The 57,671-nt window shown below is 53.4% G+C and carries 56 protein-coding genes, 1 tRNA gene and 1 riboswitch (1 of these 58 running past the window's edge); of the genes, 51 read left to right on the plus strand and 6 right to left on the minus strand.

The window, feature by feature from the left end; all coding sequences use genetic code 11:
* Positions 1-244: 244 nt before the first annotated feature.
* Positions 245-766: a hypothetical protein gene (locus tag IDH45_RS28870; protein WP_190931631.1), complete on the minus strand. Its 522-nt coding sequence runs from the start codon at positions 764-766 to the stop codon at positions 245-247.
* Positions 767-1,031: 265 nt separating this feature from the next.
* Between IDH45_RS28870 and IDH45_RS28875 the strand changes: the two genes are divergently transcribed.
* From IDH45_RS28875 to rsmI, 10 genes are all read left to right on the plus strand, one after another.
* Positions 1,032-1,208 carry a sigma factor G inhibitor Gin gene (locus IDH45_RS28875; protein WP_190931693.1) on the plus strand — a complete coding sequence of 59 codons (177 nt, stop codon included), beginning with the start codon at positions 1,032-1,034 and terminating at the stop codon, positions 1,206-1,208.
* A gap of 211 nt (positions 1,209-1,419) precedes the next feature.
* On the plus strand, positions 1,420-2,895 hold the full coding sequence (locus IDH45_RS28880) for an aminotransferase class I/II-fold pyridoxal phosphate-dependent enzyme (RefSeq protein WP_190931632.1): 1,476 nt from the start codon (positions 1,420-1,422) through the stop codon (positions 2,893-2,895).
* Positions 2,896-2,966: 71 nt separating this feature from the next.
* Positions 2,967-3,629 (plus strand): dTMP kinase, encoded by a 663-nt coding sequence (gene tmk / locus IDH45_RS28885; protein ID WP_190931633.1) that lies wholly within the window; start codon positions 2,967-2,969, stop codon positions 3,627-3,629.
* A gap of 172 nt (positions 3,630-3,801) precedes the next feature.
* Positions 3,802-4,131 carry a cyclic-di-AMP receptor gene (locus IDH45_RS28890; RefSeq protein WP_190931634.1) on the plus strand — a complete coding sequence of 110 codons (330 nt, stop codon included), beginning with the start codon at positions 3,802-3,804 and terminating at the stop codon, positions 4,129-4,131.
* A 34-nt stretch (positions 4,132-4,165) separates the two neighbouring features.
* Entirely contained in the window at positions 4,166-4,612 is a 447-nt protein-coding gene (locus tag IDH45_RS28895; RefSeq protein WP_190931635.1) for a YaaR family protein, read from the plus strand.
* 20 nt (positions 4,613-4,632) lie between these two features.
* Complete coding sequence (holB, locus tag IDH45_RS28900; RefSeq protein ID WP_190931636.1) at positions 4,633-5,601, plus strand: DNA polymerase III subunit delta'; 969 nt, start codon at positions 4,633-4,635, stop codon at positions 5,599-5,601.
* A 23-nt stretch (positions 5,602-5,624) separates the two neighbouring features.
* Positions 5,625-6,428 carry a PSP1 domain-containing protein gene (locus IDH45_RS28905; RefSeq protein ID WP_190931637.1) on the plus strand — a complete coding sequence of 268 codons (804 nt, stop codon included), beginning with the start codon at positions 5,625-5,627 and terminating at the stop codon, positions 6,426-6,428.
* A 69-nt stretch (positions 6,429-6,497) separates the two neighbouring features.
* Positions 6,498-6,854 (plus strand): DNA replication initiation control protein YabA, encoded by a 357-nt coding sequence (gene yabA, locus IDH45_RS28910; protein WP_190931638.1) that lies wholly within the window; start codon positions 6,498-6,500, stop codon positions 6,852-6,854.
* A gap of 89 nt (positions 6,855-6,943) precedes the next feature.
* Positions 6,944-7,729: a tRNA1(Val) (adenine(37)-N6)-methyltransferase gene (locus IDH45_RS28915; protein ID WP_190931639.1), complete on the plus strand. Its 786-nt coding sequence runs from the start codon at positions 6,944-6,946 to the stop codon at positions 7,727-7,729.
* Between the two features lie 64 nt (positions 7,730-7,793).
* On the plus strand, positions 7,794-8,681 hold the full coding sequence (gene rsmI, locus IDH45_RS28920) for a 16S rRNA (cytidine(1402)-2'-O)-methyltransferase (protein ID WP_223837076.1): 888 nt from the start codon (positions 7,794-7,796) through the stop codon (positions 8,679-8,681).
* A gap of 123 nt (positions 8,682-8,804) precedes the next feature.
* On the opposite strand, the gene IDH45_RS28925 is transcribed toward rsmI, so the two are convergent.
* Positions 8,805-9,068 carry an AbrB/MazE/SpoVT family DNA-binding domain-containing protein gene (locus IDH45_RS28925; RefSeq protein ID WP_110843775.1) on the minus strand — a complete coding sequence of 88 codons (264 nt, stop codon included), beginning with the start codon at positions 9,066-9,068 and terminating at the stop codon, positions 8,805-8,807.
* Between the two features lie 431 nt (positions 9,069-9,499).
* Here IDH45_RS28925 and IDH45_RS28930 point away from each other — a divergent pair, with 431 nt between their 5' ends.
* Positions 9,500-10,792, plus strand: coding sequence for an HD domain-containing protein (locus tag IDH45_RS28930; protein WP_190931640.1), 1,293 nt, complete (start codon positions 9,500-9,502; stop codon positions 10,790-10,792).
* Positions 10,793-10,837: 45 nt separating this feature from the next.
* Positions 10,838-11,605 (plus strand): TatD family hydrolase, encoded by a 768-nt coding sequence (locus IDH45_RS28935; RefSeq protein ID WP_190931641.1) that lies wholly within the window; start codon positions 10,838-10,840, stop codon positions 11,603-11,605.
* Positions 11,606-11,717: 112 nt separating this feature from the next.
* Here the strand turns inward: IDH45_RS28935 and IDH45_RS28940 are convergent, their stop codons facing one another.
* Together IDH45_RS28940 and IDH45_RS28945 are read right to left on the minus strand one after the other, a co-directional pair.
* Positions 11,718-12,932 (minus strand): ABC transporter permease, encoded by a 1,215-nt coding sequence (locus IDH45_RS28940; RefSeq protein WP_190931642.1) that lies wholly within the window; start codon positions 12,930-12,932, stop codon positions 11,718-11,720.
* Complete coding sequence (locus IDH45_RS28945; RefSeq protein WP_190931643.1) at positions 12,929-13,675, minus strand: ABC transporter ATP-binding protein; 747 nt, start codon at positions 13,673-13,675, stop codon at positions 12,929-12,931. Before IDH45_RS28945 ends, IDH45_RS28940 begins: the two co-directional genes overlap by 4 nt.
* Positions 13,676-13,949: 274 nt before the next feature.
* A riboswitch (cyclic di-AMP (ydaO/yuaA leader) is annotated at positions 13,950-14,102 on the plus strand.
* 343 nt (positions 14,103-14,445) lie between these two features.
* On the opposite strand from IDH45_RS28945, the gene IDH45_RS28950 reads away from it, so the two are divergent.
* The 12 genes from IDH45_RS28950 (at position 14,446) to IDH45_RS29005 (ending at position 24,025) form a co-directional block, all read left to right on the plus strand.
* A complete protein-coding gene (locus tag IDH45_RS28950; RefSeq protein ID WP_317891309.1) occupies positions 14,446-15,504 on the plus strand; it encodes a ubiquitin-like domain-containing protein in 1,059 nt (352 codons plus the stop codon).
* 166 nt (positions 15,505-15,670) lie between these two features.
* On the plus strand, positions 15,671-16,240 hold the full coding sequence (gene rnmV, locus IDH45_RS28955; RefSeq protein WP_190931644.1) for a ribonuclease M5: 570 nt from the start codon (positions 15,671-15,673) through the stop codon (positions 16,238-16,240).
* Positions 16,237-17,148, plus strand: a complete 912-nt coding sequence (gene rsmA, locus IDH45_RS28960; RefSeq protein WP_190931645.1) for a 16S rRNA (adenine(1518)-N(6)/adenine(1519)-N(6))-dimethyltransferase RsmA — start codon at positions 16,237-16,239, stop codon at positions 17,146-17,148. Before rnmV ends, rsmA begins: the two co-directional genes overlap by 4 nt.
* 63 nt (positions 17,149-17,211) lie before the next feature.
* Positions 17,212-18,084, plus strand: a complete 873-nt coding sequence (gene yabG, locus IDH45_RS28965) for a sporulation peptidase YabG (protein ID WP_190931646.1) — start codon at positions 17,212-17,214, stop codon at positions 18,082-18,084.
* 251 nt (positions 18,085-18,335) lie between these two features.
* Positions 18,336-18,611 carry a biofilm formation stimulator Veg gene (veg, locus tag IDH45_RS28970; protein WP_190931647.1) on the plus strand — a complete coding sequence of 92 codons (276 nt, stop codon included), beginning with the start codon at positions 18,336-18,338 and terminating at the stop codon, positions 18,609-18,611.
* A gap of 86 nt (positions 18,612-18,697) precedes the next feature.
* Entirely contained in the window at positions 18,698-18,886 is a 189-nt protein-coding gene (locus tag IDH45_RS28975; RefSeq protein WP_190931648.1) for a small, acid-soluble spore protein, alpha/beta type, read from the plus strand.
* A 122-nt stretch (positions 18,887-19,008) separates the two neighbouring features.
* Positions 19,009-19,863, plus strand: a complete 855-nt coding sequence (ispE, locus tag IDH45_RS28980; protein ID WP_190931649.1) for a 4-(cytidine 5'-diphospho)-2-C-methyl-D-erythritol kinase — start codon at positions 19,009-19,011, stop codon at positions 19,861-19,863.
* A gap of 79 nt (positions 19,864-19,942) precedes the next feature.
* Complete coding sequence (gene purR / locus IDH45_RS28985) at positions 19,943-20,761, plus strand: pur operon repressor (protein ID WP_190931650.1); 819 nt, start codon at positions 19,943-19,945, stop codon at positions 20,759-20,761.
* 126 nt (positions 20,762-20,887) lie between these two features.
* Positions 20,888-21,280: a RidA family protein gene (locus tag IDH45_RS28990; protein ID WP_190931651.1), complete on the plus strand. Its 393-nt coding sequence runs from the start codon at positions 20,888-20,890 to the stop codon at positions 21,278-21,280.
* 114 nt (positions 21,281-21,394) lie between these two features.
* Positions 21,395-21,679 carry a septation regulator SpoVG gene (gene spoVG, locus IDH45_RS28995; protein ID WP_110843786.1) on the plus strand — a complete coding sequence of 95 codons (285 nt, stop codon included), beginning with the start codon at positions 21,395-21,397 and terminating at the stop codon, positions 21,677-21,679.
* A gap of 259 nt (positions 21,680-21,938) precedes the next feature.
* Positions 21,939-23,339, plus strand: coding sequence for a bifunctional UDP-N-acetylglucosamine diphosphorylase/glucosamine-1-phosphate N-acetyltransferase GlmU (gene glmU / locus IDH45_RS29000; RefSeq protein ID WP_190931652.1), 1,401 nt, complete (start codon positions 21,939-21,941; stop codon positions 23,337-23,339).
* A gap of 65 nt (positions 23,340-23,404) precedes the next feature.
* Complete coding sequence (locus tag IDH45_RS29005; RefSeq protein ID WP_190931653.1) at positions 23,405-24,025, plus strand: 50S ribosomal protein L25; 621 nt, start codon at positions 23,405-23,407, stop codon at positions 24,023-24,025.
* Positions 24,026-24,300: 275 nt separating this feature from the next.
* On the opposite strand, the gene IDH45_RS29010 is transcribed toward IDH45_RS29005, so the two are convergent.
* Positions 24,301-24,501: a hypothetical protein gene (locus IDH45_RS29010; protein WP_190931654.1), complete on the minus strand. Its 201-nt coding sequence runs from the start codon at positions 24,499-24,501 to the stop codon at positions 24,301-24,303.
* A 109-nt stretch (positions 24,502-24,610) separates the two neighbouring features.
* Here IDH45_RS29010 and pth point away from each other — a divergent pair, with 109 nt between their 5' ends.
* From pth to IDH45_RS29055, 9 genes are all read left to right on the plus strand, one after another.
* Complete coding sequence (gene pth / locus IDH45_RS29015) at positions 24,611-25,171, plus strand: aminoacyl-tRNA hydrolase (protein ID WP_190931655.1); 561 nt, start codon at positions 24,611-24,613, stop codon at positions 25,169-25,171.
* Positions 25,172-25,429: 258 nt separating this feature from the next.
* Positions 25,430-25,660, plus strand: coding sequence for an anti-sigma-F factor Fin family protein (locus tag IDH45_RS29020; protein WP_190931656.1), 231 nt, complete (start codon positions 25,430-25,432; stop codon positions 25,658-25,660).
* 118 nt (positions 25,661-25,778) lie between these two features.
* A complete protein-coding gene (gene mfd, locus IDH45_RS29025; RefSeq protein WP_190931657.1) occupies positions 25,779-29,300 on the plus strand; it encodes a transcription-repair coupling factor in 3,522 nt (1,173 codons plus the stop codon).
* Positions 29,287-30,330, plus strand: a complete 1,044-nt coding sequence (locus tag IDH45_RS29030) for a peptidylprolyl isomerase (RefSeq protein ID WP_190931658.1) — start codon at positions 29,287-29,289, stop codon at positions 30,328-30,330. The genes mfd and IDH45_RS29030 overlap by 14 nt, the downstream gene beginning before the upstream one ends.
* 208 nt (positions 30,331-30,538) lie before the next feature.
* Complete coding sequence (gene spoVT / locus IDH45_RS29035; protein ID WP_190931659.1) at positions 30,539-31,081, plus strand: stage V sporulation protein T; 543 nt, start codon at positions 30,539-30,541, stop codon at positions 31,079-31,081.
* Positions 31,082-31,262: 181 nt separating this feature from the next.
* The gene (locus IDH45_RS29040; protein WP_190931660.1) at positions 31,263-32,921 is read left to right on the plus strand and encodes a putative polysaccharide biosynthesis protein; all 1,659 of its coding nucleotides are present in this window, start codon (positions 31,263-31,265) and stop codon (positions 32,919-32,921) included.
* 12 nt (positions 32,922-32,933) lie between these two features.
* Positions 32,934-34,427: a bifunctional methyltransferase/pyrophosphohydrolase YabN gene (locus IDH45_RS29045; RefSeq protein WP_190931661.1), complete on the plus strand. Its 1,494-nt coding sequence runs from the start codon at positions 32,934-32,936 to the stop codon at positions 34,425-34,427.
* Between the two features lie 113 nt (positions 34,428-34,540).
* Positions 34,541-34,813, plus strand: coding sequence for an HU family DNA-binding protein (locus tag IDH45_RS29050; protein WP_110843797.1), 273 nt, complete (start codon positions 34,541-34,543; stop codon positions 34,811-34,813).
* Positions 34,813-35,073: an RNA-binding S4 domain-containing protein gene (locus IDH45_RS29055; protein ID WP_190931662.1), complete on the plus strand. Its 261-nt coding sequence runs from the start codon at positions 34,813-34,815 to the stop codon at positions 35,071-35,073. The genes IDH45_RS29050 and IDH45_RS29055 overlap by 1 nt, the downstream gene beginning before the upstream one ends.
* 181 nt (positions 35,074-35,254) lie before the next feature.
* On the opposite strand, the gene IDH45_RS29060 is transcribed toward IDH45_RS29055, so the two are convergent.
* Entirely contained in the window at positions 35,255-36,169 is a 915-nt protein-coding gene (locus tag IDH45_RS29060) for a hypothetical protein (protein ID WP_190931663.1), read from the minus strand.
* Between the two features lie 136 nt (positions 36,170-36,305).
* Here IDH45_RS29060 and yabP point away from each other — a divergent pair, with 136 nt between their 5' ends.
* The 18 genes from yabP to nadC form a co-directional block, all read left to right on the plus strand.
* A complete protein-coding gene (gene yabP, locus IDH45_RS29065; protein WP_190931664.1) occupies positions 36,306-36,587 on the plus strand; it encodes a sporulation protein YabP in 282 nt (93 codons plus the stop codon).
* Entirely contained in the window at positions 36,584-37,174 is a 591-nt protein-coding gene (gene yabQ, locus IDH45_RS29070; RefSeq protein ID WP_190931665.1) for a spore cortex biosynthesis protein YabQ, read from the plus strand. Before yabP ends, yabQ begins: the two co-directional genes overlap by 4 nt.
* A gap of 29 nt (positions 37,175-37,203) precedes the next feature.
* Positions 37,204-37,527, plus strand: a complete 324-nt coding sequence (locus tag IDH45_RS29075) for an FtsB family cell division protein (RefSeq protein ID WP_190931666.1) — start codon at positions 37,204-37,206, stop codon at positions 37,525-37,527.
* Between the two features lie 172 nt (positions 37,528-37,699).
* Positions 37,700-38,170, plus strand: coding sequence for a S1 domain-containing RNA-binding protein (locus IDH45_RS29080; protein WP_190931667.1), 471 nt, complete (start codon positions 37,700-37,702; stop codon positions 38,168-38,170).
* Between the two features lie 138 nt (positions 38,171-38,308).
* Positions 38,309-38,382, plus strand: a tRNA-Met gene (locus IDH45_RS29085).
* Between the two features lie 389 nt (positions 38,383-38,771).
* On the plus strand, positions 38,772-41,264 hold the full coding sequence (gene spoIIE, locus IDH45_RS29090; protein ID WP_190931668.1) for a stage II sporulation protein E: 2,493 nt from the start codon (positions 38,772-38,774) through the stop codon (positions 41,262-41,264).
* Positions 41,265-41,460: 196 nt separating this feature from the next.
* Entirely contained in the window at positions 41,461-42,222 is a 762-nt protein-coding gene (locus IDH45_RS29095; protein WP_190931669.1) for a VWA domain-containing protein, read from the plus strand.
* A complete protein-coding gene (locus IDH45_RS29100) occupies positions 42,206-43,126 on the plus strand; it encodes a serine/threonine-protein kinase (protein ID WP_317891310.1) in 921 nt (306 codons plus the stop codon). Before IDH45_RS29095 ends, IDH45_RS29100 begins: the two co-directional genes overlap by 17 nt.
* 68 nt (positions 43,127-43,194) lie before the next feature.
* Positions 43,195-44,634: a tRNA lysidine(34) synthetase TilS gene (gene tilS, locus IDH45_RS29105; protein WP_190931671.1), complete on the plus strand. Its 1,440-nt coding sequence runs from the start codon at positions 43,195-43,197 to the stop codon at positions 44,632-44,634.
* A gap of 67 nt (positions 44,635-44,701) precedes the next feature.
* On the plus strand, positions 44,702-45,244 hold the full coding sequence (gene hpt / locus IDH45_RS29110; protein WP_190931672.1) for a hypoxanthine phosphoribosyltransferase: 543 nt from the start codon (positions 44,702-44,704) through the stop codon (positions 45,242-45,244).
* Between the two features lie 89 nt (positions 45,245-45,333).
* Entirely contained in the window at positions 45,334-47,304 is a 1,971-nt protein-coding gene (gene ftsH, locus IDH45_RS29115; RefSeq protein WP_190931673.1) for an ATP-dependent zinc metalloprotease FtsH, read from the plus strand.
* A 260-nt stretch (positions 47,305-47,564) separates the two neighbouring features.
* Positions 47,565-48,095: a GbsR/MarR family transcriptional regulator gene (locus tag IDH45_RS29120; protein ID WP_190931674.1), complete on the plus strand. Its 531-nt coding sequence runs from the start codon at positions 47,565-47,567 to the stop codon at positions 48,093-48,095.
* A gap of 170 nt (positions 48,096-48,265) precedes the next feature.
* Positions 48,266-51,355, plus strand: a complete 3,090-nt coding sequence (locus tag IDH45_RS29125; protein ID WP_190931675.1) for an efflux RND transporter permease subunit — start codon at positions 48,266-48,268, stop codon at positions 51,353-51,355.
* Positions 51,356-51,384: 29 nt separating this feature from the next.
* Positions 51,385-52,650, plus strand: a complete 1,266-nt coding sequence (locus tag IDH45_RS29130; RefSeq protein WP_190931676.1) for an efflux RND transporter periplasmic adaptor subunit — start codon at positions 51,385-51,387, stop codon at positions 52,648-52,650.
* A 36-nt stretch (positions 52,651-52,686) separates the two neighbouring features.
* Positions 52,687-54,414 (plus strand): hypothetical protein, encoded by a 1,728-nt coding sequence (locus IDH45_RS29135; protein ID WP_190931677.1) that lies wholly within the window; start codon positions 52,687-52,689, stop codon positions 54,412-54,414.
* 250 nt (positions 54,415-54,664) lie between these two features.
* A complete protein-coding gene (nadA, locus tag IDH45_RS29140; protein WP_190931678.1) occupies positions 54,665-55,603 on the plus strand; it encodes a quinolinate synthase NadA in 939 nt (312 codons plus the stop codon).
* 34 nt (positions 55,604-55,637) lie between these two features.
* On the plus strand, positions 55,638-57,254 hold the full coding sequence (gene nadB / locus IDH45_RS29145) for an L-aspartate oxidase (protein WP_190931679.1): 1,617 nt from the start codon (positions 55,638-55,640) through the stop codon (positions 57,252-57,254).
* Positions 57,244-57,671 carry the 5' end (the start) of a carboxylating nicotinate-nucleotide diphosphorylase gene (gene nadC / locus IDH45_RS29150; RefSeq protein WP_190931680.1) on the plus strand. The gene runs 439 nt beyond the window's last position, so the window shows 428 of its 867 coding nt (coding positions 1-428); its start codon is at positions 57,244-57,246; the stop codon falls past the right edge of the window. The genes nadB and nadC overlap by 11 nt, the downstream gene beginning before the upstream one ends.

Raw genomic sequence — 57,671 nt, forward strand, 5'->3', positions numbered from 1 at the left:
GCTGACGAATACTAATCGGTCGAGGGCTTATCCTATTAATACTTCACGAACTTTCGTGGAGGCCTCAAGAGCCCTTGAGGTAACGTTTCACTCTCTCTCTTCTTCGGTTCGCATTCAGTTTTCAGGGAATAAATCCTTTATTCATTGCTAAAAACCACGCATTCATGACGTGGTTTTTTTATTTTCCTACGCAACCATTCCCCGTCTATCCGGTCCGCACGAAAAAACCCGGAGCATCTCCGGGCTATTCCATGTAGAACGAAGTATCGTTCCGGGTAATTTTGAGAAGTCCAGGCTTTCCAGCGCGCTTCAACAAAAAGATGATCCACATTTGCGGGAGCATGTACCAGATATGTGTGGCGAGAAGCGAGAGCCAGTAAGGTAAGGGAACCCACGGATACAAACAGCCGAGAACGGCAAGCCCGATCCAGAACAGCTGACGGTGAATACGAATAAAACCGCCAAGCGGGGCATACTCTCCCGGGATCAAACCAAACCAGGGCGGACGAACGTCGAACGACCAGGAGCCGCGCTGGCCGGAACCGAAATATTTCAAATACAAGGAGGTCAAGCCACAGAGCATAAGCGGTATCAGCACGATCCCGCCCGCCATCCACAGCAAGCTCCAAGCCGATACGGCTACAGCCAGATAAAGCGCCGCGGAAAGCGGTATTATCCCGTAGAGAAGCAGCGGCAAGGGGCGATGGCGTATGCGTTTGACCAATTTGTAGTTGTAAACCGTTGCTTCTTTATCCAAGCGATGCAAGTAGATATACCTCCCGGCTGACGGTTCGCTGCTTCAACAAGTAAGCGAAAACAAGATCTTCGAAAAGATTTCCTTTCTATTATATAAGGAACGCGATAACAATGGAACCATTCGCCCAGTTCCCACATACTTTATCTTACCATCCGCGATTTGTTTGAACAGGGACTGTTTTTTCTCGAAAATCCGGGTAACTCTAGTTTACGAGATTCGATTTTGTGGCATACTGGTAGAGAAAAGGCGGGTGAACCGAGTGGAACAAGAGGAAATGAAAACCTACACTTGTATCATATGCGACCAGCCGAAGCCAGACGGGATCATGATTTGTTCGGAATTTATATGTGACGCTTGCGAATCGGAGATGGTCCAGACGGATGTATTGGATGCCAAATATCCGTTCTTCATTCATCGGATGAACAAAATATGGTATAAAATGAATGCTTAGGCCTAACCGAAGCGGTCAAACGGCCATGGCCTTTGGCCGGAGAGACGCTTCGTCCAGGGGTACGTACAGGCCCAAGGTATCGGACTGAGAGGGTAGTTTGTTAAAAGCTGTATGTTTCAAAAGGTCTTCCGGCGAGGGGCAGGCCTTTTTTTGCTTTTTGGCTCCTTGATCCTGTATGGTTAACGTATAGCGGCAGGAGGAGGCAAAACCAATGAAGCGCGAGGATGCGCCGTTACTGGAGGCGCTTTTGACTCATAGCAGCAACTATGAAACCGGCTTTCACGTACCTGGACACCGCTCCGGAAGAGGGCTGCAGCCGGAAGCTCATATTTTTCAGGATATTATGAAAATTGATTTGACCGAACTAACCGGACTGGACGACCTCCACGATCCGGAAGGACCGATTCTGCAAGCGCAGCAGTTGGCTGCACAATGCTTCGGCGCCGAAGCGACGTTTTTTCTCGTAAACGGGAGCACGGTAGGCAACTTGGCGGCTGTGTTAACCCTATGCTCGTCTGACGATATCGTTATCGTTCAAAGAAATGTGCATAAGTCGATTCTGCACGGGTTGATGCTTGCCGGTGCCCGCGCGGTTTTTGTACAGCCGCTCTGCGACGAGGCTTCCGGATTGCCGGCAGGCGTACGGCTGCACGATGTGGAGACAGCTTTGCAGCAGTATCCGGAGGCGACAGGGGTCATTGTGACCAATCCGAATTATTACGGGATGGGGATCGACTTGACGAAGCTTGCGGACTTGGTGCATGCATACGGCAAACCTCTTGTCGTAGATGAAGCTCACGGTGCGCATTACGGCTTTCATCCGGATCTTCCCCAGTCGGCACTAGCCGGAGGAGCGGATGTAGTGATCCAGTCGACTCATAAAATGCTGACAGCTCTCACGATGGGCGCCATGCTCCATGTTCAAGGCCCGCGGGTCGACCGCGAGCTGCTGAAGCAGCGTCTCGCCATGCTGCAAAGCTCCAGCCCTTCCTATCCCATTATGGCTTCGCTGGATGCGAGCCGGCGTCTTCTTCATACAGAAGGAACAGGTTGGATCAGCCGTAGCCTGCAAGAACTAGAACGGCTGGAGCTGGCGATTCGGCGGTGGCCGTGGTACCGGACGATCCAAGGGTCGCCTTCAGCCGCATACGAATCGAAGGACCCGTTTAAGGTGACTGTATCCGACGTTACCGGAACGCTCGACGGCTTCATGCTCCGCCGGCAGTTGGAGGGCAGGGGGCTGATGTGCGAAATGGCCGACCCCAGGCATGTACTGCTCGTGTTCAGCCTGTCCGTACAGAAATCGGAGATCGACGCTCTGTTGGCGGGACTGGGGCAAATTGCTGCCGATTTCGACTTGGCAGATAAGCTGAATAGCAGCAAGGGAGCGCACCTCCCGGCCGACAGTGCGGAGACGTATGAGACAGGAACAGGGGTGTCCGAGCCGGTTCCGTTTCGTATGTCCAAGCCGGGACACTTGAGCGCGGTACTGGTATCCGAGGCGTCGGGATTCGTATCGGGGGAGATGGTTATTCCCTACCCGCCGGGGATTCCGATCTTATATCCTGGCGAGCGGATCACGGAACAGAGTGTTCGTGCTTTAGCCGAGCTGGCCTCCAAAGGCGCGAAATTCCAAGGGGCTGCCGACCCGAAGCTTCGAACAATTCAAATTGTTAACATAAGATAAGTGCAGGAAATGGAAGATGTAATAGCGAATGTATAAGAATGGCGAAAATGCTTACTATGGGAGAATAGATCGTGACTACTACTGGATTTTTCGTAACGGTTGAAGGCGGAGAAGGTGCAGGCAAGACGACGGCGATTCGCTCGATCGAACAAGTATTGATGCAGGCGGGGTATGAAGTCGTCGTTACCCGGGAGCCCGGCGGTATTGCGATTGCGGAGCAAATCCGTGAAGTTATATTGGACAAAAACAACGTCACGATGGATGGAAGAACGGAAGCGCTGCTGTATGCGGCTGCGAGGCGTCAGCACCTGGTAGAGAAAGTAAGGCCGGCTTTGCAGGCCGGGAAGGCGGTGCTGTGCGACCGGTTTATAGACAGCAGTCTTGCGTACCAAGGATATGCCCGCGGACTTGGTATAGACGAAATATTCGATATCAACCGGTTTGCCATCGATGGAACGATGCCCGACCTTACTTTATTTCTCGACGTATCGCCCGAAGTAGGTTTGGCCCGCATTCATGCCAATCGGGAGCGCGAAGTCAACCGGCTTGATCTGGAAGCTCTTTCGTTTCATGAACAGGTCAGAGCCGGATACCGACAGCTTCTCGAACGGTTCCCGGACCGGATCATCCGCGTCGACGCCGATCAATCGGAGTCGGATGTCGTCCGTGCCTTGTCGGATGTCGTAACGGATCGATTGCACAGCAGGAACACTACCAAACAAAATAGTGTATAATAAAGTGATGTGCCCCTTCGAAAGAAGGGCTCATCCTGTCGAATGGTTGGTTGGGTCCGCGGTATGATTTGCCAAACAGGCGCATCCGTACGCCTTGTAAACGTTTTCTGTAAAATGTGGTATAATACGCATACGGACGGTGCCTAACAATCGATCAGAGGAGGGATTGCACATGAAACTGGTAATCGCGGTAGTACAGGATAAAGACAGCAACCGGTTGTCGAATGCACTGGTTAAGGAAGGATTTCGTGCGACGAAGCTGGCCAGTACCGGCGGTTTTCTGAAGGCCGGCAATACGACGTTTATGATCGGGATTGAAGATGAACGAATTCATGAAGTGTTCCATGTTATTAAAGCGAACTGCAAAGTACGCGACCAACTGGTAACGCCGGTGTCGCCTATGGGAGGCACGACGGATTCTTACATCCCGTTCCCGGTCGAAGTGCAAGTTGGCGGAGCAGCCGTGTTCGTTCTTCCTGTAGAACGTTTTGAGCATTTCTAAGTTACTACGTATATAAAGGAAGGAACTAGACGTCGTGAAAATCAATCCCGGCTGGCGCCCGTTCGGGAAACCGATCCAAATGAGCGATGGTCCGGCATCGACCCCGATCGTACCCAAAAATTTCTCCGATATGCTGAATCAGCAAGACGGGAAAGCGGATGCAGAGCAATTGAACCGGATGCTTCAACAAATTCAACTGCAGGGCGAGCGTCTGAGCAAATCGATGACGGTTCGCGAGCTGCGTGCCTATAAGCTGCTGGTTAAGCAGTTTCTGGAGAAAACCGTACGCAAAGGGATCGGTATTAAGGATACGACCGGATGGGACCGCCGCGGGCGCGGCAAACGATATAAGCTGCTGGACGAAATCGATCAGCACCTGATCGGGATGGCGGACGAGATGCTCGATACGGAAGAAGGCAAGATCGAGCTTCTGAGCAAAGTCGGAGAAATCCGCGGGATGCTGATCAATCTGTTTTACTAGCTTTCATGGAGAGAGTGATTATGAACTTTCAATCGATACCGGGACAGGAGAGGGCCAAGCGTTTGCTGCAAAACGGCTTGCGTCTGGACAAACTGTCCCATGCTTATATATTCGCCGGACCGCTCGGCAGCGGACGCAAAGAGATGGCGAGAGCGTTCGTGGCCGCATTGTTCTGTACGCGCGGCTCCGACGAAGCTTGCGGCGAATGTCTGGAGTGCCGGAAGCTGGCGCACGGCAACCACCCCGATCTGACTTGGGTGGAGCCTGACGGAGCGAGTATCAAGATCGATCAGATTCGTACGCTTCAGCAGCAGTTCGCTTATCGTTCGTCTTCATCCGGGACTAAGGTTTATGTACTGAACGAAGCCGACAGGATGACGGTTCAGGCGGCGAACAGCCTGCTCAAGTTTCTGGAGGAGCCGCAGACTCCGTCGATCGCGATCCTGATTACCGAGAACGGACAAGCCTTGCTGCCGACCATCCAATCCCGTGCGCAATGGGTTCCGTTCCTGCCGCTGCCACCGGATCAGATGAAGGGTGCGCTCCTGGCCGAAGGGCTTCAGGCCGAGCTTGTGCACCCCGCAGTCCATCTCGCCTCCGGGCTGGAGGCGGCCCGATCGCTTATCCAAATAAATTGGTTTGCAGAAACGAGAAACGTGATGATACAATTGATGAAGGATGTGGCAAGCAAACAGCCGTTTGTCGTATCCGTTCAGCAGAAGGTTATAAAGTCCGAAGTAGCCGATCATTTGGACACCTTGTTCGATATGATTATATTATGGTACAAAGATCTCATTCATGTATCGTTCGGCAGAAAACGAAGCATTGTTTATATAGATCAGGCGGACTGGCTGGCCAAGCAAGCTTTTACCCGGGACGCCGACGGTTGGATCAGTTGCATGGAATGTGCCGTAGAGGCGCGCAAGCGGCTTCGATCCAACGCTAACGCTCAGCTTGTTTTGGAGCAGTTCCTGATCGGAGTGAAATAATGTTTTACTCAGGGGGGGAGCAGGTGTATAGTGTCGTAGGAGTCCGTTTCAAAAAAGCGGGCAAAGTGTATTATTTCGATCCCTCGGATCTTCCTATACAGCAAGACGATGCGGTAATCGTGGAAACGGCGCGCGGAGTCGAATACGGAAAAGTCGTGATCGGCAGACGCACCGTCGGCGAATCGGATGTCGTACTTCCATTGAAGCGCGTCATACGAGTTGCGGACATATCCGATGCCAAACTTGTCGATGAGAACAAAAATGCAGCCAGAAATGCAATGGTTACTTGCCAGGACAAAATTCGGGAGCATCAGCTGAAGATGAAGCTGGTGGACGTGGAATATACGTTTGACCGCAACAAAATTATTTTTTACTTCACAGCCGAAGGCCGAATCGACTTCCGGGAGCTGGTTAAAGACCTGGCCGGCATATTCCGGACACGGATCGAGCTTCGCCAGATCGGAGTTCGCGACGAAGCGAAGATGCTGGGCGGCATCGGTCCATGCGGGCGCATTCTGTGCTGCTCCTCCTTTCTCGGAGATTTCGAGCCGGTTTCGATCAAGATGGCGAAGGATCAAAATTTATCGCTGAATCCGACGAAAATTTCCGGTTTGTGCGGCCGGCTGATGTGCTGCCTGAAGTATGAGCACGACCAGTACGAAAGCGGCAAGCAGGAGATGCCTCGGGTCGGCAGCGTCGTCATCACGTCGATGGGCAACGGAAAAGTGGTTGGCCTGAATGTGGAGAATCGCACGATCAAAGTTCAATTGTTCGATACCGGTAAAGTAGAGTTCATGCCTTGCGACGATGTCGTAGAACAAGATTAGCCGATACATGACACGGCGGGCCAGACCTAATCGGCCCGCTTGAAGTATAGTTGGCACTGGGGTGCGGACGTGGAGAAAAAAGATCTGTTTACGCATATGCAGCAATTGGAAGATCAGGTGGGCGGGATTCATCAATACATCGGAGAATTGAAGCAGGAAATCGTCCAACTGCTGGAAGAGAACAAAAGACTTGCGATTGAAAACCAGCAGCTGCGCAAGCTGCTGCGGCGTGACCCGGAGCCGCCCGAGATTGTCCAGGAGCAGGAGCAGACAGATAAAGCGGTCAAAGAAGCTCCAATCGTCGGTGAAGGTTATGATAATTTGGCCCGGCTGTATCAAGAAGGGTTTCATATATGCAATGTGCATTACGGACATTTGCGAACGGAGAAAGATTGCTTGTTCTGCTTGTCGTTTCTAAACAAATAAACCGAGATGGACCGTGGAGTGCAAAAGACGGCGGGAATCAGCTGCCGGATGAGCCGCTCTGCGGTTTTTTCTGGAGAAGGGAGCGTATCATGGACCGACATGTGGACATCGGACCCGGGGAACGTTTGGACGACTTGCTGACACACGATATCCGAATCATTCAAAGCGATGACGTGTTCAGCTTCTCGCTGGATGCGGTTCTGCTGGGCCGGTTTTGCACCGTGCCGCCTCGCGGACGGGTCGCCGATCTTTGTACAGGTAACGGGGTTATCCCTCTGCTGCTCTCGACGCGAACAAAGGCGGATATAGTGGGTGTGGAAATTCAGGAGAGATTGGCCGACATGGCCGTCCGCAACATGCGGTTGAACGGCTTGGAGGAACGGATTCGCATCGTGCAGGACGATCTGAAGGCGGTACACTTGTCGCTGGGGTATGGGAAATTCGACGTGGTTACGGTGAATCCCCCGTACTTGCCGGTTGCCTCCGGAGATTTAAAGACGAACCCGCTTATAGCGGCGGCCCGTCATGAGATCTACTGTACACTGGACGACGTACTGGCCGCATGCAGCCGGCTCGTCCGGACCGGCGGCAAAGTAGCGATGGTGCACCGCCCCTCCCGGCTTGCCGAGATCCTGTGCGGAATGAGACAGCACCGGCTGGAGCCGAAACGGATGCGGCTCGTTCATCCGAGGGAGGGCGAGGAAGCGAATATCGTCCTCATCGAGGCGGTCCGGGACGGGAAGCCGGAGCTGAGGGTGCTTCCGCCGCTTATCGTTTATGAAGGGAACCAGTATTGCCGGGAGCTTCTCGATGTATATTATGGGAGAAGCGATAGGCTCGGTGCGGACGAACCGGATCTGGAAAACCGGCAGTAGTTGAATGGATGTGTAGAGGCGAGATAACTATGGAGGAGTCAGCCAACGTATCGGAGGGATTCATTTGACCGCAAATAACCGCAATAGCAGGGACGGGCATCCTGGAACCGGGAAGCTATATCTGGTGGCGACGCCGATCGGCAATCTGGAGGACATGACGTTCCGCGCCATCCGCATCTTGAAAGAGGTGGGCTGCATCGCCGCCGAGGATACCCGGCAAACGCGCAAGCTGCTTACTCACTTTGAGATCCCGACGCGCTTGGTCAGCTATCACGAGCATAACAAGCGGGCAAGCGGACCGGAGCTCGTCCGGATGATGGAAGAAGGGCAATCGATCGCTCTGGTGAGCGATGCCGGAATGCCGGCAATTTCCGATCCGGGCTATGACCTGGTATGTCTGGCCATAGAGGCCGGTATCGATGTCGTGCCGATACCTGGTGCGAATGCGGCGCTGTCTGCCTTGATTATATCGGGTCTTCCGACAGAACGGTTCTTGTTTGCGGGTTTTCTGCCTAGGGAGCGTAAGAAGCTGAAAGAAGAGCTGGAGCGGCTTCGTTCCGTGCCCGCGACCCTGATTTTCTATGAATCGCCGCATCGGATAACGAAAACGCTCGAGGTGATGCGCGAAGTATGGGGAGATCACCCGATCGCGGTAGTTCGGGAGCTGACTAAGAGATACGAAGAGGTGCTGAGGGGCTCGTTCGGCGAATGCCTGGACATCTTGCAGGAGAGAGAGCCTAAGGGAGAATATTGTCTGGTCGTGGACCGGAACGGGGTGGACCCGGCAAGCGGATCAGGCGAAGCGGGAGATTGGTGGATAGGGTTATCCGTCGCGGAGCATGTAGCGAAGTACGAGAGGGAAACCGGGGATAAGAAAGAAGCGATGAAACGGGCGGCCGCAGACCGAAATGTAAGCAAGCGGGACATCTACAATGCGCTGCTTCAAAAGTAAATGAAAAAAAGATCCCCATGCGTATGCCATCACAATACGCTTGGGGATGTAGAGGAGATATATAAAGGTTAGAATTAACAATGTTCGTATTCTTATTATAACCTATAATTTCGATTTTGTCTTTTAATTTGTCATAGATTTATAAATTTCTGCGAGTTCGGCCAAACATTCTTTGCTGATCATTTTACCTTTGAAGTAAACGAGGTTGTCAGCGTTCCCTGTAAAGATACAAGCCGGTTCATATTTCTTAAGCATGATCCGCTCGCCATCTACGTAAATCTCAAGCGCATCTTTCTCCCCGATTCCCAAAGTACGGCGAAGCTCTATTGGAATCACGACACGCCCGAGCTCATCAACCTTTCGGACAATACCAGTGGACTTCATCATGTGTATTTCTCCTCCCAAATTGATTCGTCATTATTCGACATTCTTTTCACTATTAATCATACCAACCATTCCCATAACAGTCAACCGAATTTGGGGCTCCTGAACGTGATTTGGCGCGCGCAAATTATTGTTGTTGACATAGAAGGTGCTGATAACACTGGGTATTATCGCAGTCTTTGTGGAAGTAAATACCTTACATTCCATGTAAATATAGAGCATGAGTTGTCAGTTTTTCGCGAGATTTGACTGTCAAAAATTTAATATTATTCGACAATTTTGCGGCATTATGTCGAACTTCGGCGACAATTTCCCTGCGTTTGTCAAGGCGGCTCGAAACCTCCGGTAGGTGATTTGCCCGATATTGGTATATACTTGAAGAGAACCAACAACAGCGATTATTTCTGCAAAATTCAAGTACGGGAGGGTTGGGTATGCCCCGCCAATTGCGCGAAGAAAAAGTGTTTAAAGACCCGGTGCACAAATACATCTACGTCCAGGATGAGACGATCTGGAATCTGATCAATACGAAAGAGTTCCAGCGGCTTCGCCGGATTCGCCAGTTGGGAACTTCGTTCATGACGTTTCACGGCGCGGAGCACAGCCGCTTCTCGCACTCTCTTGGCGTCTACGAAGTGGCCCGGCGCATCATCTCCCAATTCGAACGGAACGGATACGCCGATTGGCCGAGCGAGGAGCGGCTGTTGTGCTTGTGCTCCGCGCTACTTCATGATATCGGGCACGGTCCATTCTCGCATTCGGTCGAAAAAGTGTTCGGCACCTATCATGAAGAGTGGACCTGCAAGCTGGTGCTCGGAGATACCGAGGTAAACCGAGTGCTGTCGGAGGCTGATTCGGAACTTCCGCGCAAAGTGTCTGAAGTCATCTGCAAATCGTACGAAAAAGAAATCGTAGTCAGTCTCATCTCCAGCCAATTGGACGCCGATCGGATGGATTATTTGCTTCGCGATGCTTATTTTACCGGGGTCCACTATGGAACGTTCGACATGGAACGCATTCTTCGCGTCATTCGGCCGCACCGGGGCCATATCGTGGTGAAGGAAAGCGGCATGCACGCGATCGAGGATTACCTGATGTCGCGTTACCAGATGTACTGGCAGGTTTACTTTCATCCGGTTACGCGCAGCTCGGAAATTGGGCTCCGTAAAATATTCGAAAGAGCAAAGCGGCTTTATGGGGACAGCTACCCGTTTCGCTTTTTGATGGGGCCGCTTGTAGGACTGCTGGAGAACAACTTGTCGATCGGAGAATATTTGGAGCTCGACGAGTCTTATATCCAAATGACCATTATGCAATGGAGCAAGGAACAGGACCCGATCCTGTCGGATTTGTGCGAACGGTTCCTGCACAGACGGCTGTTTAAATATGCCGCAACCGACGCCCGGGACGAGCCCCTCGAGCGGGAACTGCGGTCCGGGCTTGCTGCGGCCGGCATCGATCCGGACTTTTATCTGGAGATTGACTCCATCACCGACATGCCCTACGACATATACCGGCCCGGAGACGAAGAAGAAAGCTTGCCGATCCTGTTGTTAAGCGATCAGGAAGGGCTTACGGAAATATCGCGAAAGTCGGATATCATCCGCTCGATCAGCGGAATTCATAGAGGGAAGCAGCATATTTATTATCCCGAGGAGCTTGTCCGGGACAGAGCGTCGGCGCTCCCTAGCAGCATCCGGAAAATGCTCGGTTTGGACGGGGTATAATAGTAGAAAAGGTCTCGAACATCATTGTTTTTGGAGGATGGATATATGCTTACCGATACGCACACGCATATGAATGCAAGCCAGTTTGATGAGGACCGGGATCAAGTCATCGAGCGTGCCCGCGAGCAGGGGGTCAGCCGGATGATCAACATCGGCTTTAACCGGGAGACGATACCGACCTCGCTTGAATTGACCGAGCGGTACGACTTTATATATACGGCGGTAGGGTGGCATCCGACAGATGCGATCGATATGAAGCCGGAAGATCTGGATTGGATTGAGCAGTTATGTTCCCGGGATAAAGTGGTGGCGATCGGTGAAATCGGGCTGGACTATTACTGGGACACGTCTCCCAAAGAGGTGCAGCACCGCGTATTCCGGGAACAGATCCGGCTCGCCAGGAAGCTTGGCATGCCGATCGTCATCCATAACCGGGACGCTCATCACGACGTCGTTCAATTGCTCCGGGAAGAAAAAGCGGAGGATGTCGGAGGCGTCATGCACTGCTTTTCCGGCAGTTGGGAGACGGCCAAGCTGTGCCTGGATATGAACTTTTATATTTCGTTTGGCGGGCCGATTACGTACAAAAACGCGAAACATCCGAAGGAAGTGCTTGCTCAGGTGCCGCTTGACCGGCTGCTTGTCGAAACCGATGCACCGTATTTGACCCCGCACCCTTTCCGGGGAAAACGGAATGAGACCGGATATGTGAAACTGGTTGCGGAAGCGGCGGCGGATATACTAGGCATTTCGTTCGAGGAGCTTGCCAGGATCACGTCAGAAAATGCGACACGGCTGTTCCGTCTCCCCTGATCCGATTTTTTACGAAAAAATATAAATCCCCGTCGCTGCAACCGGAGAACGCTCGAAAAGCGTGCCGGTTGCAGCGGCGGGGATTTTTAATGTTAACTTGCGGTTGCTGGATTTATTCGGAATGACCGGAGGCCGCCCGGGTGCCTCGCATCCGGAATATCCAGGCAAGCGAAACGCCGAGGAGCGGGAGAGCCAGCAGCCATATTGTGAATACCGCTGGCCGGAACAAGGGCAGCGTCATGATCGCGATCTGGACGAGCTGGGCTGTGAACGCGATCCGGGCGGCCGAAGGACGGCGCAACGTGCCGGGAATCGGATATAGCGCGGTCCAGACGGAATGCCGGTGGTATCGTCCCAGTGTCGACAGCTGTACGTTCGTCATCACTTGGAACAGCACGTATACAACGGTGAACGTAACCGGACTTTCTGCGAACAGCAGGATGATGACCGCGAGCAGCGTGATTCTCATCGTGATGCCGAACAGTTCGGAGCGCAGCAGCGTAAGCGAGTACAAGTACCGGAAGGCGTTAGACGCGCGGAACGGTACGAGCCCGGCTAATCCGGACAGAAGCCGGCGGGGCTTCACCCGGCTCGGCAGTTCTTCCACATCGATGAACCCGTTGAAAAATAACAGCATCGTCAGCCGGTGACCGGCTTCTTTTCTCCTTAAATACGGCCAATTAACGGGAATCCGGCGGGACAGACGAGCCCAGGCAGCAGTTGCGCCGATGGCCGCCAGGAGGACGATGGAAGCAGTTATGATTTCGTACCGGTACAAGGCGTACAAGACGACCGCATCGGCTGCAAATCTGCAGATCCGGAAGCAGGCTCTATGACCGGCCCGTACGAAGGTGCTTTCCGTCCAAGCTCCGAGCATGTTGGCAAATTTCAGCGCCAGCGCGAACAGCAGAAGTGCGAGGAACGGCTGGGCGTTCTCCCCGTATCCGTGCCGGTACAGCGGCATGCTGGCTGTAAAAGCGACCACCAAAAGGAACGATTGGGACAAGTAGCTGTACAGCATCGCGCCCCGGAAGTACGGTCCCATCCGGGCTTCCATCGGCAGCAGGAAGATCAGATCCGCTTCCCGCAGCAGCGTCCGGATCGGGCTACCTGCGATAAAAGGCGTCAGCCATAAAGCGATGACGATTGCATACGGGAACGTTTCCGGTATGCGTTCAAGAGCTTTGCCGTAAAAATAGGAGGAGGCGATGAACACGATCAGGAGAAACAGGAAAAATCCACTTTGCCCGGCATATGCCGTATACCGCGACACGATCTTCAGATGGGCCGACAACCGGTTTTTCCATAAAGCGGCTGCGGGGTTCATGTCGGTCCCCCTTTTACTAGCGTATAAAATACGTCGTCGAGCGTTGTATCGGGGACAGCCCCGGCGCTCCGGCGCAGCTCGTCGAGCGTCCCTTTCGACGCGATTCTCCCTTTGTTAAGGACGACATACCGGTCGCAATACGTTTCAAGCGTCGACAAAATATGAGAGCTGATCAAGAAGGCGGCGCCGTTCCGTTTGCGCTCCACCATCAGATCCAGCAGCGAACGGATGCCGAGCGGATCGAGTCCGAGGAACGGTTCGTCGATGACATACAGCGGAGGTTCGACAAGAAATGCGTTCATGATCATTACTTTTTGACGCATGCCCTTCGACAAGGTCTGAGGGAAGGAGTCTAGCTTCTCGGTCATGTCGAACTGGCCGGCGAGCGTCTCCGAGCGGCTCCTGAATTGCGTCTCATCGAGTCCGTAAGCCATAGCCGTCATCCGTAAATGTTCACGAATCGTCAGTTCCTCGTACAGCTCGGGGGCTTCGGGCACATAGGCAAAGGAGGCGCGGTACTTCTCGGCGTTGTCCGACACGCGGAGCCCGTTCACCCGAACTTCTCCTTGCTGAGGGACGAGCAGCCCGAGGATATGTTTGATCGTCGTGCTTTTGCCTGCGCCGTTTAATCCGATCAGCCCGACCATCTCTCCGGAATCGATCGAAAACGAGAGATCGTGGACGACCGGCCGGTTCCAGATGTACCCGCCGGACATCCCTTGAATATGCAAAAACGGTTCCATAATGTTCCTCCACATGTAAGCTTTTACCTGTGGACATCATAACATTTTTGTTCGAGCAAATCACGTTAAAGCGCTTTCTTTTCGCGTTTGGCACACAAAGAAAGCGGCATAAAAGAATTAGACGAAGAAAAACAGCGATTTGTTGCATAAAAAAAGTGAATTCTCGGTTATTTTTCCCCTTTTCGCATGAAAATCGGATTTATTTCCTCTTTACAGGTTTTTCATAAGGCTTTAATATAACGATCATAATGATTCTAACCGCATACCGCCATCGACTTACCCATCGCTGAGTTTCCGACAGGGAAACGGGGGAACCAAGTTATCTATGGGGTGAATACTGCACGAAGCCGTTCGCGGCGCCGTGCAATTAGGGCGACTCTCGCGTCCGAACCCGGCAGCTAACCTCGTAAGCGTGAAGAGAGAGGCACGATTGTCGGGCATTGATGCGCTCCCAAGTATGGGATGAGCATTCGATTCAACGCCGCGAGAAGAGTACCTCTTCGCCGCGGCTTTTATTTTCGCCTGAACCTATTTCTGCAAGACAGAGCGTACCGGATCTGTCAACGATTGTAGCCCGGAGCCTTACTAAACGATGGCAATAGCGCGAATCATCCAAATTTAACCAGGTCACGTCAATTCTAGTCATGCGTAACACTCGACGGCGAGGCTGATGAAGGAGGACCGAAGAAGTGGGCGTTATTCAAAACGGAGAAACCCATGTAAAGCGATCATCCAGCATGTCCTTCGCAATGCGATGGAAGCATGGAAACTTGCGTTTGATCTTAGTAGGCGCTTTGTTTTCAATCGTGATGACAACGATGTTCGTGCTGCTCATGCAAGGCACGTCTATCAAAAAAGTGGGGTTAGTGGTAAACGGGGAAGAGAAACACATAAAAACGAGACAAACTACATTGTCCGCTCTTCTGGAAGAACAGCAAATTCCGGTAAGCGAGCACGACCGGATCTCGGCGATGCTTGATACCGAGTTGAACCATAACGATAAGTTTCATATCCAGCATACAATCCCGGTGCAGCTCACGGCTGACGGCAAAACCGAAACGTTATACACGGTCGGCAAAACCGTAGAGCAGACGCTGCAAGATCTCGGCATGGAGATCGGGGAGCTCGACAAGCTGACGCCACCCGCGGAAGAAGCCGTAACGGAAGGCTCTCAAATTCAGATTGTCCGCGTGCACAAAGTTTTGGAAGACCAGACCGAAACGATTCCGTTCGAGACGGTCAAGCAAGACGATCCCAATCTGCTCAAGGGTAAGGAGCAGGTTGTATCGGAAGGCGTAGAAGGCGTACTTGCGAAGAAGATCGAGAAGGTTTACGAAGACGGCGAGCTCGTAGCCGAGAATGTCGTCGATACGAAAGTTGCACAGGAAAGCGTTACGAAAGTGGTGGCGCTCGGAACCAAAAATCCGGTAGTCGTCTTGTCCGCCTCTTCGCCGAATATCGATGAGGTAACCAAAGGCGACGTCAAATTCGGCTATAAGCAAATTTTGAATAATGTTACGCTAACCGCTTATTCCGTGGATGTTGCTTCAACAGGCAAGACCAGCGATCACCCTCAATACGGCATCACGTTTTCCGGTACCAAGGTAAGTGAAGGGCGTACGATCGCGGTCGATCCGAAAGTCATCCCGATTGGCTGGTGGGTGTACATCGAAGGGATCGGTCTGCGCCGCGCCGAGGATACGGGCAGTGCCGTCAAAGGAAATAAGATCGACGTTTACTTCGACAACCCTGACTATGCCAAGCGTTTCGGCCTGAAGCGCGGGTACAAAGTCTATATTATCGGCAAAGAAAAGCCGGTAGATAATTAATGCTCCGATGCAGTTTCGGGGCCTTCCGGCCCCATCTATATGATTCAATTACCCGCAATACCGTTGATCGAAACGGGATCATTGGGTATATTGATATATAACAACAATGTGAAAGAAGAGGCGAGCCCTCTTCTTTTTGTTCGTACAAGGAAAGGAATCACAGAACATGATTCAAGAAATTATCGTGGTCGAAGGACGGGACGATACAGTCGCCATCAAGAGGGCGGTGGACGCGGAGACGATTGAGACCGGGGGTTCGGCGATCGGAGACGAAGTGCTGAGGCGAATTGCGCTCGCCAAGGAGCGCCGCGGCGTTATTATATTCACAGATCCGGATCATGCGGGCGAACGAATCCGCAAAATCGTCTCGGCTAAAGTCCCGGGCTGCAAGCACGCCTTCCTCACCCAGGAGGAAGCGACCCGCAAATCGGACATCGGGGTGGAGAACGCCTCCCGGGAATCGATTATCCGGGCGCTTGAAAATGTCCGCACCGAAGCGGTAACCGGCCAGGACGGGGAATCGGATATTACGATGGACGATCTGATGGCCGCCGGCCTTCTCGTGCATCCGCAGGCGGCAGCCCGGAGGCTGGAGATGGGCAAGCTGCTCGGAATCGGTTATTGCAACGGCAAACAGTTCTACAAGCGATGCCGGATGTTTCGGATCGGGCGTGAAGAATTCGCTCTGGCTTACGAGCGGATGAGCGTTTCGCAAAAAGGGGATGACAACGGATGAACAACCATCGCGCCGCAGATGTATCGAGTCCGAACCGGACAAAGGAAATCATCCGCAAGCACGGTTTTACTTTGAAGAAAAGCCTCGGTCAAAACTTCTTGACGGATGCCAACATTCTCCGCAACATCGCGGGGGCCGCCGAGCTGGACGCCTCCAAGGGGGCGCTGGAGATCGGACCGGGAATAGGAGCGCTGACGCAGCAGCTGGCCAAGGAAGCGGGCATAGTGGTAGCGATCGAGATCGACCAGCGGCTGCTGCCGATTCTGGAAGAGACGCTGGAGCCTTATCCGCATGCCTCCGTCGTGCACGGCGACGTACTCAAGCTGGATCTGCACGCGTTGTGGCAGGAACGCTTCTCCGGCTGCTCGAAGGTCAGTGTAGTGGCGAACCTGCCGTATTACGTGACGACGCCGATTATCATGAAGCTGCTCGAAGAGAAGCTGCCGCTTGAGTATATCGTCGTCATGATTCAGCGGGAAGTAGCCGAACGGATGGCCGCGAAGCCGGGGGGCAAAGAGTACGGCAGCCTCAGCATTGCCGTGCAGTATTACTGCGAGCCCGAGATGGTGGCGATCGTCCCGCCGACCGTATTCATCCCGCAGCCCAACGTGGACTCCGCCGTCATCCGCTTGAAGCGCAGGGAAGAAGCACCGGCGCACGTCGAGGATGAGACGTTATTTTTCGAGATCGTGCACGCCTGCTTTGCACAGCGCCGCAAGACGTTATCCAACAACCTGCTCGCCGGAGTGTTCGCCAAAGCGGAGAAGCCGGCGATGGAGACGATACTCGCGGAATGCGGGATCGATCCGACGCGGCGCGGCGAGACGCTCAGCATAGCGGAATACGCGCGGCTAGCGAACGCGGTACTGGCGTACCGCCGGCAGCTCCAGCAGCAGTCCGGGGATTGAAAGATAATCCCAGGCACCAAACGCCCATATCGCCCATAGGATAGACGAGGAGGCGATTGTGGTATGAAGCAAGGAGAACTGGTTGTCCGGAAATCCTATGGCGGCGACGTCATTTTCAAGATCGACGCGATCGAAACGAAGCGCGCGGTGTTGAAAGGCGTCGACTTCCGGCTGCTGGCCGATTCGCCAGTAACGGATTTGTTGCCGGTTCGGGACGCGCGGCCGCTGCAGCAGCAGTACTCGCAGATGAAAGTGAGCGAATCGCTTCGCGAGCTGGCCCGTTACCGGATCTGGCAGCGCGAGAAACAGCAAAACGAGCTTGGCGGCGCCAAACCGAACGCTGCGCAAGCTTCTTATTTCGAAATGCCCGGCAAAGTGCTCCATTTGGACGGGGACCCTACTTATTTGCGCAAAAGTATGGCTCTATACGGCGAATTCCGCGTCCCGGCGGAAGGATTCTACGTCACCGAGCCGAATATGTCGCAGGCGCTGTATCGTCTGCTTCCTCAGACGAAGCCGGATATTGTCGTGATCACCGGTCATGACGGTATTCTGAAAAACGTGAAGGAACGTGATACGGCGAGCCTTAACGGCTACAAAAATTCGCACAACTTCGTGATCGGCATCCGGACGGCGCGGGAATATGAGCGCAATCTGGACGGTCTCACCGTGATCGCGGGGGCCTGCCAATCGCATTTTGAGGCGCTGCTGCAAGCGGGAGCGAACTTCGCCAGCTCTCCGGCCCGCGTGCTGATTCATGCGTTGGACCCGGCCTGCATCGCCGTGAAGTCGGCATACACATCGGTTCGGGAGACGATCAACGTTGCAGATGTGATCCAAAGCACGATCAGCGGCTTTGACGGTCTTGGCGGAGTGGAGACGCGGGGAAGCTACCGGCTCGGCTTACCGAAGCTGAAAGCTCAGCCGGCCCCCTGAATACGCCCTGATTATGCAAATCATTCCTGAAAAAGCACCTTTTGCTGGTGCTTTTTTCTTTTTGCTGCCGAAAAGGAGTAAAATATGAACATTTTGTGAATATTAATATTGATTTTGGGCGAAAAATCGCAAAAAACCTGTTAGAAAAGGCGTTGACAACAACTTTGTTTGACTGCTATAATATTTAGATTAATTTGACATACTACCTCTGGATGAGTTATAATAGTTAAGGAAAGAGGTGGTAGTTGACAATGGCAAAAAATGCGCTATTGGAAATCAAACGCAGTTTGGAAGCCCATGTCGGGCAGAAGATCATGTTGCGGGCAAACGGAGGCCGTCGGAAGACGATTGAGCGCTCCGGAGTGTTGGAAGAAACCTACCCTTCTGTCTTTATCGTCAAGCTGGACCAAGACCAGCACGCGTTTAAGCGGGTGTCTTACAGCTATGCGGACATTTTGACCGAATCCGTTGAAGTGACCGTATGCCAGGACGAAGGACAAGTCCGGATCACCTATATCCATAATTGAAAGACGTAACCCGGCGGCGAAACGAATCGTTTCGCCGCTTTTTTCACATAATAGGCTTATCCGCAGTTAGAAGGAGGCCGATAAGAATGAGTCGACGCAGACGCGGTATCATGTCCGATCAGTTCAAGGATGAGCTCGCCAAAGATTTGGGGTTTTATAACACGGTTCAACAGGAAGGGTGGGGCGGCATCCGCGCCAAAGATGCCGGCAACATGGTGAAGCGCGCGATCCAGCTCGCCGAACAGCAGCTTGCGAATCAGGCTCCCAAACGCTGACTTCCGGCGTGAAGCGGACATATGGATCTGGATGAGGGCTAAAGCAGCGGAACTGCTTTAGCTTTTCTTTTTTGGGTCTGATATAATATGGAAAGTTATCGCTTCGGTAAAGAAGGTGGGTTATGAAAGTTTACGAAAAGGCGCCGGCGAAAATTAATTTGCTGCTGGATGTGCTCCATAAGCGCAACGACGGCTACCATGAAGTTGAAATGGTCATGACCATGGTTGACCTGGCCGACCGTCTGGAGATGCAGGAGCTTCCTCGGGATACGATCATCATCTCTAGCCAGGCGGGATATATACCGCTGGACGAGAAAAACTTGGCCTTTCAGGCCGCGAAGCTGATTAAGGAACGGTATGACGTCCGGAGCGGCGTCTATATTCATTTGGACAAGCGCATCCCGGTAGCGGCAGGGCTTGCTGGAGGCAGCAGCGACGCTGCGGCAGCGCTGCGCGGTCTGAATCGGCTGTGGAAGCTGAACATTCCGGCTGAGGAGCTACAGGAGCTTGGGGCGGAGCTGGGCTCCGACGTGCCGTTTTGCGTCACAGGCGGAACGGCTCTCGCGAGAGGGCGCGGCGAGAAGCTGGAGCCGATTGACGGTCCGCCGCAATGCTGGGTGATTTTGGCCAAGCCGCCGATTCACGTCTCCACGCAAGAAATATACGGACGGTTGAATGCCTCCGCGATCCAGCGTCATCCGTCCACCGCCGATATGCTGCGGGCGATCCGGGAGAAGCGCTTTGCGGAGATGTGCGCCTCGATGGGCAATGTGCTCGAGGATATTACGATCCGTCATTATCCCGAGGTCAGGCAGATCAAGGAATGTATGCTGCGGCTTGGAGCCGACGGGGCGATGATGTCAGGAAGCGGGCCTACCGTATTCGGACTTGTGCAGAAGGAGTCGAAGGTGGCGCGTATCTACAACGGTCTGCGGGGATTTTGCAAAGACGTGTACGCCGTCAGGCTGCTTCCGTAATCAGTTGCGAAATCACGTATGAAAATGATATATTCTGTGTATAATATTCGGAATTTTGCGGATGTGGGGGGAGAGGCGCGTGAAGAAATTAAAACGAAGTGCCAGGCTGGTGGAAATGACGCAGTATTTGTTGTTTCGCCCCCACTCGCTCATACCGCTGACTGTATTTGCGGAAAGATACGCATCGGCCAAGTCGTCGATCAGTGAAGATTTGGCTATTATCAAAGAAGTATTCGAGGACGAGGGACTTGGGGAGCTGCATACGCTTGCGGGTGCGGCGGGAGGCGTCAAGTTTACGCCGAGAATATCTAAGGAGGCGTCGCTCGATATATTGAGCGATATACGCCGGCAGTTGGAACAACCCGACCGGGTACTGCCCGGCGGTTATTTGTATATGAGCGATATGCTGGGCCAACCGGGTCTCGTTAACGATATTGGCAAAATGTTCGCGTCCGCCTTTGCAGACAAGCAGCTCGACGTCGTCATGACGGTGGAGACCAAAGGGATTCCGCTTGCTTACGCTACGGCATCCTTCCTCAATCTGCCCGTCGTCATCGTACGGCGCGACAATCGCGTCACCGAAGGTTCGGCGGTCAGCATTAACTACGTATCGGGGTCAACCAAGCGCATCCAGACGATGTCGCTCGGCCGGAGGTCGCTCAAGGAGCAGTCGAACGTGCTGATTATCGATGACTTCATGCGCGCGGGAGGAACGATTCAAGGGATGATCGACCTGCTTAAAGAATTCCATGCCACCGTGCAGGGAGTGGGCGTATTTGTAGAGTCCACCGAAGTGGACGAGCATCTGATCGAGGACTATATCTCGATTGCGAAGCTGACCGGAGTCGATCCGAAGACAAAGCAAATATCGGTCGTACCGGGCAACTACTTCACATAAATTCGTGGGGGCCCGGCTGCGCCGGAAGAAGAAATTGCCTTGGATCATCGAGGTGATTTTTTTCGGTTATACAGGGGTACAGCTAGTCCAACAACCAAACTTATAGAAGATAGGGGATAACCGAATATGAACTTGAACATTGTATCCACAACGAAAGCACCCGCTGCTATTGGCCCTTACTCCCAAGCCGTAACGTTCGGCGATCTGATCTTCACTTCCGGACAAATTCCGCTCGACAGCGAAGGAAAATTGGTGGAAGGCGGAATCGAGGAGCAGACGCATCAAGTATTCCGCAACCTGACCGGCGTATTGGAAGCGGCTGGCGCCACATTGTCCCATACGATCAAAGCTACGGTGTTTATAAAAGACATGAATCAGTTCGCAACCGTTAATGAAATCTATGCTTCTTATTTCGGCGAGCATAAGCCGGCACGCTCCACTGTCGAAGTGGCAAGGCTGCCAAAGGATGTTCTTGTCGAAATTGAACTGATTGCCGCGAAAATTGTCGAAAAAGTTTAAATAGCAAATAAATTTAAAAAAAATAACAAAAAATCGGCAAAATCTAGGAGGATTTAGATTATAAATGTGGAAGTATAAACCAAGTCTCCCTAAGTAAAAAGGTGGTGAACACAAGTGCAGATTACTGATGTGCGTCTTCGCCGGGTAAACTCCGAGGGACGAATGAAAGCGATTGCTTCCATTACGATTGACAACGAATTTGTCGTTCACGACATTCGCGTTATCGACGGAAACAATGGCATGTTCGTGGCGATGCCGAGCAAGCGGACTCCCGATGGAGAGTTCCGCGACATTGCCCATCCGATCTCTTCGACTACTCGCGAGAAAATCCAGGCCGCCGTATTGGCCGAGTACGACCGGGTCTCGAGCGAGGAGGAAGTAATCGAAGAAGGAGCATGAGTGAAATAATGACGTGGAGGAGAGCCATACTTAAGCGGCTCTCTTTTCTTTTTGAGCAAATTGCGATATATTCGATTAGGGCATCGGGCCCCGCAGCCCTTGTCCTGATGACGTTTATTACTTCATGAGACGAACTTGCCGAGAAAACTTCCGGTCGCGGCGGTCGCTTCTTCCGGAAGGATGACGAATATATATAGGGTTGTTGTTTACTATTAATCTGACAAGCTAACTTACTAGTTTTCTGGAGGGAGAAACGAACATGCGGATACTGGGGATCGTACTGGCAGCGGGTCAAGGCAAACGAATGAAATCAAAGCTGTACAAGGTGCTTCATCCGGTATGCGGCAAGCCGATGGTCGGGCATGTGCTGGATGTGCTGGAGTCGGTACAGGCCGACCGGAAAGTCGTAGTCGTCGGTCACGGAGCGGAAGCGGTCAAAGCGTACGTGGGGAACCGTGCGGAATTTGCCCTGCAGGCGGAGCAGCTCGGAACGGGGCATGCCGTCATGATGGCAAGTCCGATGCTTAAGGACGAGGAAGGCACGGCCGTTATTTTGTACGGGGATACCCCTCTGATTCAAGCGGCGACCTTGCAGGCGATGATTCGCCTTCATCAGGAGCAGGGGGCGTCGGCCACACTGCTGAGCGCAGTTATGGAGAAGCCGCAAGGATACGGGCGCATCATCCGCGACGAGCAAGGACACGTAGCTGCCATCGTAGAACAAAAAGACTGTACGCCCGAGCAGGATGCCGTAAAGGAAATCAATGCGGGCATGTACATTTTCGATAATCGTAAATTGTTCGAGGCTTTGGCGGATGTGAAAAACGACAATGCCCAGAAGGAATATTATTTTACCGACGTCATCGATATATTGCGCGCCAAAGGCGAGAAGATTCTCGGTTATTGCACGGAGGACGTTGCGGAAAGTATGGGCGTAAACGATAAAGTAGCCCTGTCTGAAGCCGAGTCCTGCATGCGCGACCGAATCAACCGCAGCCATATGGCCGGCGGCGTAACCTTGATTAATCCGTCGCATACGTACATCGAGAAAGACGTCGTCATCGGGGCGGATACGGTCATCTATCCCGGCACTTCGCTGAAGGGCAAAACCGTCATCGGCACCGAATGCGAGATTGGCCCGAACTGCGAGTTGACCGATACGATAGTGGGGGACGGGGTTCATATCAAGCAGTCCGTGCTGCTGGAGGCGTCCGTGGGCGACGGGTCTACCGTGGGGCCGTTCGCTTACTTGCGTCCGGGAGCCAAGCTGTCCAGCCATGTGAAAATCGGCGATTTCGTGGAAATTAAAAATGCCGTTCTCGAAGAGGGCGTTAAAGTGTCGCATTTGAGTTACATTGGCGACGCCGAGGTAGGCAAAAACGTCAATTTCGGCTGTGGTTCGATTACCGTCAACTACGACGGGTTCAACAAGCATAAGACGATTATTGGGGACGACGCCTTTATCGGGAGCAACGTGAACCTGATCGCGCCGGTTACGATCGGCAAAGGCGCCTTCCTCGTCGCCGGCTCGACGATTACGAAAAACGTAGCCGATAACGAGATGGCCATTGCGCGGGAGCATCAGACGAACAAGCCGGAATACGCGGAGAAACTTCGCAGTCGGTTCAAAGCGGCCAAAGAAAACAAGTCGTCCACGTGACGTTTCGAACCTCCGTAAGATGGGTAAATTAAGTAGGACCAGCCATCAACAGGAGGGATTTCGAAATGGAAGCGACGCTAAGAGCGGAAACGCGCAACGATAATGCAACCAAATCCGAATTAAAGCAGATGAGAGAGCGGGGGAAAGTACCTGCCGTCGTATACGGCAAAAAAGTGCCGAGCACGCCGATTACGGTCGACGAGAAAGAACTGGGCGCTTTGCTGAGGAGCACCCCCCACTCAATCATTGAACTCGATATTCCCGGTCAAGGCAAACATCCGGTTATGATTAACGGCATGCACCGGGACAGCCTGCAGCGTACGCTGCTGCACATCGATTTTCACCAAATCAATATGAACGAGCCGGTCCGCGCTACGGTCGGCCTGGAGTTTGTCGGGGAGTCGCCCGCTCAGCGTGAAGGAGGCGTGCTGACAGCCGTGCTTCATGAGGTCGAGGTTCGCTGCCTGCCTAACGAGCTGCCGGGTTCTATCGAAGTCGACGTCAGCGGTCTGCAGCTCGGCGACAGCTTCCTGGCGAAAGATTTAAAGCTTCCGCAGTCGGTTGAGCTGAAGACGGACGATAACGCGGTGCTCTGTACGATTCTTGTGCCGCAAAAAGCGACCGAGGATACTACGGATGTAGCGGATGCAGCCGCTGAGGCGGAGCCGTCGGAGGAAACAGTTTAGCCGCATCAGCTAACAGGACATATCCTGCCGGCACACATAAAAAAGGGTTACGCTCCGAATGGACCGTAACCCTTATTTAGTTGTCCGGGACAACATCAGTCGTAAAACCCGGACGGGCCCCCAGAAGTAATCGGCATGGGGCAGAAGAAGAACGCAGCCGTATGGGGGGCATTCCGGCTGCGGCTTCTCCGCTTCCTTAGCGTGCGGGCTCCAATCGCTGCCGGCGAAAGGTACCGCTCGAATTCACTTCTGGGGGAACATTTTCCGAAATCCGATTAATAGCCGGGTCTGGATACGAACGTATACAAACTTCTGTTATAATAAGTGCTGTTAACCTTGATGAACGATGGTGTGAAGCGTTCGACATATCCGATGTCCCGGTGGTTGCGTTCCAAGTAGATTTGTACAGGAACTTCGTGTTCCATGTGATCCTGGAACTGTCCGTCTTCCGAAATATGATCGCCGTTCGAATACATACTCTCACCCTCGCTTATTATTTTGGAATTTAGTAGCATAGACAATCGACTCATGCATTTCGTTGCATGGGCGGAAAAATTTTTTTCAAAAGGATTAAGGTGATCGAAAATGAAATGGATTGTGGGCCTCGGCAATCCGGGCCAGGCGTATCGAAACAACCGTCACAACGTCGGATTCATGACGGTCGACCGGGCGGCGGAACAATGGGGAATGCCGGTTTTCCAAAACAAATTTAAAGCACTGATCAGCGAAGGTCGCGTAAAGGGAGAAAAGGTATACCTCCTGAAACCGATGACCTATATGAATTTGTCGGGAGAATCGATGCGGGCCTTTATGGATTTCTATAAAGCTTCGCTGGAGGACTGCATTGTCGTCTATGACGACCTGGATACTCCGTTCGGCCAAATCCGGCTTCGCTATCAGGGCAGCTCCGGCGGTCACAACGGGATCAAATCGATTATTCAGCATACCGGTACCCAGACTTTCAACCGGATCCGGATCGGCGTATCGCGTCCTGCCCCGGGATATAACATCGCCGATTACGTGCTTGCCGATTTCACGAAGGAAGAAGCGAGGACGCTTCCGGACGTCGTTCAGATGTCGGTGGATGCGCTCGAGTTTTCACTGGAAAACGAGTTTGACCGAACGATGGCCAAGTTTAATAAATAGAGCATGTCTCAAGCAGCCAGTTCTACGTTCTTTCCTCTCTTTCCCGTTGCCGACGCTTAAGATTGGGTCATTTGGTTCATACTAGTACAACAAAGGGCCAAGAGCCGACGCGTTTACGCGGCACCATGTCATAATCGTCAGATGGAGCACGGGAGTAGTCCGCTGGGCAGGGGAGACCCGCTTTTCAGACAAGGCGGGCGGCTCTGAATGCGTGCCAGCCGCGGATGAATGGCATACGGCCGGCAGGGGAGGCATACGATGACTGTAAAATATGTTTGTAGACATTGCTCGGCGCCGCTGGGTGAAATCGACAATCCGCTGGTGAGCGAATACCAGCTCGGGTTCCATTTCTTGACCCCCGAAGAACGCAGAGATATAATTACGTATAGCCAGAGTGGCGACATTCTCGTAAGGCTGACGTGCGATTATTGCCGGAAAGCGCTTGACGAGCATCCGGAGCTGAATCTGATTACCAGCCCGCTTCAATAAACCGGCCAATCAGCCGGATATGCGAATACCAATCCAGCTCGAGCGGATGCGAAACAAGGCCTCGGCACCTTCGCCAAGGCTTTCTTTTTGGTTTGTACGTAAAAAGGAGTGTTTACCCTTGCAATCATTGATCCGTGCATTTTCCGAGGATCGCGATTTCCAGACGATCGTCACGGGGATCGAAACCGGCATGAGGGAGCAGCTCGTATCCGGCCTGGCCGGATCGTCGCGGCAGGTGTTTATGGCTGCGCTGCTGGAGAAGCTGGATCGACCCGTCTTTCTTGTGACACATAATATGTTTTCGGCGCAAAAAATAACGGAAGATCTGTTGGAATGTTTGCCGGAAGATCGAGTCATGTTGTATCCGGCCAACGAGCTTATGGTGACGGAGGCGGCAGTCGCCAGCCCCGAGACGCTCGCTCAGCGGATCGATGCGCTGACCCGGCTCGCCGGCGGATTCCGCGGGATCGTCGTGGTGCCGTTTGCCGGCGTACGCAAGCTGCTGCCGCCGAGCGTTATATTCCGCGAAGCGCAGTTTACGATCCGGGTAGGCGATACGGTCGAACTGGAATCGCTGCTTCAGCGGATGGTGGAGCTTGGCTACGAGCGGGTGGAGCGCGTAGAATCCAAAGGCGAGATGAGCGTTCGCGGAGGCATCCTGGACTTTTATCCGCTAACGTCGGCGACTCCATACCGGGTCGAGCTGTTCGACGTCGAAGTCGATTCGATTCGCAGCTTCGATGCGGCCGACCAGCGTTCGATCGAGCAGATGTCCTCCATACTCGTAACGCCTTGCAAAGAACTCATCGCAGATAGAAAACGCTTTCAAAATGCTGCCCAGCATGCGTACGACTTGCTGCAGGAGCAACTGGCCAAGATGACCGACCGGCAGGTGAAGGAACGGCTGAAGGAAGAGATCGGCCACGATATCGAACAGATGCGCGAACATCAGTTTTTCGCGGGTCTCTATAAGTATGCCGGCTTGTTGTATCCGGAGCGTCATACGCTTATGGACTATATTCCGAAAGATACGATTCTCGTCATCGACGAACCGGGCCGTCTCATCGAGACGTCCAGGCAACTGGAGCGGGACGAAGGCGAATGGATGACAAGCCTGCTGGCGGAAGGTAAATCGCTTCCGGGCTTCGTATTATCCAAGCCATACGAGACGATCTTACAACGGACTGCGTTTCCGACGCTGTACGTCTCTTTGTTTTTGCGTCAGGTGCCGCAAACGCAGCCGCAAAATATCGTCAACTTTATGTGCCGGGCGATGCAAAATTTCCACGGGCAGATGAACGTGCTCAAGTCGGAGATGGAGCGCTGGAAAAAGACCGGCGCACGCGTAATGGTGCTGGCCAACGGCGAGGAGCGGGTAGAGCGGGTCCGCCGCGTGCTTGGCGATTATGAGATCGAGGAGCCGGCGATCCTGAACGGCAATCTTCAGGCCGGCTTCGAGCTGCCGTCGATTCATTTGGTGGTTATTACCGAAGGCGAGATGTTTACGCAGAAAAACCGCAAAGTACGCAAAATCGATAAAAAGATGGACAACGCGGAGCGGATTAAGAGCTACACCGAGCTGAAGGTGGGCGACTATGTCGTTCACGTCAATCACGGGATCGGCAAATATGTCGGAATCGGGACGCTCGAGGTAGGCGGCATTCATAAAGACTACATGCACATCTTGTATGCCGGCGGCGACAAGCTGTCGGTGCCGATCGACCAGATCGACCTGATCCAGAAATATGTCGGCTCCGAGGAGAAGGAGCCCAAGGTCTACAAGCTGGGCGGCGCCGACTGGGCGCGTGTGAAGAGCAAGGTGCGCAGCACCGTACAGGATATCGCCGACGATCTGATCAAGCTGTATGCGGAGCGCCAGATGACGTCCGGTTATGCGTTCAACAAGGACTCCACCTATCAGCAGGAGTTCGAGGGCATGTTCCCGTACGACGAGACGCCGGACCAGCTTCGGGCGATCGAGGAAATCAAGAAAGACATGGAGAAGGCTCATCCGATGGACCGGCTGCTGTGCGGAGACGTCGGTTACGGCAAAACCGAGGTGGCTGTGCGTGCGGCGTTTAAGGCGGCGATCGACAACAAGCAGGTCGCGGTACTCGTCCCTACGACGATTTTGGCGCAGCAGCATTATGAAACGTTCCGCGAACGGTTCGCCGATTACCCGATCAATATCCGGGTGCTCAGCCGGTTCCGCTCCCAGAAGGAGCAGAAAGAGACGATCAAAAGCGTCAAGCAGGGGACGGTCGACATTGTCATCGGCACGCACCGGCTTTTGTCGACCGACCTTGTGTTTAAAGATCTGGGACTGCTCATCGTCGACGAGGAGCAGCGTTTCGGCGTAACGCATAAGGAGAAGCTGAAGCGGCTGAAGACCAATGTGGACGTACTGACGCTGACCGCAACGCCGATTCCGCGCACGTTGCATATGTCGATGCTGGGCGTACGCGATTTGTCCGTCATCGAGACGCCGCCGGAGAACCGGTTCCCGGTCCAAACGTATGTGGTCGAGCACAGCAACGCGCTTGTCCGGGAAGGGATCGAGCGGGAGCTGGCGCGTAACGGACAAGTGTATTATTTATACAACCGGGTACAGGGGATTAACCAGATGGCGGAGCAAATCTCGTTTCTGGTGCCTGATGCGAAGGTGGGCGTCGCTCACGGGCAAATGTCCGAGCAGGAGCTGGAGCGGACGATCCTCGACTTCCTGGACGGGGAGTACGACGTACTCGTCAGTACGAGCATTATCGAGACCGGCGTAGACATCCCGAACGTCAATACGCTGATCGTTCACGATGCCGATAAGATGGGCTTGTCCCAGCTGTATCAGCTGCGCGGACGGGTCGGGCGCTCGAACCGGATTGCGTACGCATATTTCACGTATCAGCGGGATAAAGTGCTGACGGAAGTCGCGGAGAAACGTCTGCAGGCGATCAAGGAATTTACCGAGCTCGGTTCCGGCTTCAAAATCGCCATGAGAGACTTGGCGATCCGCGGTGCTGGCAACTTGCTGGGGGCGGAGCAGCACGGGTTTATCGCATCGGTCGGCTTTGATCTCTATTCCCAGATGCTAGGGGAGGAGATAGCCAAGCGCAAGGCCGAACTGCACGGCGAGCAGCCGAAAGAACCGGTGGCGGCTGGCACCCAAATCGATCTGACGCTCGATGCCTATTTACCGTCGGATTATATTTATGATAGTATGCAGAAGATTGAGATTTACAAGAAAGTGGCAAATATTAAGACGCTTGAGGAAGCGAAAGACATGTATGAGGAAATTGAGGACCGTTTCGGTACGTTGCCTCAAGCGGTGTTGAATTTGCTCGCCGTCGCCAGGTTGAAAGTGTACGGAGCCGAATATGCGATCGAATCGATATCGCAAAAAGGAGACGATCTTCAAGTCAAGATTCATACCAGTGAAAACGGCAATTTGGACGGTCAGCGGCTGCATGCCATTTCTTCGTTATTCGAAGGCCGGGTTAAGCTCGTTCCGGGGCCTCAAATCGTCATCCAGATGAAGTGCAAGGGCCTGGAGCCAGAAGCATCCATCGAAATGCTGGAACGTTTTCTGGTACAATACAGGGAGGCTTTAAAATCGAAAGGAGAGTTGCGTCATGTTGCCAATTAACCGCAGCAAGTCTGCGCGCCGGATATCCGTTGCCCTAGCATCGCTTCTCGTAGCGGCTCTGGCTTTGACCGGATGCGGCAAAGATAAAAATTCGGCTGCCGGAGCGAATGCCGGAAGCACGGAGGTCGTCGCCACGTATAAGGACGGCGGAAAAGTCACGCGCGGCGAGTACGATTCCTTCGTCGGCTCGGTTAAGTTTTTTAACCCGATGTATGCTCAATTTGAAACTGATCCGACGTTCCAGGATCATATGATGAAGCAGCTGATCGCCTTCCGGGTGCTCGGCCAGCAAGCGGACGAGCCGTCCAAGAAGGAAGCGGAGACCAAATCGAAAGAGCAGATCGACCAGATCAAATCCTACTTCGAACAGCAGGGCGGGGACAAAAACGCGCTCGACAACCAGTTGAAGGAAGTTAACATTACGCAGGACGATTTGAAAAACTATATCAAGCAAAGCTTGATCGTGCTCGGGGACGCCGAGAAAAAAGTGACCGACGATCAAGTGAAAGCCAAATACGACGAGAACGCCAAAGCGAACGCCTACACGGTAGCTACGGTCAGCCACGTTCTTGTTGCTCTGAAGGATCAGAACCAGGAGAAAGATATCCGTACGAAGGAAGAGGCGCTGCAGCGGGCTCAGGAAGCGAAGCAGAAGCTTGATGCCGGAGCCGACTTCGCCGCGGTTGCCAAAGATTACTCCGATGACGGCAACAAAGATACCGGAGGCAAATACGAGAACGTGGACGTCAATCAATGGGTCGAGAATTTCAGGAAAGCGGCGATTGAGCTGCCGATCGGCAAAATCAGCGATCCGGTCGAGACCGAATACGGCTACCATGTCATGAAGGTGGAAGCGCGTAAAGATAAAACGTTCGACGAAGTGAAGGAGCAGCTCAAGGGCGAGCTGGCCGAAACGCAAGTGATGGACTTTATCGACAAAGACTTACCGGGCATTATTGAGAAAGTCGAAACGGACAAGCTGCCGAAAGCCGAACCGGCTCCGGCCGCCGGCGGACAGACAACCAAATAAGGTATTCAAACTTCTCCACAGAAGGTGTCCTGGTCCAGGGCGCCTTTTTTCCACTCTGCATAAGAATTTGGGAGCAGTAACATACTATGGGCAGACATTGAAACAAGCAGTACAATCGTCTGTCGACTTCCTGTCACAGGAAGAGCGAATAGAGCGTCACCATCCAGTTCGTACCAAAACTTCATTGGAAAGTGAGGCAACCAGAATCATGAAAGCAACTGGAATTGTTCGTCGGATCGATGATTTGGGCCGAGTCGTAATACCGAAGGAAATTCGCCGCACGCTGCGGATTCGCGAAGGCGATCCGTTAGAAATATTCGTGGACCGCGACGGCGAAGTGATACTTAAGAAATACTCGCCGATCGGAGAACTTGGGGATTTTGCCAAGGAATATGCCGAATCGTTGTATGAAAGCACGAATCATATTACTATGATTTCCGACCGGGACACGGTTATCGCCGTAGCCGGAGGCTCTAAAAAAGAGTATCTCGACAAGCCAATCGGGCCTTACGTCGAAACGTGCATGGAGAACCGCAAGGCGACCGTGGAGACGAATGCGGGACAGTTTGAGCTATGCAAAGATTTGAGCGAGTTGTACAGCTCGTTCGTCATCGCTCCGATCGTCGCAGGCGGAGATCCGATCGGTGCGGTTATGCTGGTCAACAAGGATGAAACGGTCAAGATGGGACAGATGGAACTGAAAATGGCGGAAACGGCTGCTGCTTTCCTCGCCAAGCAGATGGAGCAGTAAATCGGCGGCTTATCATGACAGAGCTTCACGGAGGAGGCAATACGTCCGCCGGCGAAGCTTTTTTGTTTGGGATTGATCGGTTATACTTAAGAACGAAGTCAAAACAAACAAAGCTTACATTCGACTTCGTTCTTCAATGTACATAGTTTAAAGCGTCGGTTGCGAATGGAGAGGGAAGCGCATGTCACAAGGCCCGGGCCCGACGGAGGTTCCCGCAAGGGCGCTAGTCAAGGGCGCAGTCGTGCTTGGTGCGGCCGCAATCGTGTCCAAGTTGCTCGGTACGATGCAGAAAATTCCGCTGCAGAACGTAGCCGGCGACAACGTATTCGGGATTTATAATGCGGTTTATCCGCTCTATATCACGATATTGGTTTTGGCGACGGCCGGCTTCCCGGTCGCCGTCTCTCGCTTCGTAGCGGAGGAGCGGGCGCTTGGGAGGCCGGACGGAGCCCGCGGTATTCTGAAGATGGCGCTAAAGCTGGCGGTAGGGACCGGGCTCGTCTGTTTCGTCCTGCTTTATTTCGGAGCGGGGACGATCGCCTCGTGGATCGGCAACCGGCAAACGGAAGAGGCTTTGCGAAGCGTTTCGTTTGCTTTGTTTTTCGTTCCGGCGCTGGCGACGATTCGCGGTTATTTTCAAGGAATCGGACAGATGGCGCCCACCGGCGTATCCCAAGTCGCGGAGCAATTAGTACGCGTCGCCGTTATGGTCACGCTTCTGATCATGCTCGTCCGTGCAGATGCTTCGGATAGCCTGATCGCGGCAGGAGCGACGTTCGGCTCCGCAGCAGGGGCGCTGGCGGGGCTTGGCGTCGTCCTTCTCTACTGGCGGTCTCATCGGCTGAGGGAGCGCGGCTTGAGGCCGGTTGTGCGACCCGATACGACAAACGGACCGCGTGTCGGATACGGCCGCTTTATCGCTTATGCGCTGCCGATCTGCCTGGGCGCTATTGTGCTCCCGGTATTGACGCTGGTGGATACGTTTACGATACCTCGTCTGCTCGCCAGAAGCGGTTATGACGAAGTGGGAGCGATGGCTCAGTTCGGGCTGTACAATCACGGTTTGCCGCTCGTTCAACTGGTGTCGATGGTCGTCTCCTCGATGTCTGTAGCGTTAGTTCCCGCCATCTCCGAAGCGAAGGCGTCCGGAACGTTAGCCGCAGTAAGGGGGAGCGCGGAAGCTTCTCTTCGCCTGACCTGGCTGATCGGTCTGGCTGCATCGGCAGGACTCGCCGTGACGGCCATGCCGCTGAATGTGATGTTTTATAAAGAAGCCGAGGGCTACGGCGTGATGATGATTTTGGCCTTTACAGTCGTATTCAGTGTAATACAGATTGTCTCGGGGGCTATGCTCCAAGGACTCGGCGCAGAACGCGCGACCGTCCTGCATCTGCTTGCGGCCGCTCTGGTGAAGGTTGTGCTGAACGTATGGCTGATGCCGATATGGGGAATTGCCGGAGCGGCCGTCTCCGCTGTGGCCGCTTATGCGGTTGCGGCGGCCTTGAACGTGTACCGGTTGCGGAGACTCGGATTTATCCGGATGCCATGGCGCGACTATACATGGAAACCTGCCGTATGTACACTGGTTCTGAGTCTGGCCGCATTAGCCGTCGTAGGGGCGGCAGAACCGCTGCTGACGCAAGCCGCGCCGGAACTGTCGTACAGATGGCGGATGACGGTCATTGCCCTTCTGGCCGTCGCTGCAGGGGCTCTGGCGTTCGCCTTGACGCTGTTCAAGACAGGGGCGATCAGCGCGGAGGAGCTGGGCGCCGTTCCGAAGCTTGGAAACAAGCTGGTATCCTTGCTGCGCAAAGCGCGGCTGCTGCGACACCGAAACTAAAGGAGGACCCGTATGCGAGCAAGCATCACTGTCGTCGGACTCGGTTCCGGAGACGAAAATCAACTGACGTTAGGCGTCTGGAAAACGCTTCAATCTGCCGGATCTGTGTATGTGCGTACAGAGCATCATCCGGTTATCGATTATTTGAAACAAAACGGCGTTGCGGTACAATCGTTCGACGGGATCTACGAATCCCGCGGTTCGTTTGCAGACGTATACGATACGATCGTCGGACAACTGATTGAGGCTGCCAAGGCCGGTGGCGGCCCTGTCGTGTACGCCGTACCCGGGCATCCGATGGTGGCCGAATCGACAACCATGCTGCTCCGCGGGCGTTGTCCGGACGAAGGGATCGATTTGACGGTGACCGGCGGGGAAAGCTTCCTGGATCAGGCGTTCACCCGGTTCGGTTTCGACCCGATCGAAGGTTTTGCGCTGATCGATGCGACCGCGCTTTCAACCGAAGGTTCCGCTGTTCTCGATCCCCGGATGCATACATTAATCGCCCAAGTCTATGACACGCATACGGCTTCCGATGCCAAACTGTTTCTCATGGACGCGCTGCCTGACGATTATGAGGTAGTCGTAGGCCACGAGCTCGGAGTGACGGGGCGCGAACGGATCGTCACCGTACCGCTGTATGAGCTGGACCGTCTGGAAGGGTACGGCAATTTGTCGCTTGTCTGGATTCCCCGGGCCAAGGACGATTCGGTCCGGATGCGTTCGTTCGAGAGACTGCGTGAAATCGTCGACATTTTGCGAAGTCCGGAAGGATGTCCGTGGGATCGGGAGCAAACCCATGCGAGTATCCGCAAAAATCTGATCGAGGAAACGTACGAGGTGCTGGAGACGATCGACGACGACGACCCGGAGGCGATGTGCGAGGAGCTCGGCGATTTGCTGCTGCAAATTATGCTGCATAGCCAAATGGAGGTGGAAACCGGTACGTTTAACGTATTCGACGTCATCGAAGGTTTGAACGAGAAGCTGATCCGCCGTCATCCGCACGTGTTCGGCGATCAGGGAGCTAGCGACTCCGAGGAGGCGCTGCAAAACTGGAATGCGATGAAAGCGGAGGAGAAGCGGAAGGCGGGAATCGATGTCGCCCAGCTGTCCGTTTTGTCGGGCGTTCCGCGCGATTTGCCGGGCTTGATGAAGGCGTACAAGCTTCAGAAGAAGGCGGCTCAGGTCGGTTTCGACTGGGAGAGAACGGATGAAGTGTACGCGAAAATCGAAGAGGAGCTGCGCGAGTTGAAGGAGGCGCCGGAGGAGGAGCGGACCGGCGAGCTTGGCGATCTGTTGTTTGCCGTTGTCAATTTAGCTCGATTTTTGCGGATTGACCCCGAAGAAGCGATTGCGGCGACGAACCGGAAATTCGTCCGGAGGTTCGAATATATCGAGCAAAAACTGCGTGAATCGGGCAAATCCTTTGAGCAGACAGGGCTGGATGAGATGGAAAAATTTTGGCAGGAAGCAAAAAAACTTTCGAAAAATGCGGGAGTGTAGAAGGAATTTCCTGACCGACAAAGAATACTACTACCGTACAGGCTTTTTGAGCCAGGTAACTATAGCTAATATGGCGTAAGCTTTCAGCCAACTATTTTAGGAGGAATCAATCGATGAACAAGACAGATCTCGTAAACAACATCGCTGCTAAAAGCGGATTGTCCAAAAAGGATGTCGAATCCGTATTGAACGGTTTCTTGGGTGAAGTAACGGATGCATTGTCCGCTGGCGGTAAAGTACAATTGATCGGTTTCGGCACGTTCGAGACTCGTACGCGCTCCGGTCGTACAGGCCGCAACCCGCAAACGGGCCAAGAAATCAAAATCCCTGCTTCCAAAGTTCCTGCATTCAAAGCGGGCAACAAGCTTAAAGAAGCTGTAAAATAATGCGTCTCGACAAGTTTCTGAAAGTATCCAGATTGATTAAGCGCCGCACGGTCGCCAAGGACGTATCCGATCAAGGCCGCATCTGGATTAACGGGAAGGAAGCAAAGGCGAGCAGCACCGTTAAGATCGGCGACGAGCTGATGATCCGATTCGGACAGAAGAGCGTAACCGTTCGGGTGGAGCGGATCTCCGAAACTTCCCGGAAAGAAGAAGCCAGCGAGATGTATACGGTGATCAAGGAAGAATCGAATCAGGATTGATTCGATAGCGAAGACCGGCCAATGGGGCCGGTTTTTTTAATATCTGGAATGGTTAGAATCAACACCGTTGTCCGAAAAAGCCGCCTCGACACGGGCAGGAGCGGCTTGGGACTACGAATCCGCATAAAGGGGCTGGCGTCACCAGTTGGTTGAACTCGGCCGGGTCCCTGTTTCAGCTCTGTCAGGAGTTCCCGGGAGTCTCCTGGGATTTGTTCTCCAACGACGGACGAACCCATTCAAGAATCATCTCCCGGTCCATCTCAGGGGTATATTGCACGATGTATCTGGACGCAAATACGGAGTTGTCTCCGCGCATGAAGCGCAGCTCGCCATTCAACTGGTAAACCGACATAGCCCCCGGCGAGGCCGGACTGTCGGGGAACTTGAACGTATAAGCGGTCGTAAAAAACTCTCCGGCTTCGAGCGTGTAGGGCAGCTTCACCAGCGTGAGCGGATCTTTGCGGGGCTGGTTGCGTTCGCCTTTGAAGAAATACAGCTCCAGATTCGACTCCAGATGAGGAGCTTCGGGAAGCAGCCAGCCGATTAGGGCAAGGGGCTCTGCCGCTTGCAATGTAACATGACCGCCGGGAAATCCGTCGATGACGATACTGCCGCTGGAGCTGAACTGGAGGGAAGGCTTGCCGCCTTCCGCTGCACTTCCGGCCGTTCTAGGAAATAGCGTGATTCGGCCGATGTCCGGACGTCCGATTTCCCCGTTGCTGTAGACAACCTCCATATTCCGGACATCCAGGCGTTGCTGTCCATCTGCTAAACGGCGGCTCGGTTCCGTTATATTTACAGTATACTTGCGGATTTGATAATAACGCTCCCGCGGTTCCGGTTCCCCGATCGTAATGCGCATATCGGGTATTTCCGGGAAGCTGGCTCTGACTGGACGGACCGGGTCCTTCACATTCTCGATCGCATACAGATGGAAGTAGCCGTAATTCTCATCTTGAAGATCGATATAGTGTTCGAGAAAGACAGGCTCTTCGAGCCGCTTACTCAAAGCGTCCCGGTAGTTGAACGCCCAGACCGCACCGATGATGGCTACCGCGGCCGCTGCTAACATAATTAGTTTCGTCCGTATGGTCAATTCCCTCCCAACCTCCTCTTACTGCCTTTACCTCTTATACGCAAGAAGCTCGGTTAAAGTTTGGTCCGAGAAACAGACAACCGTTCTAAAACGTGTCCCCTTCCCATAATCTAGCTGTAGAGGAGGGGTACATGCCATGATCGATCCGATGAAACAAAAGCGTCAGGAAGTGAAGATGCTGAACCGTAAGCTGCTCGAGATTTCGGGTGTGCTCAATGTCGAAAGCTTCGACAGCGAGGAGTTTCTGCTCGAAACCGAATGCGGATTCCTGGCCATCAAGGGGCAAAACCTGCATATTAAAAACTTGAACCTTGAGCAAGGGCTGGTCGCGATAGAAGGCACGGTGCACGGACTCACCTACCTGGACGGAAATGCGCATGAGAAATCCAAAGGATTTCTAGGGAAGTTGTTCAAGTGAGCCTATACGTCCAATTTATCACCTTATCGGCGATGGCGGGCAGTGGCGCGTTCATGGGGGCTATGTTCGACGTATACCGCGTCCTGTCCGGCCGGCTGCGGCCTCCCCGCTGGCTCGTACCGTTGCTCGACATCGTCTATTGGTTCGCCGCCACCCTCTTCGTGTTCCGTACGCTTCTCTACAGCAACCATGGACAAGTCCGGCTGTACGTGTTCCTTGGCCTGCTGCTCGGGGTATGGTTGTACTTCCGGATCGCAAGCCGCTGGACGATCAAGTTCGTACTGCTTGTGATCCGCATCATCCAGGCGCTGGTCCGCTTTGTGCGGCGTTTGACGGAGCTGTTGCTGATCAAGCCGATTGTGCTTCTGTACCGGCTTGTTATCATCGTTTTTGGATTTTTGTGGGCGCTCTCTATTTTCCTCGGAAAAATTGTGCTACAATTGCTGTATCCATTCCTTCTTCTGGGACGCGCCATCTACAAACCGCTCAAGAAACGGTTCAAAGCGCCCAACTGGTGGAAACGATTCGCCAGTCTATGCGGACGATGGGTACAAGCAGTCAGGAAGATATTCGGCAGGAAAGGGTAATCCATCATGTTTGGAGGAACCGCATAGCAATGCGCGAAGCAACCAAAGCCGGGAAACCGGAACAATCGAATAGAGGCGCCAGGCGCCGAGTTCGACTGCTCGCATTTGCGATGATCGGCTTTATGACATGGGCGGCTCTAATCCTGTGGAATCAGCAAGGGCGTCTCGGTGTCAAAGCGGCTCAAGTCGAACAGCTGGAGCAGAAACGTCTCGAAACCGTCCAAATGCACGAACAATACCAGACCGAGATCGAGCGTCTGAACGATCCCGAATATATTTTACAAAAAATTAGGAAAGAATATCACTATTCCAAACCGGGGGAAACGTTATTTTACACTCCCAAATCACCGTAAGCCCACGTCCTTATTGACCTTTATGTCACCGATCTTGTATAATCTCCATATCCGATCCTTTGCCTGTTGGTGCACATTTTGCGCCGGAACCGTCGCAAAAGTTGCGAGAAATGCGTATGGATAGGTATGAGAGATTATTTCCAACATATTTTAGGGAGGAACGTTTCATTCTATGGCAATTGAAGTGGGCACCAAGTTGGAAGGCAAGGTGACAGGCATTACTCATTTCGGGGCATTCGTGGAACTGTCTGCAGGCGTAACTGGCCTTGTTCACATTTCCGAGATTGCCGACAACTATGTAAAGGACGTCAACGATCATCTCAAGCTTGAAGACAAAGTCTTGGTGAAAGTCATCAATGTGGACAAGGACGGCAAGATCGGCTTATCCATTCGCCAAGCGGTAGACAAGCCGCCGGGAGAACAACAGCAGCGTCCGGAGCGTCCCGAGCGCAGCTTCAATCGGGACCGCGATGATCGGGGAGGCCGAAATGACCGTGGTGGACGCCCCTTTAAACCGACTGCAAATCGAATGACGTTCGAGGACAAAATGTCGCGTTTCCTCAAAGACAGCGAAGAGCGCATCTCGTCCTTAAAGAAGAACACCGAGGGCAAGCGGGGCGGAAGAGGCGCGCGCCGGGTATAGTTCAGGCTGGCTCAGTTAAGACGGATTCTGATACGCCGATTTTCCTGCGGGACAATCGGCGTTTTTTGGTTTCAAGGACAGGCCGCCGTCCGCATGTTGACATCAATCCCGTTCTGGTATATACTTTCGAATTGTTATGGCGGCGTAGCTCAGCTGGCTAGAGCGTACGGTTCATACCCGTGAGGTCGGGGGTTCGATCCCCTCTGCCGCTATCGAACGAGAAGCTCCGACACGTTTTACACGTGATCGGGGCTTTTTGCTTGCTTAATTTGCCGAAACGGGCTGCCGAAGGAAGTTTTGGAAGGATTTCGCCTCTTTTGTCGTCCCGACCGGCGAACACCTACTGAATCGACACTGTTTTACCCCGCTTGATAGGGCTTGGAGAAGGACGCCGTCCGAAGAATAGACAAGTCCGCCCATCAATCCGCTTACCGGAAAACGCCTCAGGTCATATCCCCCAACGGTTCGCGGCGACCGCGCGGTCCGGCCCTTTTTGTCGGAAAATTCTTTTTGTCTAGCAACTGATTGTGACAAACTTTATGCTAGATTGTTTTCTATAATAGGGAGCACAAGAAACGAACGAAGGTGGTGTGCCAGCCCTATGATCAAATGGAGTATGCTGAACGGAAAGTCCGCACCGTGGAGCGGGATCTTGCAGAAAGCGAAGTCGGGAAGCGGGAGCGCCCTGATGGAGAACCGGTTTGTTCAGTCGGTTGTCGCCAAGAAATGGTCGTTTGTACTAGTCGTGATGGCTTTTTTACTGGGGAGGGCGATGATCCTCGAACAGCTCGCTCCTTTTGCAATCGCTTTTTTCGCGGTAGCGTACTTCATACGCCGGGATATTACGAGGTGGGTTGGCCTGTCCCTCCTTCTAGGCAGCCTGTTCGCGGTTGAGATGAAGACCGGCTACATCCTGACGGAGATGATCGTATTCCTGCTCATTCAGAAAGGGCTGGAAAAATACGAACGATCGGATCTGTCGTACGCCCCGGTCATTGTGTTCACCTCAGCCTTCGCCGTCCAGCTATTCGGCTACGTCGTCGCCTCGGAGCTGACCTGGTACACGCTGATGCTGACTGCGGTGGAAGCGGCGCTCAGCTTCGTCTTGACCCTCATCTTCATCCAGGCGATTCCGGTATTTACGATGACCCGCAAAAACTATCATTTGAAAAATGAAGAAATTATATGTCTCATCATCCTGCTGGCGTCGGTCATGACGGGAACCGTCGGATGGACGATTCAATCCGTATCAGTGGAACATGTGCTGTCGAGGTACTTGATTCTCATCTTTGCCTTCGTCGGGGGAGCGCCCCTTGGAGCATCCGTCGGCGTCATAACCGGTCTCATCCTGAGCCTGGCCAATGTCAATGCGATCTACCAAATGAGTCTTCTCGCTTTCTCGGGCATGCTCGCAGGGTTATTGAAGGAAGCGGGCCGGATGGCTGTAGCGTTCGGGATGCTGCTCGGATCGTCGATCTTATCAGTGTATATCGGCAGTCAATCGGAGGTGATGAGCTCCACCTGGGAGTCGGTAGCGGCGGTGCTGCTTTTCCTGCTGACGCCCCGCAGCGTCATGCAGACGATCGCCAAGTACGTCCCGGGTACGCAGGAGAACGTAAAGTCCCAGCACGATTACGCCAGACGGGTGAGAGATATTACGGCCGGCCGGGTCGAGCAGTTCTCGGAAGTGTTCCGCCAGCTGTCGAGCAGCTTCAAGCAGCTTACCCATATGGACGAGAACGAGGTGAAGGAACGGGAAACCGGGCATTTTATGAACTCGGTCGCCGAGCGAACATGCTCGACCTGCTGGAAGAACAAGCAGTGCTGGGGAAGCAAGTTTTATCAGACTCATAAATATATGACGGAGATGATGAGCGAGGTCGAGAGGCGCGAGAATATGAGCAAGAGGGAAATTCCGAATTCGTGGAAGCAGGCGTGCGGAAAGACGGATCAGGTGCTGGAGGTCATGAAGCAGCAATATGCGCTGTACCAGCACGATCAGCATTGGAAGAAGCAAATTCAGGAGAGCCGTCAATTGGTGGCGGAGCAGTTGACCGGAGTGTCCCAGGTGATGGAGGATCTGGCGAAGGAGATCAAGCGGGAGGGGCATACGCTGTTCCAGCAGGAAGAACAAATCCGCGAGGCGCTGGAGGACCTAGGACTATCCATTCATGCCATTGACGTTATTTGCCTGGAGGAGGGGAATGTCGAGATCGAGATCATTCACCAATATACGAAAGGATTTGATGAGTGCCGCAAAATTATAGCGCCGCTGCTGTCTGATATTTTGGGCGAGAATATCGCCGTACGAAGCGAAGAGGTGTCCAGCCGGGGGGACGGATACGCGACGGTGGTGTTCGGTTCGGCGAAGGAATTCGAGGTGGAAACGGGGGTGGCCGGAGCGGCCAAAGGAGGCGACCTGCTGTCGGGAGACAGCTTCAGCATGGTGGAGCTCGGCAACGGCAAATTCGCGGTCGCGATCAGCGACGGCATGGGGAACGGAGAGCGGGCCCGGGCGGAAAGCAGCGCGGCGCTGTCGATTTTGCAGCAGTTGCTGCAATCGGGTATGGACGAGAAGCTGGCGATCAAATCGGTAAATTCCGTGCTGATGCTGCGCTCGTCAGATGAAATGTACGCCACCGTCGATGTGGCGCTTATCGATCAATATAGCGCCAAAACGACATTTATGAAGAACGGATCGACGCCAAGTTATATTAAAAGGGGGGCGGAGGTCATTCAAATCTCGGCGAATAATTTGCCGATCGGGATCGTGCACGATATCGATGTCGAACTGGTCGCGATGCAGCTGCAACCGGGGGATACGCTGATCATGATGACGGATGGCATCTTCGATGCTCCGGGTCCCGCCGTTAATAAAGAACTGTGGATGAAACGGATCATTCAGGAAATCGACGTCAAAGAACCGCAAAGCTTCGCCGACTGCTTGCTCGATACAATCGTAAGATACCATGAGGGGGAGATCGTAGATGACATGACTGTAGTCGTCGCCCGAATCGAGAAATACAAACCGGAATGGGCCACTTTCCGCTGGCCGGGCATGACCCGGATGGAACGGCCGAAGACGGTCAGCTGAAGCGGAGGTTCTCTTACATGTCAGCGCAGCTAGGTCATCCCGGCGCTTCCCTGATTGGAAGGGAGGCGCTTTACCTCGAGACGTGCCGGCCGCTGCGGCTTTGCCGCTGAACGGTTACCGGGTATCGCACTCTTCCTTTGCGGAAATACTAGATGATAGAACGATCTAGATTTCCTAATAAAGGAGAGTCCGGAGTATGAAACAAATCCTGTTAATAACAGACGGGTGCTCAAATAGCGGAGTGAGCCCGGTCGTCGCTGCTGCGCAAGCGCGGAGCCGCGGACTTGTTGTGAACGTGGTCGGAGTGATCGATGAAGGTGACATCGGAGAGCGCGGGGCTGCAGAGATTGCCGAAATCGCGGAAGCCGGGGGTGGCATGAGCCGAATCGTGCCGCTTCGGGCTTTGGCCGAGACGGTGCAGATGATGACGCGCAAAACGGTTGTGCAGACGATCCACCAGGCCGTGCAGCGGGAAATTCGCCATATTATGGGACCGGAAGCCGCTCTGGAGAAGCTGCCGCCGGAACGAAGGGGGCCGATTGTACGAGTTATTGACGATCTGAGCGAGACCAGTCCGCTGCGAGTCGCTCTGTTGATCGATACGAGCGCCAGTATGAGGCCGAAGCTGAAAGCGGCCCAGGACGCCTGCCGGGATCTACTGGCCAGTCTGCGCGCCCGGAAGGGGCGAAGCGAGATGGCGGTCCTGAACTTCCCGGGCTGCTCGGAAGCCGACGTCTTGATGGAGTGGACCGCAGATCTTGCAAAAATAGGGGATTTGTTCTATAACTTAAACATGAAGGGGACAACGCCTACCGGTCCCGCGCTTGTGAAAGCGGCGCGGTATATACTGGATTACGGAACGGCGGATCGGACTGCGGTTCCCGAAGACCGGAGGGAAGCGGGCCGCGCTGCCAGAGCGAGCGGCGGAGATGGGGTATGGAGTGACTACATCGTCTAAGACGGTACTGACCCAAGGGGATATCGTCTGCGGCAAGTGGAACAAACGTTCGTACCGGATCGAAAGGCTGCTCGGAGAGGGCGCCAACGGCAAAGTGTTCCTTGTAGGAGCGGGAGGCCGGCACTTCGCTCTGAAGTTCGGGTTTGATGCCGTGGATTTGCAAATGGAGGTAAACGTTCTCCGCGAGCTCGATCAAAAGACAGGCGATCCGTTTCTGTACGATGCCGATGATGTCATGCTGAACGGGATGATATATCCTTTTTATGTGATGCGTTATGTAAAGGGAGTACCTCCTGAACCTTATATAAGAAGCAATGGCTCCGACTGGTTTTACCTGATCGGCCTGAATCTTCTGAGGAAGCTCCACGCGCTGCACCATCTGGGCTACGGATTCGGCGATCTCAAATCGGACAATGTGCTCGTCTCCGGTTATGGGGAAGTGGAGCTTGTCGATTACGGAGGAGTAACGGCCCGCGGCCGGTCGGTCAGGCAGTTTACCGAATTGTATGACTGCGGCTTTTGGAATGCCGGCGATCGGGTGGCGGGCGACAGCTACGATTTGTTCGGTTTCGCCGTATTTTGTCTGCAGATCGGCGGGATGGGCAATCGGCTTCAGGAGATTTCCAAAGAATTGCCGCAAAGCCGGTCTAAGGAAGATTTGTTGAAGCTGATTGACCTTTGCCCGAAGTGCAAGCCTGTGGCGCGGATTCTGAAGAAGGCGGCAACCGGACGTTACCGCAGCTCGGCTGAGGCTGCCGCCGAATGGGAACAGGCGATGAACAAACCTGGACCGATTATGGACCCGCGGCGGCGCAAGCAGTCGTCCGGCTGGATTCCGGCTGCGTTCTTAGGATCGATCGGATTATTTGTATCCGTGTTATATATGTTTTTCTTTAAAGGATGAAAGGTAAATACAACCAAACGTGCGGCGCTCCTCGAGCGTGCGACGCGTCAAACGAAAGGTGTACGGCCATGGAACTGCTGAAGCAAGTAGATAACGCGATTCGAAGCGACAATCTCGTGGAGGCGGGAGATCGGATCGTGGTGGCAGTTTCCGGCGGACCCGATTCGATGGCGCTGCTGCACGTTCTCTTTATGCTTGCGAAGGAACGGGAGTTCGAACTGATCGCTGCTCATTTCAACCACGGCTTTCGCGGGGAAGAATCGGATAGGGAGGCGGACATGGTCGCCGGCTTTGCCAAGCGGTTAGGTATAGCTTGTGAAGTGGGGTCATGCGACATGCCGGCCTACATAGCCGAAACCGGGATGAACGCTCAAGCTGCAGCTCGGGAGAAACGGTATTCCTTCTTATTTGAAACGGCGGCTAAGGTTCGGGCCGGCAAGATCGCTCTGGCCCATCATGCGGATGATCAGGCAGAGACGGTGCTTATGCGTCTGCTGCGGGGAGCCGGTTCGTCGGGGCTGGCCGGAATTCCGCTGAGAAGATCGGAAAAAAATTTGGAACTTATCCGCCCCTTGTTACGTATATACAAATCGGAGCTAGAATGCCATTGCGCCGAATACGGGCTGCCGGTATGCCGGGACAGCAGCAACGAGTCGCGGAAATACTTCCGCAACCAGATCAGGCTGGACGTTTTGCCTTTTTTGCGGCGCTACAACGATAAGCTGCCCGAATCGCTGAATCGGCTGGCCGATACGATGAGAGCGGAGGACGAATGGATGGAAGCCGAGACGCAAGCCCGCTTCACCGAGCTCGTAACGGTGGAACGCAGCGGACAGCGAATCGGGTGCAGCCTAGAATCGCAACGATTTATCGAGCTTCCTCTCGCTTTACAAAGGCGGTTGATTAAACTAATATTAAATTATGTTTTTTCGGAGGCCGACTTATCCGATTTTGCCCGGATCGAGACGGTTCGTTCCGCGATTTCCCGGAAACGGGGGGAATCATTTACGATCGACTTGCATGAACGGTTAAAGCTCTTGCGCGTGTACGATACAGTTCGTTTCGTCCCGTCGCTGCCGGAGTTTGAGCCGTATGTGTACGCAATAACTGCGCCGGATCAAGCGCTGCTTCTTCCCGAAGCGGGCCTTGTGCTGGAATGCAGGCTGGCCTTGGCCGAACAAACGGAAACGTTGGCGGTTCAGGCTGGAGGGGGGATCGGCACAGGCGAAGCCTACTTCGATGTGGACCGGGTGACATTTCCGCTATCGGTGCGAAGCAGACAGGCGGGAGACCGGATAGCGCCGCTCGGTTTAAAGGGAACGAAAAAAGTAAAAGATATGTTCATCGACGCCAAAATACCGCCTGACGTTAGAAGAACCGTCCCGCACGTGCTGGATGCGACGGGGCAAATCCTATGGATCCCCGGGGTGCGAAGATCAGCCCATGCTCCCGTAACCGAACAAACAGCCCGGGTATTGGTCATGAAGGTCCGCTCCGCCGGAGGATAGGCAAAGAACCCTTCCCAAGAATGCGGCCATTCATGCTTTCATATGTATAAAGTAGGAGGGTCCATGGTTGCTAAATGACATTCAGAACGTTCTGTTCAGCGAAGAACAGATCCGGCACAAGGTAGCAGAGCTTGGGGAGACGATTGCCCGGGACTTTGAAGGCCGGAACCCGCTCGTCATCTGCGTGTTGAAGGGCGCATTCATCTTTATGGCGGATTTGGTAAAAAACATCCCGATTCCGCTCGAAATTGATTTTATGGCGGTATCAAGCTATGGCCAGTCGACCAAATCGTCGGGCGTAGTGAAAATTATTAAAGATTTGGATGTTACGGTGGAAGGGCGAGACGTGCTGATCGTCGAAGATATCATTGACAGCGGACTGACCTTGAGCTATCTGATCGACGTATTGGAACGCCGCAACGCTTTATCTGTTACCGTCGTCACGCTTTTCGACAAGCCGGCCAGAAGATCCGTGGAGCTGGAGCCGGACTACAAAGGGTTTACGCTTCCCGATGAATTCATCGTGGGATACGGACTCGACTACGGGGAGAAGTACCGGAACTTGCCGTATATCGGCGTACTGAAGCCTGAAGTTTATACGAAGCCGTAAGACGTACGCGCGCAAGGTTCGTTCTATTGTAGTGGAAAGACGTGCTGTGGTACAATAAGTAACGTGCGTCGCCCGAGAGGAGGTAGGGGATGAATCGGATCATCCGAAACACCGGATTTTATTTGCTCATATTTTTAGTTACGGTCGGAATCGTGCATTTCATCAGCAACCAGAATGAGACGAAGCAGACCTTTACGTACACGAAATTCCGCGAGGAATTGAAAAATAACAACATCGAAGAAGTAGCGGTGAAATTTGACGGCTATACATATCTGATCCGGGGGAAACTTAAACAATCCGGTACAGACAAGCTGCAATTTGAAACCCATGCTCCTTTCGACCCCCGTGTCATCGAACTGCTTGAGCAGAGCAACATAACCAAAGAAGTGTATGAGAAGATGGAAGGGAATAACGTATGGATCACGTTCCTAACGTCCATTATTCCGTTCGTCATCATCTTCATTCTGTTCTTCTTCCTGCTTAATCAGGCTCAAGGCGGCGGCGGTAAAGTGATGAATTTCGGCAAAAGCCGCGCCCGTCTTTATAATGAAGAAAAGAAGCGGATTACGTTTGACGACGTAGCCGGAGCCGATGAGGAGAAGCAGGAACTGGTCGAAGTCGTCGAGTTTCTTAAAGATCCCCGGAAATTCGCGGCGCTCGGCGCCAGAATTCCGAAGGGCGTCTTGCTCGTAGGTCCTCCGGGTACCGGTAAAACGCTGCTTGCCCGTGCGGTTGCCGGTGAAGCGGGTGTGCCGTTCTTCAGCATAAGCGGTTCGGACTTCGTAGAAATGTTCGTCGGTGTCGGGGCATCCCGGGTACGCGACCTGTTCGAGAATGCGAAGAAAAACTCGCCTTGTATTATCTTTATCGATGAGATCGACGCCGTCGGCCGCCAGCGCGGGGCCGGACTCGGCGGAGGACACGACGAGCGCGAGCAGACGCTTAACCAGTTGCTCGTCGAGATGGACGGCTTCGGGGCGAACGAAGGAATCATTATCGTTGCCGCTACGAACCGTGCGGATATTTTGGACCCTGCGCTTCTGCGTCCAGGCCGCTTCGACCGTCAAATTACGGTTGACCGTCCGGATGTCAAAGGCCGGGAAGCGGTACTCAAAGTCCATTCCCGCAACAAACCGCTTAATAAAGACGTTAAGCTTGATGCGCTTGCCCGTTACACGACCGGATTCAGCGGGGCTGATCTGGAGAACCTGATGAATGAAGCGGCCTTGATCGCCGCCCGGCGCAGCCGCAAAGATATTTCGATGGATGAAGTCGAAGAGGCGTTTGACCGCGTCATCGTCGGCGTCCAGAAGAAAAGCCGCGTAATCAGCGATCGGGAGAAAAGAACGATTGCTTATCACGAAGCCGGACATGCGATTATCGGATATTACGAGAAGCATGCGGACGTTGTCCATAAAGTTACGATTATTCCTCGCGGTCGTGCAGGCGGCTACGTGCTCAGCATTCCAAAGGAAGGCGAGGATCGTCTGCTCGCAACCAAGTCGGAGCTGCTTGACCGGATTACCGGTCTGCTCGGAGGACGAGTCGCTGAGGAGATGTTTATCGGCGAGATCGGCACGGGCGCATACGATGACTTTAAGAAAGCAACTGCGCTTGCTCGCAGCATGATCGTCGAGTACGGTATGAGCGATAAGCTGGGACCTATGCAATTCGGCAGTTCGCAAAGTCAAGTATTCCTTGGCCGCGATATCGGACACGATCAGAACTATAGCGATGCGATTGCCTATGAGATCGACAAGGAAATGCAGCATATTATCCGTTCGAGCTATGAGCGAGCCCGGGAAATATTGACCGAGTACACCGACAAGGTTCACTTGGTCGCTAATGCCTTGCTTCAGCGTGAAACGCTCGACAAAGATCAAATTATCGAGTTGCTCGAAAAAGGCGCGATCCAAGACACCGGTTCGAGCGAAAGTGCAACCGGAGCAGGATCTAAGGAAGACGAGCCGAAGGTCAACATCCAGACTCAGGATGAGAATACCGATGCCAACAAACTCGAGTTCGATAAAGAGAAAAAGGATGACAAGAATGATAGCTAATATCGTTCGTTGTCAGGCTCAGCCGGTCCCCTAAGGGGGCCGGTTGTTTTTTTGCTTTTTTCCTGTATCGAAATGCCGAGCGCCTGCGTTGTGCAGGGAAATAGGATCATTTTTATTCTCAATTGTTTAATTTTAGAGCACCTTTTAAAAAGTTCACAAATAAAACCGTTTCCAACCAATTGACGAAATTTACCGTTGCGATTACGATTATATCGTTAAAACCTTTTTTAACGATGTAAACGTGATGGGGGAGGAAATGAATGGGCAGCGAAGAGTTTGAACGCTTCCGCTCCGATTTGATGGAGAAGATGGCCCTGATGTTCGAGCAAGGCGGCCTGAGTCCGTTGGTCGGACGCATATACTCGCTGCTGATCTGTTCCCCCGAGCCGGTAAGTCTCCAGGAAATTGCCGAGAGGCTGGGTGTGACGAAGGCGGCTGTGAGCATCCAGGTGCGATCGCTCGTAAGTCACGGGTTCTGTTTGAAACTGGCAAGGGGGAAAGACCGTAAGGATTATTACTGCGTACCGGAAGACCACCTGCAAATCTCGATGCGAAGCGTTACCGAACGGCTGGCGCTCGATATGCAAAGAATCGAGGATACGCTCCGTAAACTTCCGGATTCACAATCGGTAAAGGAGGAAGAGAAGGCGGCATTAGCCTCGCTGAAGCGGCGATTTATGGAGCTTGCGGCTTTTTACCGTGTCGTATTCCGCAGACTTGAGGGGATTGAGGAAGAGATGGAAAGTTTAATCCGTGAGATGCGTGCCGGCTCTGACCGGGACCCCATTTAGCGGGTAAGATAGAAACCGGACTTTAGTCTAGGAACACATACAGTCCGCAGCCCGTTTTGCGGTTAACGGTTCAATTTTACAATTAACAATGGAATACATAGCGGAATACTGGAGCAAGAAGAACAGACAAAAAGGCTACAGGTAAGATCGTATGGGAGGGATGAAACCGAATGATTCGCTTTACCGAATTTTCGATGAAAAACATCGCGGCGGTCATCATCATGATTATGCTGCTCACCGTCGGGGGAATCTATGCCACCGGTAAATTGAAGGTGGAAAGCATGCCGGATATCTCGTTTCCGGTCGTTATGGTGAACACCCAATACACGGCGCCGCCGAAAGACGTGCTCGAGCAAGTGACGAAGCCGCTCGAAAAATCGCTCACCGGTGTAAAAGGGTTGAAAAACTTAACGTCGAGCTCTGCAGACAATTTCTCGCAGATCGTCGTTGAACTGTCCCAAGGCACAAGCCTCGACGATGCGAAAAAAGATATCGAGAGCCTCGTAGCCAACGTCAGACTTCCGCAAAGCGCGGAAAAGCCGAAGGTGCTGACATTCGGTTTCGCTTCTCAGCCGGTATACTACATGGCTGTATACGGCGAAAACGGGATGAACCAGACCGAGCTGGATAAGCTCTACAAAGATATTATCGTCCCCGGTTTTAACGAAATTCAGGGCATCGACCATATCGACTCGATCGGCAATCAGGAAGCGACGATGTCGATTCGCCTCGATGCAAGCGCCTTGAACCAATACGGCTTGTCTCCTTCGCAAGTATCCGGCATGATTCAAGCCGCACTGCTCTCCAGTCCCGCCGGTACGGTGGACTTCGAAGGACGCACGCAGATGGTACGCGTTAAAGGTCAGATCGACACGGTATACAACCTGGACAATCTGGCGCTGACGACACCGCGCGGAGAAACGCTCCTTCTGAAACAAATCGCGAAAGTAGCCTCCATCACCGAAGCTCCGTTTATCGCCAGACTGGATAATAAACCGGCCATCGGTATTCACTTGTACAAGACGAAAGATGCTAACGCAGTCGAATTCGGAGCGGCCGCCGACAAGCTGATCAAGGGCTGGGAGCAGACGCTGCCGAATGTGAAGTTCCATTCAGTCTACAACGCCGCGACCGATATTCAGAATTCGATCGACGGCATGGTTAAGGAAGGCGCGCTGGGCGCGATCCTCGCCTCGGTTATGATTTTGCTCTTCCTTAGAAACTTTCGAATGACAATCATCGTTTTAGTCTCGATCCCGCTGTCCATTTTAATCACGCTGTTGTTTATGAGCTTTTTGGACATCTCGCTCAACATCATGACACTGGGCGGTATGGCGATCGCCGTCGGGCGGGTCGTGGACGACAGTATCGTCGTTATCGAGAATATTTACAGCCAATTGGTCAAAGCGCACGAGCGTAAGGAATCGATCATTAAGCTGGCTACCCAGCAAGTAAGCTCGGCGATCACCTCATCGACGATTACAACGGTTGGCGTATTCGCCCCGATCGCTTTCGTCGGAGGAGTCGTTGGTGAAGTGTTCCGGCCTTTCGCCCTGACGCTGGCCTGCGCGCTGCTTGCTTCGCTGCTGGTCGCTCTGACGGTCATTCCGATGATGGCCAAGATGATGGTGCTGAACCAAAAGAATTTGCCGTTCCACGACGAGAACCACGTCGGCAAAGTTGCCGGAGCGTACAAAAGTATGCTTGTCTGGTCTCTGAATCATAAAATCAAAACATTGCTGATTTCGGGACTCCTCTTTTTATTATCGATTGTGCTGATCGTTCCGCAGCTTGCTATGACGTTCATGCCGGAAAGCCCATCGGACCGCCAAATGATTTTCACGCTGCAAATGCCGCGGGACACCTCGATGGACACGATGAACGCCAAGGTGATGCAAATTGAAGAGCAGATGCGCGAATCGAAAGACGCGATCGGCAATCCGCAGTTCACGTATATCGAATCGCTGATCGGTTATGAATTCGGCAGCGAGCGGGTGCCGTATAAAACAACGATTTTTACTGAAGTGAGCAAAGACACGAACGCCTCGGAAGCACTGAAACATTACAAGCAATTGTTCCTAAGCGATATGCCAAAAGGCTCCAAGGTTGACGGACAGCTGATCTCGTTCTCCGAAGGCGGGGGCGGCAGCGACTTCTCTTACTCGCTGAAAGGCGACGATCTGCAAAACCTGCAGCATGCGGCTGCGGTGATCAAGGAAAAGATGCAGGAGTTCCCGGAGCTTCTGGAGATTAAAGATTCGCTGGGCGAATCGAAAATGGAAGTGGAAGTAACCGTCGACCAGAACAAAGCCCGCGTATACGGAGTGAACTCTGCCCAGGTGATGGAAGCCGTTCATTCTTGGACACGCAAAGAGGACCTCGGCGACATTAAGTTCGACAACATCACGTACGAAACGAAGCTGGAGTTGGACAAAGCGTCCAAAGACTCGATTCAGGACCTGGAGAATATACCGCTGCAGACCGCAATTGGGACGAGAATCGAGCTCAAGGATATCGCCAAGGTGCGGGAGATTGAAGCTCCAGTCAGCATCAGCCGGGAAAAACAGATGCAGGTGGTTAGCGTAACCGCCAAAATCGACAATGTCGACAAGGGCGGAGTCAGCGCCAAAGTGACGGCGGCCTTAGATACGATCGAGCTGCCGACCGGCGTAAGCCGCGAAGTAACGGGCGTATCGGAAGATATCGCCGAAAGCTTCAGCCAGATGTTCATGGCAATGGCTGCATCGATTTTCATCGTATATCTGGTTATGGTCCTTGCCTTCGGCAATGCCCGTGCACCGTTCGCCATTCTGTTCTCGCTGCCGCTCGCGGTAATCGGCGGGTTGCTGGGGCTGCTCATGACCGGCGAATCGCTAAACGTTACGTCTCTGATTGGCTTCCTCATGCTGATCGGTATTGTCGTTACGAATGCGATCGTTCTGATCGACCGCGTCCAGCAGCTTAGAGAGCAAGATTATTCCGTACGCGACGCCTTGATCGAAGGCGGCATGGTGCGGCTCAGACCGATCATCATGACGGCCGGTGCGACGATTATGGCACTTATGCCGCTTGCTCTCGGTCTCTCCAAAGGAACGATCATCTCGAAGGGCCTCGCGGTCGTCGTTATCGGCGGATTGACCACTTCGACCATATTGACGCTCGTAGTTGTTCCGATCGTATACGAACTCATTTTTGCCCGGCGTTCGAAGAAGATCAAGAAACCGAAGGAGCCAACCATCACGACCCCAGTGTCCGCATAAAAACGATGAATAAAGGAGTCAAGGCGAAGATGAGACAAAAACGGCATAAATCCAAATCATTTCGTCGTGGCGCCACGCTTGCAGCGGCGGTAGTTCTTACCGTCGCCGTCGCGGCGGGGTGCACGGCGGGAGGCGAAGCGCCGAAGCCGGCAGCGGCCCAGGAACAGACGATCAAGACGGTGAAAGTGCAAAAAATTACGAAGCAAAGCATCGGCGATCCGCTTGAGCAAGTTGCGGACGTAGTCGCCGCGACTCAACTGGACGTAGTCGCCAAGGCGGGCGGCGAGATCAAAGAGATTGTGAAGAAGCGCGGCGATCAAGTGACGGCTGGCGAAGTGCTGCTTAGACTGGATACCGTAGATGCGCAGCTGCAAAAGGAAAAGGTGGCACTCCAGCTATACAGCAGCCAGGACGCTTTGAACAAGGCGAAGCAGGACTTGGCCAACAGCAAGACAGAGATGGCCAATAGCGTCAAAAAGATGGAGCAGGCGCTGCTCGACGTGACGAAAGCGTACAACAAGGCGAAAAACGACTACGATCAGGGATTGATCTCCAAGCCGCAGCTGGATCAAGCCGAAACGGCCTGGAAAAACCAGACGATGGACCTCGACTTGCTGAAGCAAAGGCAGAAGACGCTGGAGACGTCCGACAACTTGTCCGCTTTGGAGACTCAAGTACAATCCGCCTCCTTATCGATGAAGGAACTGGATCGGAGCCTTGAGAATCTGGAAGTGAAGGCGCCGGTGAGCGGCGTTTTGACGGAGCTTCCGCTCGTCGTCGGCCAGACGATTCAACCGGGGATGAAGGTCGGCCACCTGCAGCAAATGGATCCGATTCTCATTAAAGCCAACCTGACGGAAAATTCGGCCAATCTCGTCCGCGGCAAAACAGAGCTGGTTTATTACGTAGCCGGAAGCACTGAGAAGTCGAAGGCTCCGATCAAATATTTGTCTGGCTCGATGGATGCGCAAAGCAAATCGTATGAGCTCGAACTTGAAGTGGCGAATACGGATGGCAAGCTGAAGCCGGGTACAAAGGTACAAATCCAGCTGACCAGCGAGCAGGAGCAAATCGTTGTGACCGTACCTACGCTGACGGTAGTGCGTGAAGGCGGCGACTCGTTCGTCTTCGTACTCGCGGGCGACACGGTCGAGAAACGGAAAGTGCAGCTCGGACGTCTGAACGAAATGAACCAGGAAGTGATCTCCGGCGTCAAAGAAGGAGAGCAGCTAGTCGTATCCGGGCAAAACCAATTGAAGGATAAAGAAAAAGTACAGCTTGCCGAATCGAAATAAAGGTTCTACATAAGCAGCGAAATGGAGGAAGACTCAGTGAAACCGACTTGGAAGAAATCTTTGACCGCAGCTATGCTCAGCGCTTCTCTCGTATTAACGGCATCCCCTGCCCTAATTATGGCGGCAGACGGCACGGTTGCATCCCAAAGTGTTCGCGGGCAATACCAACTGACCTCCGTCATCCGGGCGGACGTAAAAAGTATCATCAATGAACGGGTCGCGGACAACACCCGGATTGGCGCTGTTGTGCGTCTATATAATGAGGGCACCCGCGTAACGCGGGTGCCGGATTATGAAATGCGTGTCAAGACCGCGGATGGAATTGAGTATACGCTAAAGCCGAGCGTGACGAACGCCAAGGCGATTCAGCCGAAAGAAAAAGTGGAGCTCAGCTACATGCTGGTTCTCGATTACGAGAGTGCGGCGGGGATCACCGACCTGTCGTGGATTGAAGTGGACGAATATGTATATCCGAAGCTGGAAACGGCCGTCCTTACCGTACCGGTTGCTGAAGCGGTATGGAGCGGCAACGATTCGGCGATTACCGGGCAAGACGCTCTGAAGCGCTGGGGAGAGCCGTTTAAGCTCCAGGTTTTGTCCGAGACGCTTCAATTCACTCCGGTTACGCTGATTAGCGAGAAAACACCTCAAGGGCCAGTGACGGTTGTTACACTGATCGCCGAAAATACGGGAAGCCGTACGGAAACGGTGCCTGAATTCCGTTTGGACGGCAAATCCGACTCCAGAGCTTATCCAGGCAGACGGGTTCAAACAAACGTCGAGTTGAAGCCGGGAGAGAAAAAGTACATTCATTACGGCATCTTGACCGAAAACAACGTTACGCTGACGAGCCTGAACGTCCTGACGCCGGAAACGTACGTTCAGATCGGACCGGACAACCAGCCGTCTGTCGAATCGTATGCGGTCGGCCGTATTAATGTGCAGCTTCCGCAAAAGGATACGGTGGATGTGAGCATGCTGCCGGCTTACGAGCTGCGCGACCGCATCCAGTTTGACCCGATGAGCAAGCTGATCGACAAAGAAACGGAAATATCGCTTGTGGATTTGAGCATGAACGAATCGGAATCATCCGGCTATAATACCGTTATCGCGAAATTCATGGTTAAAAATACCGGAGAGCGCCCTGTGCCGTTGCCGGCGTTCCAGACCGAGCTGACGAATGCCGACGGATTCCGGTATTCCGGCACGCGCCAGACGACGACAGTCGAACAGCTCGCTCCGAAGCTTGCCTATGTAGTCAATTATTCGTTCGCGGTTCCGTCCTCAGAGAAGGGCGACGATCTGCTGATGAAGATTACCGACAACCAGACGGTCGCTCCGTACAACATCCCGATCGGCGGCTTCAAGACGGCTGTATCGATCGACCAGCCGGATGACGACATCCTTTCCTTCTATCCTTATGAAGTGAAGATGAATTACTGGTCGATTTCCTCTATGTTCAGCGCGGCCGGTTATATGTATAAAATGAAAATGGACATCGATATCAATACGGTTGACGATATCGTATCAGATACGAATGCGTCGAATATGACGATCGAGCTGCATGATACGCGCGGACGTCTGATTGCTTCTCAAACGCTTCCGTTCGCCGGTATGAACAAGCTGGTCAGCGGAGCTCAGCATATCACTTTCGACAATCTGAGAACGGATCAGTTGGAATGGCCGCTTACGATCAAAATTTACGAATCGGTACAAACGCCGAACGGTGTTGCCAAACGTCTAGTTAAAACAATGAAGCAATAAGCCGAAAACGATCATGTCGTTCCGTCCCGGCCAGTAATGGCCGGGATATCTTGTATTTCTGCGCTTTTTTCCCGTTGACAGCGCCAACGCCGTTGTGTAAATTAGGTGTAAACTCATAATGAAACTTAACCGGTCCGGCTGCTCCGCAGTTCCTGAAACTGCATCTATTACGGTCGCCGTGTTTGGATCATACTAGTCCTATGCATATGCGTGAACTTTTTCACGTGTTGCCATGAAGGGAAGGATACGGATGGAAGCTCTAGCGCTTGAGCGCAAGGCGGAGCAAACCCGCGAACTGAAAGAACGTTTAGCCGTATTGAAGAAAGAGCGCAATGCCATCATCCTGGCGCACTACTACCAGAGGGATGAGATTCAGGAAGTCGCCGACTTTCGCGGAGATTCGTTTCTGCTTGCCCAGAAGGCGGCCGAGACGGACGCAGACACGATCGTATTTTGCGGCGTTCATTTCATGGGGGAAAGCGCCAAAATTTTGGCACCGAACAAGACGGTGCTTATTCCGGATGAGCGCGCAGGCTGCCCGATGGCCGACATGGTCAACGTAGAGGGACTGAAGGCATTGAAGAGCCGTCATCCGAAGGCGGCTGTCGTCACCTATATCAACTCCTCCGCCGAGATCAAAGCGGAGACCGATATTTGCTGTACATCGGCCAACGCGGTGAAAGTCATCCAGTCTGTCGACGCCGACGAGATTATTTGGGTGCCGGACAAAAACTTGGGCGACTACGTTTCCAAATTTACAGACAAGAAAATGATTATCTGGGAAGGGTATTGCAACACGCACGATATGCTTAGCGTCAAAGACGTCATGGAGATGAAAGCGCAATATCCGGACGCTCAATTTGTCGTGCACCCGGAATGCCGTCCCGAGGTTGTGAAGCTTGGGGATTTTGTAGGAAGCACGACCGCCATTATTAAATATTGCAAAGAATCCGACTGCCAGCAGTTTATTGTCGGCACCGAAGACGGAACGGGATATCAACTTCGCAAGGACAGCCCGCACAAAACGTTTCACTTCGCTACCAAATTTCTCGTATGCCCGAACATGAAAGTAAACAACTTGAAAAAAGTCGTCAAATGTTTGGAGACGATGCAGCCGCAAATTTACGTTCCGCCTCATGTTGCGGAAAAAGCGAAATTGTCCTTGGAGCGCATGTTACAGGTTAAGTAGCATGCGCTACTCTCTTGTCTTGTAGGTGATGGATATGGTGCCGCGTTATTTGATCGATTTTGCGCTGGACGAGCTGGCGCACGAAGAAACCGATTGTTTGGTCATCGGAGCTGGAATTGCCGGCCTGTTCACAACGATCCGTGCGAGCGAGACGGATCGCGTACATATTATCACGAAGCCGAAGTCGCTTCTGGAGAGCAACACCCGCTACGCGCAAGGCGGCATAGCGGCCGTCATATCGGACGAAGACTCACCCGATTACCACCGCCAGGATACGCTGGTCGCGGGAGCGGGACTTTGCGACAACGTAGCGGTAGACATCTTGGTGGATGAAGGACCCGAAGGAGTCAAGGACCTGATCCGGCTCGGCACCCAGTTCGACCTCGAGAACGGGGAGCTGGCGCTGACCAAGGAAGGCGGCCACAGCCAAAGACGGATTTTGCACGCGCACGGCGATGCGACCGGCGCGGAGATCGTAAGGGCGCTATCCAATCAAGCGAAGCAAAATCCGAACGTCACCGTGTGGGACGATCATTTTGTGATTGATCTTGTTGTCACGGAAGGTGTGTGCCATGGCGCCATTGTACAGAAGCCGGACGGGCAGCGTGTATTTGTGCGCGCCAAGGCGACGATCCTGTGCTCCGGAGGAGCGGGACAGCTGTACCGGTATACGACGAACCCGGAGATTGCTACGGGGGACGGAATCGCAATCGCTTACCGGGCCGGCGCCGTCATACGTGATGTTGAGTTTATTCAGTTTCATCCAACAGCGTTATGTTATCCGGGAGCTCCGCGTTTTCTGATTTCCGAAGCGGTCAGAGGGGAAGGGGCCGTTCTTCGCAATATCAGGGGCGAGCGGTTCATGGACAAGATTCATCCTCTGCAAGAGCTTGCCCCCAGGGATATCGTGGCCCGGGCGATCGTAAATGAAATGGAACTTACGAAGTCGACTTTCGTATATATAGATATTACTCACGAGCCGGCCGATTTGGTGAAGCACCGGTTTCCGAACATCTACGAATTTTGTTTGAATTACGGTCTCGATTTGACGACAGACTGGATTCCGGTAGCGCCGGCCGCGCATTATATGATGGGCGGAGTGAAAACCGACCTGAACGGGGAAACTTCAGTCAAGCGTTTATACGCATGCGGAGAAGTGTCGTCTACCGGCGTCCACGGGGCGAACCGGCTTGCGAGCAACTCGCTGTCCGAAGCGATCGTATACGGCCGCCGGATTATCGAGCATATCCGCACTTTGCCGTCGCTTCCGGACACCCCGCAGATCGTAGAGCGGAGCCACCGTCCCGAGCATCCGATGCAGGCGATCGTAGAGAAACGGTTGAAGCTGCAAAAGGTCATGCTGCGTTATGTCGGACTGAAGCGAAGCGCGGCGGGATTGCAAAAAGGGCTTGACGAGCTGAAGCGTCAACTTCCGATCTACGAGACCTGCTTGACGAAGCGTGAAGAGTACGAGTTTGCGAACTTGCTTACTTTGGCTATGTTGACCACGGAAGCTGCGCTGAACCGGGAGGAGAGCCGGGGCGGGCATTTCCGCGAAGATTTTCCCGAGAAGGACGACCGGAACTGGCGCAAGCATATACAACTCCACCGCGAGTACGGAATGACGGAGGAACCGATCCATGATGATTAATGCAGATCAACTAACTGGGCAAATACGTTTGTGGCTGGAAGAAGACATCGGTATGGGCGATGTGACCACCATGACAACCGTACCTTTAGACTCGCAGTCTAAAGGTATTATTCATGTTAAGGAATCCGGCATCGTAGCCGGGATGTCCGTAGCGGAGCAAGTGTTTCGCGCCGTCGATCCGTCTCTTCTCTTTCTCGCCGTCCAGCAGGACGGAACGTACGTGGAGAAAGGCACGGTTTTGGCGGAGGTGACGGGCAGCACGCGCAGCATCCTGCTCGGCGAACGGCTGGCGCTTAATCTGCTGCAAAGAATGTCGGGCATCGCCACCCGCACCCGTCAATATGTCGATGCTCTGGAAGGAACGCCGGTCCGGCTGGTCGATACCCGCAAGACGACGCCCGGACACCGGATGCTGGA

The sequence above is a fragment of the Paenibacillus oceani genome, assembly GCF_014705615.1.
GTDB classification, from domain to species: domain Bacteria; phylum Bacillota; class Bacilli; order Paenibacillales; family NBRC-103111; genus Paenibacillus_AB; species Paenibacillus_AB oceani.

Bases quoted from the DNA above. Each gene is read 5' to 3' on its own strand.
- IDH45_RS28875 (WP_190931693.1), top strand. From the start codon at position 1,032: ATGAAAACCTACACTTGTATCATATGCGACCAGCCGAAGCCAGACGGG.
- IDH45_RS28880 (WP_190931632.1), top strand. From the start codon at position 1,420: ATGAAGCGCGAGGATGCGCCGTTACTGGAGGCGCTTTTGACTCATAGC.
- IDH45_RS28890 (WP_190931634.1), top strand. From the start codon at position 3,802: ATGAAACTGGTAATCGCGGTAGTACAGGATAAAGACAGCAACCGGTTG.
- holB (WP_190931636.1), top strand. From the start codon at position 4,633: ATGAACTTTCAATCGATACCGGGACAGGAGAGGGCCAAGCGTTTGCTG.
- IDH45_RS28915 (WP_190931639.1), top strand. From the start codon at position 6,944: ATGGACCGACATGTGGACATCGGACCCGGGGAACGTTTGGACGACTTG.
- IDH45_RS28925 (WP_110843775.1), bottom strand. From the start codon at position 9,068: ATGATGAAGTCCACTGGTATTGTCCGAAAGGTTGATGAGCTCGGGCGT.
- IDH45_RS28930 (WP_190931640.1), top strand. From the start codon at position 9,500: ATGCCCCGCCAATTGCGCGAAGAAAAAGTGTTTAAAGACCCGGTGCAC.
- IDH45_RS28935 (WP_190931641.1), top strand. From the start codon at position 10,838: ATGCTTACCGATACGCACACGCATATGAATGCAAGCCAGTTTGATGAG.
- IDH45_RS28940 (WP_190931642.1), bottom strand. From the start codon at position 12,932: ATGAACCCCGCAGCCGCTTTATGGAAAAACCGGTTGTCGGCCCATCTG.
- IDH45_RS28945 (WP_190931643.1), bottom strand. From the start codon at position 13,675: ATGGAACCGTTTTTGCATATTCAAGGGATGTCCGGCGGGTACATCTGG.
- rnmV (WP_190931644.1), top strand. From the start codon at position 15,671: ATGATTCAAGAAATTATCGTGGTCGAAGGACGGGACGATACAGTCGCC.
- rsmA (WP_190931645.1), top strand. From the start codon at position 16,237: ATGAACAACCATCGCGCCGCAGATGTATCGAGTCCGAACCGGACAAAG.
- yabG (WP_190931646.1), top strand. From the start codon at position 17,212: ATGAAGCAAGGAGAACTGGTTGTCCGGAAATCCTATGGCGGCGACGTC.
- veg (WP_190931647.1), top strand. From the start codon at position 18,336: ATGGCAAAAAATGCGCTATTGGAAATCAAACGCAGTTTGGAAGCCCAT.
- IDH45_RS28975 (WP_190931648.1), top strand. From the start codon at position 18,698: ATGAGTCGACGCAGACGCGGTATCATGTCCGATCAGTTCAAGGATGAG.
- ispE (WP_190931649.1), top strand. From the start codon at position 19,009: ATGAAAGTTTACGAAAAGGCGCCGGCGAAAATTAATTTGCTGCTGGAT.
- IDH45_RS28990 (WP_190931651.1), top strand. From the start codon at position 20,888: ATGAACTTGAACATTGTATCCACAACGAAAGCACCCGCTGCTATTGGC.
- glmU (WP_190931652.1), top strand. From the start codon at position 21,939: ATGCGGATACTGGGGATCGTACTGGCAGCGGGTCAAGGCAAACGAATG.
- IDH45_RS29005 (WP_190931653.1), top strand. From the start codon at position 23,405: ATGGAAGCGACGCTAAGAGCGGAAACGCGCAACGATAATGCAACCAAA.
- IDH45_RS29010 (WP_190931654.1), bottom strand. From the start codon at position 24,501: ATGTATTCGAACGGCGATCATATTTCGGAAGACGGACAGTTCCAGGAT.
- pth (WP_190931655.1), top strand. From the start codon at position 24,611: ATGAAATGGATTGTGGGCCTCGGCAATCCGGGCCAGGCGTATCGAAAC.
- IDH45_RS29020 (WP_190931656.1), top strand. From the start codon at position 25,430: ATGACTGTAAAATATGTTTGTAGACATTGCTCGGCGCCGCTGGGTGAA.
- IDH45_RS29030 (WP_190931658.1), top strand. From the start codon at position 29,287: ATGTTGCCAATTAACCGCAGCAAGTCTGCGCGCCGGATATCCGTTGCC.
- spoVT (WP_190931659.1), top strand. From the start codon at position 30,539: ATGAAAGCAACTGGAATTGTTCGTCGGATCGATGATTTGGGCCGAGTC.
- IDH45_RS29040 (WP_190931660.1), top strand. From the start codon at position 31,263: ATGTCACAAGGCCCGGGCCCGACGGAGGTTCCCGCAAGGGCGCTAGTC.
- IDH45_RS29045 (WP_190931661.1), top strand. From the start codon at position 32,934: ATGCGAGCAAGCATCACTGTCGTCGGACTCGGTTCCGGAGACGAAAAT.
- IDH45_RS29050 (WP_110843797.1), top strand. From the start codon at position 34,541: ATGAACAAGACAGATCTCGTAAACAACATCGCTGCTAAAAGCGGATTG.
- IDH45_RS29055 (WP_190931662.1), top strand. From the start codon at position 34,813: ATGCGTCTCGACAAGTTTCTGAAAGTATCCAGATTGATTAAGCGCCGC.
- yabP (WP_190931664.1), top strand. From the start codon at position 36,306: ATGATCGATCCGATGAAACAAAAGCGTCAGGAAGTGAAGATGCTGAAC.
- IDH45_RS29075 (WP_190931666.1), top strand. From the start codon at position 37,204: ATGCGCGAAGCAACCAAAGCCGGGAAACCGGAACAATCGAATAGAGGC.
- IDH45_RS29080 (WP_190931667.1), top strand. From the start codon at position 37,700: ATGGCAATTGAAGTGGGCACCAAGTTGGAAGGCAAGGTGACAGGCATT.
- spoIIE (WP_190931668.1), top strand. From the start codon at position 38,772: ATGATCAAATGGAGTATGCTGAACGGAAAGTCCGCACCGTGGAGCGGG.
- IDH45_RS29095 (WP_190931669.1), top strand. From the start codon at position 41,461: ATGAAACAAATCCTGTTAATAACAGACGGGTGCTCAAATAGCGGAGTG.
- tilS (WP_190931671.1), top strand. From the start codon at position 43,195: ATGGAACTGCTGAAGCAAGTAGATAACGCGATTCGAAGCGACAATCTC.
- ftsH (WP_190931673.1), top strand. From the start codon at position 45,334: ATGAATCGGATCATCCGAAACACCGGATTTTATTTGCTCATATTTTTA.
- IDH45_RS29120 (WP_190931674.1), top strand. From the start codon at position 47,565: ATGGGCAGCGAAGAGTTTGAACGCTTCCGCTCCGATTTGATGGAGAAG.
- IDH45_RS29125 (WP_190931675.1), top strand. From the start codon at position 48,266: ATGATTCGCTTTACCGAATTTTCGATGAAAAACATCGCGGCGGTCATC.
- IDH45_RS29130 (WP_190931676.1), top strand. From the start codon at position 51,385: ATGAGACAAAAACGGCATAAATCCAAATCATTTCGTCGTGGCGCCACG.
- nadA (WP_190931678.1), top strand. From the start codon at position 54,665: ATGGAAGCTCTAGCGCTTGAGCGCAAGGCGGAGCAAACCCGCGAACTG.
- nadB (WP_190931679.1), top strand. From the start codon at position 55,638: ATGGTGCCGCGTTATTTGATCGATTTTGCGCTGGACGAGCTGGCGCAC.